Raw genomic sequence first — 56,561 nt, forward strand, 5'->3', positions numbered from 1 at the left:
CGCCTATGACTTCGTGTCACAGGAAATCCGCGCTGCAGAAGATCCCGAATTCGAGACCTTCTACACCAAGAACATCCTTCTGAATGAAGGTCTGCGTGCCTGGATGGCACCGGCTGACCAGCCGCACGAAAACTTCGTCTTCCCTGAAGAGGTTCTGCCCCGTGGTAACGCTCTCTAATCCCGGTCTTGGCGCCACTGGCGGCAAAGACCTTCCTTCCACCGGGTATGCCTGGTGGTCCGGCAACGCCCGCCTGATCAACCTGTCCGGCCGTCTGCTTGGTGCCCACGTGGCCCACGCTGGTCTGATGGTCTTCTGGGCCGGCGCCATGATGCTGTTCGAGGTGAGCCACTTCACCTTCGACAAGCCCATGTACGAGCAGGGCTTCATCTGCATGCCCCACGTCGCCACCCTTGGCTACGGCGTGGGCCCCGGCGGTGAGGTCACTGATCTCTTCCCCTTCTTCGTGGTCGGGGTCCTGCACCTGATCAGCTCCGCCGTGCTCGGCCTCGGCGGCCTCTATCACGCCCTGCGTGGTCCGGAGATCCTGGAGAACTATTCCTCTTTCTTCTCCCAGGACTGGCGTGACAAGAACCAGATGACCAACATCATTGGTTATCACCTCATCCTTCTGGGCGTCGGCTGCCTGCTGCTGGTCTTCAAGGCCATGTTCTTCGGCGGCGTCTACGACACCTGGGCCCCCGGCGGCGGTGACGTCCGCATGATCACCAACCCGACCCTCGATCCGGGCGTGATCTTCGGTTACCTGTTCCGTGCTCCCTTCGGTGGCGAGGGCTGGATCATCGGTGTGAACTCCATGGAGGACATCATCGGTGGCCACATCTGGCTGGGTCTGACCCTGATCTTCGGTGGCATCTGGCACGCCATCACCAAGCCTTTCGGCTGGGTGCGTCGCGCCTTCATCTGGAACGGTGAGGCTTACCTGAGCTACAGCCTTGGCGCTCTGAGCTTCATGAGCTTCATCGCTTCGGCTTACATCTGGTTCAACAACACCGCTTATCCCTCCGAGTTCTGGGGCCCCACCAACGCTGAGGCATCCCAGGCTCAGAGCTTCACCTTCCTGGTGCGTGACCAGCGCCTCGGCGCCAACATCGGTTCCGCCATGGGCCCCACCGGTCTTGGTAAGTACCTGATGCGCTCACCCACCGGTGAAATCATCTTCGGCGGTGAAACCATGCGCTTCTGGGACTTCCGTGGTCCCTGGCTGGAGCCCCTGCGTGGCCCCAACGGTCTCAGCCTCGACAAGCTGCAGAACGACATTCAGCCCTGGCAAGTGCGCCGTGCGGCTGAGTACATGACCCACGCTCCCAACGCCTCGATCAACTCCGTGGGCGGCATCATCACCGAGCCCAATTCGGTGAACTACGTGAACCTCCGCCAGTGGCTGGGTGCAACGCAGTTCGTGCTTGCCTTCTTCTTCCTGGTTGGTCACCTCTGGCACGCCGGCCGCGCTCGCGCTGCTGCTGCTGGCTTCGAGAAAGGCATCGACCGCAAGGCAGAGCCTGTGCTCGGCATGCCCGACCTCGACTGATCCACCGGTTCAACCCAAACGATTTCATCAACCCTCGCCACACGGCGGGGTTTTTTTTTTGGGATGGGAGAGGCGATTTCTTAGCCTGTCTGAATCGATGGATCGTCCGTGAACACAGGCCTGAACACCCGGGTGATCCACCACGGCGACAGCTTTGCGGGAGACACCGGCACGGTGATGCCGCCGATCTTCCCCACCAGCACCTTTGCCCATGGCAACGCTGGCGGATTTGATTACACCCGTTCCGGCAACCCCAACTTCCGCATCCTTGATGGGGTGCTCGCTTCGGTTGAAGGCTGTGCCCACGCCACCGTGTTCGCCTCCGGCGTCAGCGCCATTACCGCTGTGGTTTCCCAGCTGAAGCAGGGCGATCTGGTGCTCTGCGAAGAGAACCTCTATGGCTGCACTGTGCGGCTGTTCGAGCAGGTGTTCGCGAAGTTCGGCTTGAAAACCGCTTGGGTGGACTTCACCCAGCCGGCCGCACTGGAGCAAATCAAAACCCAGAAGCCGGCGATGGTGTGGCTGGAGAGCCCCACCAACCCTCTACTAAAGGTGATCGACCTGGAGGCGGTCTGTGCCATCACCCAACCCCTCGGCATCCCCGTGGTGGTGGACAACACCTTCGCCACCGCCCTAGTGCAGCGCCCTCTAGAGCTGGGCGCCACCCTCTCACTCACCAGCACAACCAAGTACATCAACGGCCACTCCGATGCCCTCGGGGGAGCCGTGTGCACCAACGATCCTGAGTGGCACCAGAAGATGGTGTTCTCCCAGAAGGCCCTGGGCCTGCAGCCCTCCCCCTTTGATTGCTGGTTGATCACACGGGGCATCAAGACCCTGCCGCTGCGGCTCAAGCAGCAGATGGCCAATGCCGCAGCCCTGGCCGATCAGCTGGCGGGGCACGCCAAGGTGAACTGGGTGCGTTACCCCCACCGCAGTGATCACCCCCAGCATCAGGTGGCAACCCGTCAGATGCGTGCCGGTGGCGCCATCGTGACGGTGAGCTTCAACGCCAGCCAGGAGCAGACCTATGCCCTCTGCAAACAACTGCGCTGGTTCACCATGGCCGAAAGCCTGGGCGGCATCGAAAGCCTGATCTGCCACCCCGCCACCATGACCCACGCGGCGGTATCCGCCGATGTGAAGGCCAAGCTGGGCATTGACGACGGCCTGGTGCGCTTTTCAGTGGGCTGCGAAGACCTCGCCGATCTGCAGGCCGATCTGGACCAGGCCCTGGAGCTGCTGGCGTGAGTCCTCGCAATCTGCTCAGCGATCCGGCCTGGCAGGGCTCTGATCTCGGCCATCCCCTGCCCGACTCCCCCCATGCAGTGTCTGTGGCGCTGCCGCGCTGGCGCGATGTGGTCGCCTACGAGGAGAAGGATCCGGCCTGCCGCGATGCCCTGCAGACGATCTATCCCCGCTTCGGCCTGCATCCGCTGATCCGACAACTGGTTCAGCCTTCGGAGCTTGCAGGCACCTCGGTCTGGCCCTACCCCACCGAAGCGGCAGCCCAGGCAGCCCTGGCCCACTGCCAACGCAAGTCACCGAAGAGCCGCTCGGAGCTGATCGCCATTGCTGGGCTGACCTGCCTGCGTAGTGATGCAGCGGCGAGCCCCCATGCCAAAGCGTTCTGGCAGCACACCGGCCTGGGCCTCTCCTCCCGCCAGGCCGCCATCGCCCTGGGGAAAGAGACATCCCCCAGCAGGACATCCGGCGACGCGGCCCGCGAGCTGATTCGAAAGCGCCTGGCATCCATCCATGGCGTCGACGCCCAGCAGATCAGCCTGCATCCAGCGGGAATGGCCGGCCTGTATGCGGCCCTCAGCGCCATCCAGACGCTGCGACCTGAGAAGCCCACGCTGCAGCTGGGCTTCCCCTATGTGGATGTGCTGAAGCAGCCGCAGGTGGTGTTTCACGGTGGCGAGCTGTTACAACCGCAGAGCCTCGCCGAGGTGGAAGCGGTCCTGGATCAGCTCCAGCCGGCGGCCGTGATTGTGGAGCTGCCCAGCAATCCGCTGCTGCGCTGCATGGATCTACCGGGCGTGTCGGCCCTGGCCCGCAGCCGCGGCATTCCGGTGATTGCCGATGACACGATCGGCACCGGCATCAACCTCAATGCCCTGCCCTACGCCGATCTGATCTTCACCTCACTCACCAAGAGCTTCGCCGGCCGCGGTGATGTGATGGCTGGCAGTGTGCTGGTGAGCCCGCAGTCGCCCTGGGCGGCCTCCCTGCTGGCGGCGGTTCCAGCCATCGCCCCCCTCAGCGATCCCGATGCCATCGCCCTGGAGATCGCCAGCCGGGATGTGCTCCAGCGGGTGCCGCAACTCGATGCGAACGCCCTGCTTCTGGCGGAACGGCTCGAAGCCCATCCAGCCGTGCAGCGGGTGCTGCATCCAAAGAGCTGCCCCAACTTCCGCGCCTTGATGCGCAGCGGAGCTGGCCACGGCTGCCTGCTCTCCTTTGAACTGAAGGGAGGCCAAGAGCACTCCAAACGGGTTTACGACGCGCTTCGGATCAGCAAAGGCCCCAGCCTTGGCACCGATTTCAGTCTGGTGTGCCCCTACACCCAGCTGGCCCACTACGACGAACTGAGCTGGGCGGAGCAATGCGGTGTGCCGGCTGATCTGCTCCGGGTGTCCGTCGGTCTGGAAGACCCCGAGGCACTGTGGATGCGATTTGAGCAAGCGTTTGCTGACGAAGAGTCCTGTGAGACTCTGAAAAAGCCCTTAACAACCGGGTGAGGAGAGGCTTTCGATCATTAGTTTGTTTTCTTCGGGCCCCTCTACAGCAGCTCCATGTCCCGCATTTACGACGACAACAGCCAGGCCATCGGCAACACCCCGCTGGTCAAGCTGAACAACGTCACCAAAAACTGCAAGGCCACTGTGCTGGCCAAGGTTGAGGGGCGCAACCCCGCTTACAGCGTCAAGTGCCGGATCGGCGCCAACATGATCTGGGACGCAGAAAAAAGCGGAAAGCTCACCAAGGGCAAGGTGATTGTTGAGCCCACCTCCGGCAACACTGGCATCGCTCTGGCCTTCACCGCCGCGGCCCGCGGTTACAAGCTGATCCTCACGATGCCCGAGTCGATGTCGATCGAGCGGCGTCGGGTCATGGCTGTGCTCGGGGCTGAGCTGATCCTCACCGAGGCCGCCAAAGGCATGCCCGGTGCAATTGCCAAGGCCAAGGAAATCGCTGAAAGCGATCCGGCCAAGTACTTCATGCCTGGCCAGTTCGACAATCCCGCCAACCCCGAAATCCACTTCAAGACCACCGGTCCTGAAATCTGGAACGACTGCGATGGAGCCATTGACGTGCTCGTGGCCGGCGTCGGCACCGGTGGCACCATCACCGGCGTCTCCCGCTACATCAAAAATGAAGCAGGCAAGGCGATCGAATCCGTGGCCGTTGAACCGACCAACAGCCCGGTGATCACCCAGACCATGAACGGTGAAGCCGTCAAACCCGGTCCCCACAAAATCCAGGGCATCGGCGCTGGCTTCATCCCCCAGAACCTCGACCTCTCCGTGGTCGACAAGGTGGAGCAGGTGACCAACGAGGAGTCCGTTGCCATGGCCCTGCGCCTGGCCCAGGAGGAAGGCCTGCTGGTGGGCATCTCCTGCGGTGCCGCCGCTGCAGCCGCTATTCGTCTGGCCGAGAAAGATGAGTATGCCGGCAAAACCATCGTGGTGGTGCTGCCCGACCTGGCCGAGCGTTACCTCTCCTCGGTGATGTTTGCTGAAGTGCCGACCGGCATCATCGAGCAACCGGTGGCTGTCTGAGCTGGCTCCACCAGAAGCCTTGGCCCCGTCGTTGACGGGGCTTTTTTTATGGCCTCAACGTGAACCGTTCAGGTCTCAGCGTGCTGGTGGGCGGGCCTGGGGCTGCACCGCCGCTGCATCAATCCACATGGCATCGCCATAGGAGAAGAAGCGATAGCTCCTTTCAATCGCTTCGGCGTAGAGCTTCAACAGGGTTTCCCGGCCGATCAGGGCACTGACCAACAGCAGCAGAGAGCTTTTGGGCAGATGGAAGTTGGTGAGCAGAGCTTGAATCACCTTGAACTGATAGCCCGGCTGAATCACCAGATCCACCGGCCCGGTGTAGGGCTTGAGAACACCGCCATGGGCTTGAGCGGCCCCCTCCAGGGCACGAACACTCGTGGTGCCCACCGCAATCACCCGGCCTCGACAAGCCTGCACCGCCTCCACCACAGCAGGGCTGACATCCACCCATTCACTGTGCAACTCCAAGGCGGTGAGGTCTTCCGTTTCAACGGGGCGAAAGGTGCCGAGGCCCACATGCAGGGTGATCCGGGCCAGATCCACCCCTTTCTTCTGCAAGCCCGCCAGCAGTTCATCACTGAAATGCAACCCCGCCGTCGGGGCGGCCACCGCACCGGGACGGTCGGCGTAACGGGTCTGATAGCGCTGGCTGTCGCTGGGGTCGTGCCGTTCGATGTATGGCGGTAGAGGCACCTCGCCCACGTCATTGAGCAAACCCTCAATGGTTTCGGCATCCCTGCAATCACTGGGGAACTGCACCACCCGTCCACCACTGGCGGGGTCTTCTGCAAGCACCGTCAGGCTGATCGAAGTGCCATCAATCGTGAGGCTGTCGCCGGGCCGCATGCGCTTGGCAGGACGGGCCAGGCAAAGCCAGCGGCCCTCCCCCCGCGGCTCCAGCACCAGCAACTCGGACAACCCACCCCCGGAACGACGCACCGCCAGGCGGGCCTTCAACACCCGGGTGTCGTTCACCACCAGCAGATCACCAGGCTGCAGCTGCTCGAGCAGATCCCACACCTGGCCGTGAGCAGCATCCATTGATGCCTCCCCCTGGGGGGGAGCCATCAACAAGCGAGCGCTGTGGCGGGGCTCAACCGGTGCTTGAGCGATGCGCTCAGGCGGCAGCGGGTAGTCGTAGCTGCTGAGTTGCAGGTCCCTGGGGTCAGGCACGCGGGCGACCGATCAGAGCGCCAGGCTTTCTGGACGGTTCTCGATCAGATCGGCGAGATCCTTCAGGAATGCGGCACCGTCGGCGCCGTAAATCACGCGGTGATCCGCCGTCAGGTTCACCTGCATCTGACGCTTGACGGCGATGGAGCCGTCCTTGTTCGCCACCACCGTGGGGCGTGATGCAGCGACGGCGAGAATGGCCCCGGTGCCTGGGGGAAGGATCGCGTCGAAGCGATCAACACCGAACATGCCGAGGTTGGAGAGGGTGAAGGTGCCCGTGGAATACTCCTCCGGCTGCAGCTGCTTGCTGCGGGAGCGCTTGACCAGATCACCCCAGTGACGCGACATCTCGTAGAGATCGGTGCGATCGGCATTACGCAGCACCGGCGTGATCAAGCCACCGTCTTCCATCGCCACAGCGACAGCCACGTTCACGTCGGCTGGATAGGCCATGCCGGCAGCGGTGGTGGCGGCATTCACCTGGGGGTGACGCGCCAGGGTGACGGCCACAGCCTTGGCCAGCAGCGCCGTCATCGTGACGCCCTTGGGTTTCACCTGTTTGTAGAAGGCATCCAGCTTCTCTGTGGTGATGGTGTAACCAACGCGGAAGCAGGGAACCGCAAGGCTCGCCTCCATGTTTTTGTTCACCGCACCCTGGAGGGTGTTGAAGGCCACGGTCTCGCCGGGCCGACCAAAGCTATTGCCCGCCTGAGCCGACGGGGCCGCTGCTGCTGCTGCTGCGCCAGCCGAGGAAGCAGCGGGGGCCGTTCCTTCCGCCACCCGGGGCACGGAGATGGGCTGACCGGAGGCTTGCTCCACGTCTTCGGCCTGAATCCGGCCGTGGGGGCCGCTGCCGCGCACGGTGGCCAGGTCCACACCCATCTGAGAGGCCAGCTTCTTGGCCCGGGGGCTGGCCACGATGCGACCGTCGTTCACCACAGGTGCCGACGGTGCAGGGGCAGCAACAGGTGCCGGGGCAGGAGTCGGAGCTGGGGTCTGAACCGCAGCTGGCGTGGGAGCCGGAGCCGGTGCAGGGGCTGGCGCCGCAGCAGGAGCGCTGGGGGCCTTGGCCTGCGCGTCGGCGATCTCAGCCTCTGTTTCGACAATCAGACCGATGGTTTCGCCCACCGGTGCCGTGCTGCCAGCAGGCATCAGGACCGCTGCGAGATAGCCGTCCTGAAACGACTCAACGTCCATGTCCGCTTTGTCGGACTCAACGACAAGAACCGACTCGCCCCGAGCCACCTTGTCTCCGGGCTGTTTCAGCCACTCCACGATCTTCCCCTCCGTCATGGTGGAGCTGAGGGCAGGCATGAAGATGTCTGTGGTCGCCAAAACCGTCTCCGGGAGGGCAGATCAGGGGAGTTTACGAGTCAGCAGAGGCAAGCCGATCAGACTTCCTCAATCGACTGCACAACGCCATCCTTCACAACGATGGCCACCTGCATCTTCTGCACCAGGTTGTCGCCGACCTTCAGCTCACAGCTGCTCTCCAGCTGACCCTGCTCAACGATCTGGTCCATCTCCAGCTCACGCACCTGGGCCTGCTGCTGAAGCAGGTTGCGCTTCTGCTCCTCCAGCTCGGCGCGCTTGGCCGCCACCTGCTGTTGGATCTGCGCCACCTGATCCTGCACGCGGGGATCAAGGGGGTTGGCGCTCTGACGACGCACCTGGTCCACCACGTCCTGACCTTCCTGTTCCAGCTGAGCCAGCTGTTGGTCAGCGGTAGCGATGCCATTGCTGAGCTCGCGCTCTGCTTCTTCTTTCCAGGTGGGCGTCACGACGGCGCGAACGGTGATCGGACGCTTGATCGTCAGGGAGGTGCCGTCGGACATGGGTTCTTGGGAGACGGCCAAAGCGTGTCAGCCCTTTCACGTGGGGGCAATCACCGGACAACCGACCACCCCCCAAGCCTCATCAGGCGCGGTCAACGTCCGTAAAGGCCATTGATCAACTGCTGATCGCGGCTGGTGATGCGATCACGGCGCTGCTTCAGGGTCTGGGTCAGGAGTCCGTTCTCAATGCTGAAGGGATCCACAAGCACCACCCCGGCCAGCCGTTCATCACCCCGGGAACCCGACCGCTGCTTGAGCAAGCGGTTGCATTCGCGCATCAACAAACGAAGAAGGGCCGGATCACCAGGTTGGCCGCCCAGATCCTGCGCCACGCTCACGCCGGCTTCAGCCGCCCAGGCCACGATCGCCTCAGCACGGGGAACGATCAGGCCACCGAGCTGGCGTTCGTCCTGACCCACCAGCATCACCTGCTCGATCAGGGGGCTGGCCACCAGGGCCTCTTCCAGGGGGCCGGGCTCGATGTTCTCACCACTGCTCAACACAATCGTGTCCTTGGCCCGTCCGGTGAGGGCCACCGAACCATCCGGCAAGAGCATGCCGAGATCGCCGGTGTCAAACCATCCCGCGGCATCGAGAACCTTGGCGCTGGCCTCGGGTTTGCCGAGGTAGCCCGCCATCACCTGGGGGCCCCGCACCATCACCCGCCCACGTTGCCGGAAGCCCAGGGGCTGGCCGTTGTCGGGATCGACGATCCGGAATTCGGTCTGGGGCATCGGCAGCCCGGAGCTGCCGCGGATGTTGCGCCAGGGCCTGCGGCAACTCACCACAGGGCTGGTTTCGGTGAGGCCATAGCCCACCAGCAGCTCAATCCCCACGGCTTCAAAAAAGGAATCGATGTGGGGCGCAATGGCACCGCCACCACTGATCGGATAGGCGAGCTGACCGCCACTGAGCTGGCGACGCAGCTTCGGCCAGATCAAGGTCGAGGCCAGGGCATGCAGGGGCCAGCGCAGGGCCGCGGAGCCGCAGGCACGCAGCCGGCCGGCCGCTGATACCGGTTCCAGCAGGAGGTTGCGCGCCGTGCGCACGGCTTTGCGCTGGGCAGCGCTGTTGGCCAACGCCGCCCGCAGCAGGCGCTGCCGGGAGGGGGAGAAGGTCTTGAGCACATCCTCAAATCCAGCCTGAACCGCCTCCCACAGCCGCGGCACGGTGGCCATCGCGATCGGCCGGACCCGCGGCAGATCCTTCTTCAGTTGCTTGATGGTTGTGTAGGTCTGCGTGCAGGCGCATGAGAGGAAGAAGTAGCTGGCACTGCGCTCGTAGGCATGCCAGATGGGCAACACACTCAGCACCGGAGCACCGGGCTCGGGATAGGCCACACAGGCCAGTGAGCTCATCTGATGCAGCAGGTTGGCGTGGGTCAACGGGACCCCTTTGGGTTGGCCGGTCGTACCCGAGGTGTACAGAACAGTGGCCACGGCGTCTCGCCCCCCCGCCGGGCCAACGGGATCGAGGCCGGCCCCTGACGCTAGAAACGCCTCCCAGCCGATGGCGCCCTCGGCAGGCTCCCCTTCCAGCTGAAGCACGAAACGCAGCTGAGCCCTTTGCTCTGGGGGAAGGGCCAGACGACGCCACACATCAGCGTTCTGCACCACCAGGGCCGTCGCCCGGCAATCCGAAAGGATGTAGCGCAGCTCCTCCACCGGGGCCGAGGCACCGCGCACGGCATCAGCGGCACCGGCACGCATCAGGCCCTGATCCGCCACCAGCCAGCGGGGGCTGTTCTCAGCAAAAAGAGCCACCACATCCCCATCCTTCACGCCATGGCGCCGAAAGGCGGAAGCAGCGGTGGCGATGCGCTCCGCCAGTTCGCCGAAATTGAAGCGTTCGGGATGCGCAGCATGGGGCGCATCGACGGCGGCAATCAGCCCGTGGCGGTCGGCGAGCCAGGGCCACACCGCATCGACCCTCTGCAACTTCTGAACATGGGCATGACGCTGCAAAGCGTCCGTTTCACGGGTTGTCGGGCTCCAGCTGGCCGTCATCCGAGGCAGGGGTTCAAACAGCTCAGGTCTATCTCGATTCCTCCTCCCAGACCAGACCGAAACGATGGGCCAGGGCTTGCCGCAGCAACGGCTGCACCTCAGCCGACGTCAGCCCTGGCAACCAGTCTGCAAGCCGCCCAACCGCACGACCGGTGAGCCCACAGGGGGTGACTCGCTCAAACCCCTGCATCGAGCAATCAACGTTGAGGGCCAGGCCGTGCTGGGTGATCCAGCGGCGACAGCCCACACCGATGGCGGCAACCTTGCGGTTGTCCAACCAGAGGCCGGTCAACCCCGGCAGACGCTGACCCTCCAGGCCCAACTCCGCCAGAACATCCAGAACGACTTGTTCCAACTGACGCAGATACCAGTGCAAATCGGGCGTGCGGCGCTGAAGGTCCAACACCGGGTAGGCCACCAGTTGGCCGGGCAGGTGATGGGTCACCTCCCCGCCCCGATCGATCCGATACAGGGGTGCCGGTGGGTCAGCGGGATCAAAATGCAGGTGCTCCTCGCTGGCACCACGGCCAAGGGTGTAGCAGGTCTGGTGCTGCAGGATCCAGACCGCCTCCGGAGCCGATGGATCAGCAAGAAGAGTGCTCTGCCAGCGCTGTTGCGCCGACCAGGCGGCATCGAATCGAACCGGATCACCGGGCTCGAAAAGAAATGCACGCTGGGGGTGGGCCGAATCGTGCGCCGTATCTAATTTGCCGATAACAACCGGCACAGGAGTGAGGCATGAAGTTGCTGATCCATGGTCGCAACCTCGAGATCACGCCAGCGTTGCGGGATTACACCCAAACCAAGTTGGAGCGGGCCACATCGCACTTCGGTGATGCTGTGCGCGAGGCAGACGTCCATCTCTCGGTGGCTCGCAATCCCCGGGTGCCGCAGCAGACAGCCGAGGTGACGGTCTTTGCCAACGGCACGGTGATCCGCGCCCAGGAACGCAGTGAAAACCTATACGCCAGCATCGATCTGGCCGCAGGAAAACTGGCCCGCCAACTGCGTCGCTGGAAGGAACGCCACAGCGATCACCACCACAGCCACGGCCACAGCGCCAGCCACACCCCCAGCACGGATGTGGTCAACGATGCATCCCCCGTTGAAGCCTCCCTTCTGCAAGGGCGTGAGGCGGAACTGCCGGATCCGGGAGTGCGGCGCAAATATTTCGCCATGCCGCCCATGGGCCTGGAGGAAGCACGCTGCCAACTGGATCTGATCGACCACGACTTTTACCTGTTCCGGGAGAAGGAAAGCGATCAGCTGCAGGTGATCTACCGCCGCAACCATGGTGGGTATGGGGTGATTCAGGCTCGTGAGTGACCTCCCGGCCCGCCATGGCTGATCCAGCCCAAGAGCTCCCCGACCTCCCCCCCCGGCTTGATCAGGCGATCCTCGACCCCCTGCTGACCCTGGACCAGCTCCAAGCCCTCTGTGATTCCGGGATGCAGGAGGGCGTGCGGGCCATTTGCACCACACCGCGTCAGCTGCCGCTGCTGCGGGAACGCATCGGGACGACCGACGCAGGGCCTCGCCTGGTGGCGGTCATCGGCTTTCCCTTCGGAACCATTCCCGCTGAGCTCAAGCTGGCGGAAGCGGAGTGGTGTGCCGCCCATGGCGCCCAGGAGCTCGATGTCGTGCCCGATTTCAGCGCCTTGGCGAACGGTGATTCAGGCGCGTTTGCCGAGGAACTTGCCGCCCTCTGCGAGCTGGGGCTTCCCGTGCGGGCCGTCCTGGACATGGCCCGTCTGGAGAGCGAACAGCTGGAACTGGCCGTGGAGGCCGCCATTGATGCTGGTGCTGCGGGACTGCAGACCAGCAACGGCTTTGGCCCGGCCTGCCATGCCGATCAGATCCTTGCGTTGAAACAACTGATCCGTAAACGCTGCGCCATCAAGGCAGCCGGGGGGATCCATAGCCTCAGCCACGCAGGAGACCTGCTGTTAGCGGGGGCCGATCTGTTGGGCACCAGCAGCGCGCCGGCTCTTCTGCAGGCCCAGCGTCGCCCCGCGGCCTGAATGGCAGAACGACGCCTCACCGGACTCGCCCTCAAGGTGGGGCCTCTCGGCGAACACGACCGCCTGCTGAGCCTGCTCAGTGATGCGGAGGGCGTCAGTCGCTTCGCCGTTCCCGGAGCACGACGTCCCAAGAGCAGTCTGGCCGCCGCCGCCCCCCTCACCCTGCTGGAACTGCAGGTGGGAGGACGAAGCGGCCTGGCCCGGGTGCGACAACTGCGGGTGCTGCGCAGTTTTTCCGGCCTCGGGCAACAGCTGGAAACCCTGGCTGCGGCGCAGGCACTGTGTGATCTATGCCTTCAACTGGCGGCCCAGGACCCTGTGAACGGGCTGCTGGACACGATGCAGCTGCACCTCGAACGCCTGGAGGAGTACCGAGCCGACCCGGAGCTGGTGCTGGCCGGCACGGTCCAGGCCTGCATCCATCTGCTCACCCTGGGCGGTTATGGACTGCCGTTGCAGACCTGCTGCATCACAGGCGATCCCCTGGAGCCACCGCTGGGGCAGTGGGACTGGCGCTGCAGCCTTCTGCCGCAGGATGGCTTTGCGATTGATGAGCAGCCCGGGGCGGCGATTCAGCTGAATCCCTCCGAACTGGCCCTGCTCCAGCGACTCACCCGGGCCGACCTGCCCCGTCGCCGGGACGGTGCGCTGATGGGCCCCCCAGCCGTGTGGCGCCGGCTGCTGCGGGTGGTTGAGATCTGGAGCCGGACGCATCTGAACCGACCCAGCAAAGCCCTGGCCATGCTGCGAGAGACACTCCTGGCAGGCGCGTAAGCCATCATGGCCGCGATGCAATTGCCCCTTGAGCGGACCGAGCCTCACCACCCCTGAACCCGCTCTGCCCACCGGCAGCAACCCGGAGGGAAAGCGCGGCTTGGAAGCCGTGCTACGCCTCAAGGACTTCCGCAAACTCTGGCTGGGCCAGATCTTTTCCCAGCTGGCGGACAAGTTCTACATCGTGCTGATGGTCTTCCTGATCGATCAGCACCTGCTGCTGAAGGGGCAGGGAAGTGGCGTGCTGGCGGAGATGGCCTCGGATTACGGCCTCGACATCAGCACACGCACCCAGGTGATCACCCTTCTGGCTACAGGCATTTTTGTGGCCAACACCATCCCGGCCATGCTGCTGGGAACGGTGGCTGGGGTCTGGGCGGACCGCTGGCCCAAGCGTCGGGTGATGGTGGCCAGCAATGCCATCCGAGCCCTGTTGGTGGTGTTCGCACCGCTCTGTCTGCTGCCGGGGCCCGTCTGGCTTGGTCTGCCCTGGGGCTACTGGGGGCTGGTGAGCATGACCTTCCTGGAGTCGATCCTGACCCAGTTTTTCGCCCCCTCGGAACAGGCCACGATTCCTGTGGTGGTGCCGGGAGATCACCTGTTGGCGGCCAACTCCCTCTACCAAGCCACCAGCATGGGGGCAACGATCCTGGGCTTCGCGCTGGGGGAACCGATTCTTCGTGCCCTGCACAGCAGCCTGGCGATTATCGGCATCGATGGCGGCGAGTTTCTGCTGCTTCCGCTCTGTTACGGCCTCGCGGCCCTCAGCCTGTCGCGCCTGAAGCTGCAGGAAGCCCCCAAGCCCTCCTCCAATACATCGGTGTGGACGGAGATCGGCGAAGGATTGCAGGTGCTGCGCCGGGTGCCTTCAGTGCGTGGCGCCATGATTCATCTGGTGCTGCTCTACAGCCTGTTGGCAGCGCTTTACGTGTTGGCCCTCCAGCTGGCTGCCTTGATCGAGAACCTGGGGCCCTCAGGCTTTGGTGCCCTGCTAGCCATGAGTGGACTGGGCATGGCGATCGGAGCTGTGGTGATCGCCCAGCTGGGCCATCGGTTCAGCCGCCGCCGGCTCACGGCAGCAGGCCTGGGAACCATCACGTGGACCCTGGTGCTACTCAGCCAGCTGCGGGGATCCCTGGCCTTCACCCTGAGCCTCTGCGGAATCCTGGGCATCGGCGCAGCTCTGGTGGCGATCCCCGCGCAGACCACGATTCAGGAAGAAACCCCCGAAACCGAGCGCGGCAGGGTGTTCGGACTGCAGAACAACCTGATCAACATCGCCCTGAGCCTGCCGCTGGTGCTGGCGGGCACCCTGGTGAGCAGCATTGGTCTTCAACCGGTGCTGTGGCTGCTGGCGGGGTTGGCCCTGGTGGCAGCGTTGATCGAACGACCGTGGCAGCGCTGCTAACTTGCCTTTTCGCCTGAGGAGGCCCAACCCGCTTGGCGCAGATTGCGTGGCTCGGCAAGAAGTCTCCCTTCTGCGGGAATGTGTCCTACGGGATCAGCACCACGGAGGCCCTGCGCAAACGCGGGCATCAGGTGCATTTCATCCATTTCGATAACCCGCGCAGCCCGGAGCGCGACGACACATCGCTGCTGGCCAACGACCCGGACGTCAGCCTGCCCTACCTGGTCAAATCGCAGGTCTACACGATCCCTTCCCCCGGGGCGCAGCGGGAGCTGAGGGAATCCCTGGAGCGGCTGCAGCCCGATCTCGTGCACGCCAGCCTCACCCTTTCCCCCCTGGATTTCCGCCTGCCGGAGCTCTGTCAGCAGCTGGGCGTGCCCCTGGTGGCCACCTTTCATCCCCCCTTCGATGCAGGCCTGCGCAACCTGACGGCGGGCACCCAACAGCTCACGTACCAGCTGTATGCACCGGCCCTGGCCCGCTACGACCGGGTGATCGTGTTTTCACAGCTTCAGGCGGACTTTCTCGAGCGCCTGGGCGTTCCCGCCGATCGACTGACGGTGATTCCCAATGGTGTGGACCCCGACCGCTGGTGCCCCACCAGCCCCGGCAGCCTTTCGCTAATGCATCAGCAGGTGCGGCAACGGCTGGGGCGAGAACGGAATTTCCTCTACATGGGACGCCTTGCAACGGAGAAGAACGTTGAAGCCCTGCTGCGTGCCTGGCGGCTGGTTTCACCGGAGGGCTGCCGGTTGGTGATCGTCGGCGACGGGCCGCTGCGCAATAGCCTGATGAACCAGTTCAACGACGATCGGATCCTCTGGTGGGGCCACGAGCCAGACCTGGACACCCGGGTTGCTCTGCTCCAGTGCGCTGAGGTGTTCATCCTGCCGAGCCTTGTAGAGGGCCTGTCGCTGGCCTTGCTGGAGGCGATGGCCAGCGGAACAGCCTGCGTGGCCACCGATGCCGGTGCCGATGGCGAGGTGCTGGAGCAAGGGGCGGGAATCGTGCTGAGCACCCAGGGCGTCACCACCCAGTTGCGCACACTGCTGCCGGTGCTCAGGGACCAGCCGGTGCTGACCGCGGAACTGGGCCGCAAAGCCCGCCTCCGCGCCTTGGAGCGCTACACGATTTCCAGCAACATCGATGCCCTCGAACAGCTCTACGCCGACCTGATGCAAACCAGCACGGTCGCCGCCTGAGCCAGGCCATCAGCGCCAGTCCAAGCCAGGAACCCAGCCCACAATCGCCGGGGTGACTGCGGCGTATTGGCTGTAATCCGGATGCAGCACCCGCAACCCCTGCTCCTCGAAGCGGGCTTTGCCCCGCAGCACAGCCGCCAGGCTGACCAACAGCAACAGATGCAGCAGGCTGCCTGTGGCCAGCACCACTCCTGCGGAACACAGCAACACCGCCCGGTACAAGGGATGCCGGCAGATGGCGTAGGAGCCTGTGGCGATCAACTGATTCGCCGGCTTGGGCGCTGGCAACGGCGAAAGGCTGGCCCCGAGACAGCGAAACGCCTCAAGGGCCCGAAACAGGCCAAAAGCCAACAGCAGCAGGCCCAGCCCGAACAAGGGTTTGGGCCAAATCGCCACACCGAAGCTGGCGGGAGCTGGCCAGACCGGCAGCAGATGGGCCGTGATCAGCAGCAGCTGGGCCAGCAGCCACCACTCACCCCGACGGTTGTCCAACCAGCCGCCCCAACTGAAGCCCCAATCGGAGAACATTCACTCGCTCACCACCAATGTTCGGACGTTACGGCGCTGCACCAGACCCGCCAGGGCTTGGCGGGCCTGGCGGCGCGGCAGACGCCCCTTCTCCACCTGACAGTCGCTGCTGGCCTTAGCCATGGCGGCATAGCCGCGAATGCGGCGGGCCAGCACCACCACGGCAACCCGGTGCTGAACCTCGGGTGCCAAGGGAGCATCCTCGGCAGCAACAGGGATGGGTGTTGCCATGGGCAGACCCAGCAGAAGCGCAGCAAAGGTGCGGAGGAGACGCATCAACGTGCCTGGAACGCCCCCTCAGTCAAGCCTGGGAAATCGCTGGGCGATGCTGCTGCCGGTGTATTGCGCCACCCAGCCCTCGGGGTTGTTGAACCAACGCACAGCACAGAACTGAGGCTGAGATCCCATGTCAAACCAATGACGGGTCCCGGCAGGAACCCGCATCAGGTCGCCCCGTTCGCACAGCACGCTGAGCACCTCGGAACCGATGTGCAGCACAAACAAGCCGCACCCTTCCACAAAAAAGCGCACTTCGTCTTCGGCATGGGTGTGCTCCTCAAGGAACTTGCGGCGCAGGGGCTCGCGATCGGGATGATCCGGAGTCATCCGAATCGCGTCGACCGTGGCGTAACCACCATCGCGTTGGACCCGGGCGATGGCATCGGCATAGGCCTGAAGGATGGTGGCCTGGTCGGCCCCCTCCGGCAGGCCCTGCTCGGCCGGCCATTGGTCAAAGCCGATGCCCCGGCGGCTGAGCTCCGACTGAATCACGGCCGGATCATTGCTCTCCAGCGCAGGCATGGACCCATTCGCAGCATGGGCTGAGCTTTCGTCTGGAAAGATGCTGAGACGACTCATCGTCTGGACCCCGGGCGCATCGACTGCTGACCATCATCGATCCCACCACGACTGGGGGTCTCACACTGGTGGGGGTCGGCCCCGGCGATCCTTCCCTGCTCACCCTGGCCGCCGTTGAAGCCATCCGCCGAGCGGAGGTGGTGGCCTACCCGGTCGGACGACCGGGGGGCGACAGCATGGCCGCCAAAATCGCCGCGGCCTGGATCCGCAGCGACCATCAGCGTCTTCCCTTGTTGTTCCCGATGGTGGAAGCCGCCGAACCGCGGCGCACCGCCTGGGGAGCGGCGGCGCAGGAGCTGCAGCAGGCCATCCGTTCCGGCCAGCAGGTGGCACTGCTGTGTGAGGGAGATGCGTCGCTGTTTGCGAGTTGCAGCTACGTGCTGCTGGCCCTCCGTCAGGCGTGGCCCGACTGTTCGATCAGCGTGATTCCCGGCATCACCTCCTGCTCGGCAGCCGCGGCTGCGGGCCTCTGGCCCCTCGCTCTGCAGCAGGACCAGCTGCTGTTGCGCCCTTGCCCCGAAACACCCGAGGAGCTGGAGCGGGTGCTGGACAACGCCGCGGCAACGGGGCAAGTTGTGGCCCTGCTGAAGCTGGGTCGGCGCTGGAGTTGGGTGCAACCCCTGCTGAAGCAGCGAGGCCTGCTGCAACAAGCCCTGTTTGCCGAGCGGGTCGGCTGGCCCGACCAGCAGATCTGTTGCGCGGATGCCGTTGCGGCCGAACCTCGCCCCTACTTCTCGCTGCTGCTGATCCGGCAGGGATGGCCGGAGGTGCTGCCCTAGGCCAGCTCTCGGCTGCGTTCCGCAGCAGCAACCACCGCTTCGATCAAGGCGGAGCGCAGGCCGATGCGTTCCAGCGCGCGGACGCCGGCGATGGTGGTGCCCCCCGGGGAGGTGACCATGTCCTTGAGCTGGGCAGGGTGCAGATCGCGACGGTCCAGCAGCTCAGCCGTTCCAGCCAGGGTGCGGTGGCTCAGCCGCAAGGCCAGATCTCTGGAAAGACCGGCGGCAACAGCCCCATCGGCCATGGCTTCCGCCACCAGGGCCACAAAGGCAGGGCCCGACGAGGTGAGGGCAAGGAACGCATCGAGCTTGGCTTCCGCCAACTCCAGAACTTCGCCCACTTCGGCGAACAGCTGCCGCACCTGATCCCGTTGCCCTTGGTCGATCCCCTCCCCCCAGGCCAGAGCTGTCAAACCAGCTCCCACCAGCGCAGGGGTGTTGGGCACCGCCCGCACACAGCGATGACCGGGAAACAAATGCTGCAAGCGCGCCAGAGACACCCCCGCCAACACAGAGATCAGCAGCGGTTGACCCACAACAGGTCCTGCAGTTTCCGCAACAGCATCGAGTTGCTGCGGCTTCACGGCAAGCAGCTGGATCGGAGCCGTCCAGACCTGCTGAGCGAAAGGATCATCAGCCGCAACCAAACCGATGCCAGCCGGAAGGTCCCCACGTCGTTGATCAAGGGAGCCAGATCCTCCGACCACCGCCAACAGCTGGTCGGCCGGAATCCGTCCACGCTCCAGGAGAGGAACCACAAGGGCCTGAGCCATGCGACCCAGGCCGATCACACCGAAAGCGGGCTGCACTGCGGGCTTCAGAGAGCGGCTGCCCCCCAGGCGGGCGGAGGTGCGCTGGCGGATTCGTCGACATCCGCCACATCGGCCTCACGGCTCACCACCGTTGGAGCCGAGGCTTCGTCTTGACCGGTGTTGGTCACGGTGACACAGCTGGGGGCGAACAGGAAGATGCTCTCGCCGACGCGCTCCTGGTGTCCATCGATCGCGAAGGTGCCACCAGCAACGAAATCAACAGCACGCTGGGCCTGGTCGGGCTCCATCATCGTGAGGTTGAGGATCACCGTCTTGCGCTCCCGCAGCGCCTGAATGGCCCGAGGCATTTCATCGAAGCTGCGGGGTTCCATCACATTCACCTCGGACACAGCATTGCTGATGCCGGGCATGCCGATCACGTTGGATCCAGGCAGATCACCACCCAGGTCAAACGGGTTGGAGTCTCCAATGGTGGCCAGTGCACCACCGTCAGCCTGCAGGGCGCGCTGGTCCTGGTCATCTTGCTCGTCGTCGTAGGCGAAATCATCCAATTCGCCATCGAGATAGTCATCGCCAGCGACGACGGCACGGAGACGGGAGATCAGCGACACCTTGGGATTCCTCTCGGTCTGAATGTGGTTCGAAAACCATGTCCCTGGATACCGTTTTCGCTGCGGCGGGGCAAGTCAATTCGCAGCGTCTGTTGACACCAATCTCGGACCGAACAGGGCCGAACCGATCCTGAGCCAGGTGCTGCCCGCTTCAGCAGCCTCTTTCCAGTCCGTGCTCATCCCCATCGAGCACTCCGCCAAGGCCAGCCGATCCGCCAGGGCACGGCAGTCGGAAAACAACGCCTTGCGCTGATCTGCAGCCATCTCGAGAGGCGCCATGGTCATCAGACCCGAGATCCGCAACCCCGGCAGAGCCTGCAGATCAGACCAGATGGCACCGAGTTCATCGGCCGACAAGCCCCCTTTGCTGGGATCGGGCCGGAGTTTCACCTGCAGCAGCACTTCAGGCTGACGGGCCTCCTCCACGGCAATGCGCGACACCCGTTCGGCCAGCGCCAGAGAATCCACCGAGTGAATGACGTCGAAGGCCTTCACCACCGGCCGCACCTTGTTGCTTTGCAGGCGACCGATGAAATGCCAGCGCAGGTTCAGATCGATCAGCTCCTCCTGCTTCGGCAGAGCCTCCTGAACACGGCTTTCCCCGAAATCACACTGACCAAGCTCCGCCACGCAACGCACGGACGCGGCTGGATGCCCTTTGCTGACGGCCAAAAGCCTGGATGAAGTGGGGCGGGCTGCCTGGAGCGCCTGCCAACGCGCCGCGAAGGAATCGGTCAAGGGTTCAGATGAACGTTTGATCGAACAGCTGACTCCAGGACTCGAGGTCGTCCGATCCATCACGACGGCAACGGCCCAAATGCACCTCAGCGTGGTGACGCGCATCCCCGTAGGGAATCACTTCGAACTGGGCGCCACGGGGCTGCAGGGTGACCAGGAAGAACATGCGCTGGGCATACAACGTGGCGTAGACGTCACGGCCCTCACCTGCCGGAGCCACCCGATAGAGCATCCCGAAGGTGGGGTGATTCAGATATCGCTCGGACGCCATGCCGTGATCGGAGCTCATAGAGCACCGTACTGACCACGGAGCCCAATCACCAAGAGAAGAACGATCGTCGCCAGACCATTCAGCAGGGGAGCAGCCCGATCAGGCGGCATGCGGAAGTACGACGGACCGAGAATTCGCCCCCCACGGGCGACCAGGGCATCGGCCCCCTGCTCAGCCCTGAGAAGGATGTTGGCCAGCAGCCGCTCTCCGACGGCCAGCACCAGGCCGAAACCGGCCTTGAAGCCCAGCTGGCGCAGGTTGACGGCACGGCTGGCGAGAGAGCGCAGCAGATTTTGCAGCTCCTCCTGCACCAGAGGCAGAAAGCGAAGTGCCAGCAGCAATTGAAACCCCAGCCGCTCCACAGGACATCCCAGCCACTTCAAGGGAGCCAGGCACCAGCTGAGGGCCCAGACCAGATCCTCAGGCGGGGTCGTGATCAGCATCAGGTTGACGCTGTGAATCACGGTGAAGATCAAGGTGGACGTTCGCAGCCCCAGCAGCGCCGAGGCCCGATCCACCACCAGCGGCCCCAGCTGGAGACCGCCCAACTGCAGGGGGCCGAGGCGCAAAAGATCCCAGGAGGGGCCTTCCGTCTCGAGCCCCGGAAGCTCAGCCGGATTGCGCAGCGGGAAGGCCGCAGGGGGATCCACAGCCGGCAAGAACATCGACAGGAGGCCCACCACAACGGCCAAGGCCGTCAGCAGCAGCACAGACCTCCACCACAGCGAGCGAGCCAGTCCACTGCCGAAGGTGATCAGCACCAGAGCCACCACCAGGCCAACGCGCCAGAGGGGCCCCGCCAGAACAGGCGTGAGCAGAAAGACAAGAGACCAGGCCAGCTTCAGCCGAGGGTCCAAGCGCCGGAGCCAACCCGTGGACCCATCGACGTATTGACCCATCGGGACCTGGCGCAACCAGTCCATGGCTCAGCCTTTACGACTCTGCTGACGGGCCAGGTCGCGTTCGGCATCACGCTGTTGCTTGCCGCGCCAGAACAGACGCAGCGGGCTGCCATCGAAACCGAGGCCCTCGCGGATCTGACGCTCCACATAGCGCCGGTAGGTCTCTCCGAACAATTTGGGCTCGTTGACGAACAGGGTGAAGCTTGGCGGCCGGCTGGCCACCTGGGTGCCGTAATACAGCTTTCCTTGGCGTCCACCGCGGGTGGTGGGGGGACTGCGCCAGCTCAGCGCTTCCTTCAGCACCTCGTTCACAACGGACGTACTGACCCGGCGACGGTGCTGCTCAACCGCCAGGGCGGCCAAGGCAAAGATGCTCTCCACCCGCTGGCCGGTGAGCGCAGAGGTGAACAGCATCGGAGCCCAATCGAGGAAATAGAGCTTGGAGCGAAGGTCTTTTTCCATCGCCGTCATGGTGTGGCTGTCTTTTTCCACCGCGTCCCACTTGTTGACGACCACCACACAGGCACGGCCGTCCTCTTCAATGCGGCCCGCCAGGCGCTGATCCTGCTCGGTCACCCCATCGAGGGCATCGATCACCAGAACACACACATCACTGCGTTCAATGGCCTTGAAACTCCTGTTGATACCGAAGAATTCCGGGCCGTAGTTGACGCTGCGCCGCCGGCGAATGCCCGCCGTGTCCACCAGGCGCCAGGGACGATTCTCACGAATGATGCTGGTGTCAATCGTGTCGCGGGTGGTGCCGCGGATCGGGCTGACAATCGCCCGCTGCTCTCCGCAGATGGCATTCAGCAGACTGGATTTCCCGACATTCGGCCGTCCGATGATGGCCATCTGAATCGGCTCCTCCTCGTCACCCTCCTGATCCTTCGGGGGGAGAAAGGTGAGCACCTGATCCAGCAGTTCTCCAGTGCCGGCGCCGTGGATGGCCGAGATCGGATGGGGTTCACCCAGACCAAGGCTCCAGAATTCGCCGGCCATCGCCAGGCCCTGTTCCGGCGACTCGCACTTGTTCACCGCCAACAGCGTGGGACAGCGGTGACTGCGTAGAAATTCCGCGATGGACTCGTCAGCGGCCGTAAGCCCCTGCTGACCGTCCACGATCACCAGAGCCACACTGGCTTCCTCGAGCGCCAGAGCCGCCTGCTCCCGGATCTCCGGCAGAAACTCGCTGTCGTCGTCGAACACCAGTCCACCGGTGTCGACGACCTTGAACTCCCGATCGCCCCAGTAGCCGTCCTGGTAGGTGCGATCACGCGTCACGCCAGGCTGATCGTGAACGATGGCTTCCCGGCTGCGGCACAGCCGATTCACCAAGGTCGACTTACCGACATTGGGGCGTCCGATAATTGCGACGACAGGACGCGCCAAGGGTCTGCTCAGGCCAATCTTTCACCCTACAGAGACGCCATAAAGCCCCTGGAGAACCGAAATCCTTTCGGGGCGAGACTAATAAGTCTCGACTGAGACGGCTAGGGCGAGTTCAGTTGTTCCCTCGCCATGCTCGAGCTCGTCGCCAGCCTTGTGGTCGACCTCTCCGACCAACGCCTGACCGCCTACAACAGAGATCAGGAGGTAGTTCGCGTGATTCCGGTCAGCACCGGCAAAGCCTCAACGCCAACACCGATCTTCAACAGCAAGGTTCATACGAAGTACCGATCCACCACGATGTATGGACGCACTACACCTTTCCCGGGGTGCCGTTCACGATGTGTGTGAGCGCGAACGAGTCCATCTGCCTCCACGCCGCCCCCTGGCAGGAGAACGCCGGGAAACCCTTCGGCGTGCCCCGCAGCCATGGCTGTGTGCGCATGCCGCTCAACCACGCCCGTTGGCTGTTCCACAACACCCCGAAAGGCACACCCATCACGATTCAGGCCTGAGTTAGGCCACCGGATCACTTCACCGGCAGATCGCCGGGGTGCCCCTGCACCGGATCGGCAGGAGGGGGAAGCTCAGGGCCCAGGGGCCCCTGCTCCGGCAGGGGCTCGCTCCGCTGGGCCAGCCAGGCCAACAGCCAGTTCACGGCGGTGGCCCGTCGGGTTCGGCGGGGGTACAACTCACCGATGCGGTACCCCGCGAAATTGAGCTGTTGTTTGAGCAGCTGTTTGTGTTCCTTGGGAACCGAGCGGGTCAAACGAACCGACGCCGGACGCTCCGCGATCAGCTCGGGAGCCTCAGGGAAGGCATCGGCCCATTCGGAGGGTGTGTCGGGACCGGCGCACCACTGCGGTTCAGCAGGCTGATAGCCCAGACGTTCCCAAATCCTTTCGCAGACAAAGCGATCGCTGCAGCGGTCCTCGAGGATCTGCACCAGCAACGAACGACTGAGCGGCCAGGGCATGTCGGTTGCGTTGTGCAGCATGGACCCATGATTGCTTCATCCCCTCTGCAACTTCCCGGCAATGGAACCGCGCGTCAGCTGCGCTGCCGCGTGCTGCAGTCACCGCTGGCAGGGGTGAGCGATCGGATCTTTCGCGGTCTGGTGCGGCGCTGGGCGCCCGACGCGCTGCTGTTCACCGAAATGGTGAATGCCACCAGCCTCGAGATGGGGCATGGGCTCTGCAAGGTGGAGTCGCTCGCCGAGGAATCCGGGCCCATCGGCGTGCAACTGTTCGACCATCGCCCCCAGGCCATGGCTGATGCGGCACGACGGGCTGAAGCCAGTGGGGCCTTTCTGATCGACATCAACATGGGCTGCCCTGTGCGCAAGATTGCCCGCAAAGGGGGTGGTTCCGGCTTGATCCGTGATCCCGAGCTGGCCATCCAGATCGTGGAAGCGGTGGCAAATGCCGTGGCGGTGCCCGTCACGGTGAAGACACGCCTGGGTTGGTGTGGCAGTGATGCCGATCCCGTGCACTGGTGTCAGCAGCTGGAACAAGCCGGTGCACAACTACTCACACTGCATGGACGCACCCGCGAACAGGGCTTCAAGGGCGCTGCGGACTGGAGCGCGATTACCGAAGTAAGAGAAGCCCTCACGATCCCCCTGATCGCGAATGGCGACATCAACAGCCCCGACGATGCCCTGCGCTGCCTAAAGCAAACCGGCGCAGCGGGCGTCATGGTGGGCCGAGGCACGATGGGAGCCCCATGGCTTGTGGGACAGATCGACGCCGCCCTGGCCGGTCGTGCGATCCCTGCCACACCCAACCCGTCAGCACGGCTTGCACTGGCCCGCGATCAACTGGACGGTCTGGTGGAGGATCGCGGCGACCATGGGCTGCTGATCGCCCGCAAACACATGGGCTGGACCTGCACGGGCTTCCCCGGTGCCTCAAGACTCCGTCATGACCTGATGCGGGCCCCCACGCCCGCTCTGGCAAGGGAGCTGCTGACGCAGCAGATCGACGCCCTTGCCATGTCCGCCGCATGACACCGGCAGACAAACCCACAGAGGAGGGATCTGTTGCAACGGCTTTGCCATCGCCTCAAATAGAGTGGTCGCAAGGGTTCTCGTGCTGAAATAGCGCCGACTTCACGCCGGTGAGCCAGCCGATGAGCACCGCATCCAAGCGACGGGGAATCATCCTGGCTGGCGGAAGTGGAACGCGGCTGCATCCGATCACCCAGGCCGTCAGCAAACAGCTGCTGCCGGTTTACGACAAGCCGATGATTTATTACCCGCTCAGCACTCTGATGCTGGCCGGGATCCGCGAGGTGCTGATCATCACCACCCCCCACGACAGGGAAGCATTCCAGCGCTTGCTCGGCGACGGCCGCCGCTGGGGAATGACGATCGAGTACGCCGTGCAACCGAGCCCGGACGGTTTGGCCCAAGCATTTCTGATTGGTGCCGACTTCCTGGCGGGCCACCCCGCAGCGCTGGTGCTGGGAGACAACCTCTTCCATGGGCACGATCTGGTCCCCCAGCTGGTGAACAGCAACGCTCAAGCCCATGGGGCGACAGTGTTTGCCTACCCCGTCAGTGATCCCGAGCGTTATGGCGTGGCCGAATTCGATGCCGATGGCCGCGTGCTCAGCCTGGAGGAAAAACCTCAGAAACCCAAGAGCCGCTACGCCGTCACTGGGTTGTACTTCTACGACGACAGCGTCGTAGAACGGGCCCGCCAGGTAAAGCCTTCAGCACGTGGCGAGCTGGAGATCACCGATCTCAACCAGCTGTACTTAAGTGAAGGGCTGCTGAGGGTGGAATTGATGGGTCGCGGCATGGCCTGGCTCGACACCGGCACCTGCGATTCCCTCAACGATGCCGGCAGCTACATCCGCACGCTCGAACATCGCCAGGGGCTAAAGGTGGGCTGCCCCGAGGAGGTGGCCTGGCGCCAGGGCTGGATCACAGCAGAACAGCTGAATCAGCTGGCGGAGCCCCTCAAGAAGAGTGGCTACGGCTCCTATCTCCTGCAAATGCTCGAGGAGAGCGTGAGCGATCACACGGCTCTGCAATCCAGCCTGAAGATGCGCCATGCAGCTTGAACAACTCAAGACCAAGTACGGCGAGGTGATGCAGGGTCCCCTGCTGGTCACGCCCCAGGCCTTCGGCGATGACCGTGGCTGGTTTTACGAAAGCTGGAACCAACGCAAGTTCGATGAAGGCGTCGGCGAATCGGTGCTGTTCTCGCAAGACAACCACTCCCGCTCAATACAAGGGGTGCTGCGGGGACTGCATTACCAGCTCAAGCCGGAACCCCAGGCCAAGCTGGTGCGTGCCACGGTCGGAGCGATCTACGACGTCGCCGTCGACATCCGACGCAACTCACCAACCTTTGGCGCCTGGGTCGGCGCTGAACTGAGTGCCGAGAACAAAAGCCAGCTTTGGATTCCTGAGGGCTTCGCCCACGGCTTTCTCACCCTCAGCGATGTTGCTGAGGTGCAATACAAGGCGCGAGGGTTCTGGAACAAGTCTTGTGAGCGGGCCATTGTCTGGAACGATCCAGATCTGGCCATTGCCTGGCCGATCGAGCGGCTGCAAGGGATCGAGGTGAGCCTCTCGGGCAAAGATGCCGAAGCAGCAGGGTTCAAAGCCGCTGCGGTGGCTGGAGACGTTTTCCCATGAAGGTGCTGCTCACCGGAGCTGGCGGTCAGCTGGGTCAGGCTCTGATCGCTTCCGCCCCTGAGAGAATCGAGCTGGTGGCAACCAGCCGTCAGCAGCTTGACTTAGCGGACCCTGAAGCCTGCCGCAGCGCCGTGCAACAGCACCAACCCGACTGGGTGCTCAACGCCGGTGCTTACACAGCGGTGGACAAGGCCGAGTCGGAGCCCGAACTGGCCCACGCCGTGAATGCCGGGGCACCGGAGGCCTTCGCCCGCGCTCTTGATCAACAAGGGGGACGCCTGCTCCAGATCAGCACCGACTTCGTCTTCAACGGAACCCAGGGAACGCCGTATCAACCCGAGCAGGCCCGCGACCCTCTCGGTGTTTACGGAGCAAGCAAAGCTGCTGGAGAAGCCGCGGTCCAATCGATTTTTGGAGCAGGAGGCCGGGGCCTGATCCTGCGCACCAGCTGGGTGATCGGGCCCGTGGGCAAAAACTTCGCGCTCACCATGCTCCGCCTCCACCGGGAACGGGATCAACTGGGTGTTGTCGCCGATCAAGTGGGCTGTCCCACCAGCACCCTCAACCTCGCTCAAGCCTGCTGGCAAACCCTTCAGAGCGCTGGTGACCGCGACTTGCCAGCGGTTATGCACTGGAGTGATGCCGGCGCCGCCAGCTGGTACGACGTGGCGGTAGCCGTTGGCCAAATCGGTGCTGACTTGGGGCTCATCGACACACCCGCAGCCGTTCAACCGATCACCACAGCGGACTACCCGACACCTGCGGAACGACCGGCCTACTCCCTTCTTGACTGCACCGCCACCCGAGCCGCCCTGGACCTCAACCGCGAGCACTGGCAGCAAGCTCTGAAAACCGTGTTGCAGCAAGCCAAAACGCCATGAAGGGCGACTGAGTCCAACACTTCAACCCCAAACAACGCCCCACCACCCGCTCTCACCAATGGTTTCGTCCATGCCTTCCGCCTCCGACCTTCTGGGAGATCGCCGCAGCGTTCTGGTCACCGGAGGTGCCGGCTTCATTGGCGGCGCCGTCGTGCGCAGGCTGTTGCGGGAAACCACAGTCACCGTCTTCAATCTCGACAAGATGGGCTATGCCAGCGACCTGTCCTCGATTGAGGAGGTGCTGAGCGGGCTTGGCGAAGCGGCAAAGGATCGGCACAGGCTTCAGCAGGTGGATCTGACCGATGCAGCAGCCGTTGAGGCTGCGGTACGGGAGGCCGACCCCGATCTGGTGATGCACCTGGCAGCGGAAAGCCACGTGGACCGATCCATCTCCGGCCCTGGTGTGTTTATCGAGAGCAACGTCAACGGCACCTACAACCTCCTGCAGGCGGTGCGGGGCCATTACGAGGGCTTGAGCGGTGAACGCCGTGATGCCTTCCGGATGCACCACATCAGCACCGACGAAGTCTTTGGGTCCCTGGGCGCCGAGGGGCGCTTCTCAGAAACAACGCCCTACGACCCTCGCAGCCCCTACTCCGCCAGCAAGGCGGCCAGCGATCACCTCGTTCAGGCCTGGCACCACACCTTTGGGCTTCCTGTGGTGCTCACCAACTGCTCCAACAACTACGGCCCCTGGCAGTTCCCGGAAAAACTCATCCCCGTGGTCACCTTGAAGGCCGCTGGAGGTGAGTCGATTCCTCTCTACGGCGATGGGCTGAATGTGCGGGATTGGTTGTACGTGGAAGACCACGTCGATGCATTGCTTCTGGCGGCCTGCAACGGAGCCTCAGGCCGCAGTTACTGCGTTGGCGGCCATGGTGAGCGCACCAACAAGGAGGTTGTTCACGCCATCTGCCAACAGTTGGATCAGAGCCGCCCTGGATCAGCTCCCCACGCCAACTTGATCACCCCGGTGACCGACCGTCCTGGCCACGACCGCCGCTACGCGATTGACCCGGGCCGCATCAGTTCCGAGCTGGGCTGGAGCCCTCGCCACAATGTGGAGCAGGGCTTGGCAGAGACCGTGCACTGGTACCTATCCCATCAGGAGTGGTGCAGCGAAGTACGCGAGCGGGCGGGATATGACGGGAGCAGATTGGGCATTGAAACGGTGAAGCATCAAGGCACAACGCCTGAGCGTTGATACGGATCGACGCCACGACCACCGGACAGTGATCACGGATGATCGAAGCAACGCTCGATCACGCTGAGGATCCGATGACGCAGCCGTTCAGGATTGAAACCGACAGCCTGGGTGGCATTGAGGTGGCATCCGAAGCGCTCTGGGGAGCCCAGACCCAGCGGTCGCTTCAGAACTTCGCCATCAGCGACGAACGGATCCCGCTCGAGATCATTCAGGCCCTGGCCTGGATCAAGCGCTCCTGCGCCACGGTGAACGGCGAGCATGCGCTTCTGAGCCCACAACAGGTTGAGCTGATCTGCACGGCGGCCGATGCCATTGCCGCTGGCCAGCACAACGATCAGTTCCCACTGCGGGTCTGGCAGACCGGAAGCGGGACCCAGACCAACATGAACATCAACGAGGTGATCAGCAATCTGGCGTCTCAGGCCTCAGGCACTGCCCTCGGCAGCCACACCCCAGTACACCCGAATGACCATGTCAATCGGTCGCAATCCACGAATGATGTATTTCCCGCAGCGATCCACGTCGCCGCGGCCAAGCACCTGATGGACGGGCTGCTGCCGGCACTCGATGCCCTGGTACAGGCCTTTGATGCCAAAGCTCAGGCCTGGATGCCCATCGTCAAGATTGGCCGCACCCATCTGCAGGATGCGGTGCCCCTGCGGTTGGGCGATGAAGTGGGCGCATGGCGGGATCAACTCAAACAAGCCCAGGCATGGCTGGAAGACTGTCTGGTCAGCCTCGGCGATCTTCCCCTGGGAGGCACCGCCGTGGGCACGGGGTTGAACACGCCGCCGGGCTTCCGCCATGCCGTTGCGGACGAGCTGAGCCGGGTCGCCGGCGTCAAGGTTCGTCCCGCTGACAACCTCTTCGCCGTGATGGCCGGCCATGACGCCCTCGTTCAAGCGATGGGCCAACTTCGCCTGCTGGCGGTGGCCCTGCTCCGGATCGCCAACGACGTGCGGCTGCTTGGGTGTGGCCCCCGGGCAGGTCTGGGCGAGTTACGGCTGCCCGCCAACGAACCCGGCAGCTCGATCATGCCGGGAAAAATCAATCCCACCCAGTGCGAAGCCATGGCCATGGTCTGCACCCAGGTGATCGGTCTCGATGGCGCCGTGGCAGCCGCTGGCGCAGGCGGCCATCTGCAGATGAATGTCTACAAGCCCTTGATCGGCTTCAACCTGCTGCAGTCGATCCGCATGCTCAAGGACGCCATGACCAGCTTCCGCCAGAACCTGGTGGAGGGTTTGGAGCCTGATCGGGAGCAGATTCAGCGGTTCGTGGATCGCTCCTTGATGCTGGTCACCGCCTTGACCCCGAGCATTGGTTACGAGAAGGCCAGTGCCATCGCTCAGCATGCCCACCATCAGGGGTTGACACTGAAGCAGGCGGCCCTGGAGCTCGGCCACATCAGCGAAGCCGACTTTGATCAGCAGGTGAATCTCGGTGCCATGGCCGCTCCGGAGGCCTGAACTCAGGCGGCCCGCTCCGTTGCCGGGTTGAGCGCAGCGGAGGCCGGCACCAGATCCTCGGCCTCGGCCACGGGGAAGCGGTTGATCGCTTTCAGAGCCTGACGGGCATGGCTGCGCAGTTGCTCACTGATCGCCTCGCAGTAGGGAACCTGGGCCAGAAGATCCACAGTGCGGCGCATAATCCGCACCACATCACCCTCATCCAGGGACGTGTTGGCGATCAGATCGCTCCAGGACGTTCCCCGCGCCCAGGCATCCACAAGGCCCATGAGCTCGGGTTCCCACCAGGCCGGCACCACCACACCGGCGCGTTCCTGGGCCCGCAGCAGCTCGCGACGCAGACCTGAAAGATCCTGCAGGGCTTCCTCCGCTGCAGCAGGTGGCGGGAAGCCACTCCACAGGTCGGGGCGGTTGACCTCAGTGCTGATCGCCTCGAACACCGCCGCAAGGTCGGGGGGCGAGAGGTCATCGAGATGGCCACTCATCAGCGCCAGTCCGAGCCAGAGTTCGTTGTCGCCCCGCAAGGCAGCAACGGTGCGGCCGATCTCCGTGGGATCCAGCTCATCGAGACATCCGAAGTGCTGCAGGATCTCCATCAAGGCAAGGAAGGTCTCCCAGTGACGGTTGGCCCGCAGATGCAGCAGCTGCTGCCGTTCAGCGATCTCCAGCTCCAGATCTTCCATGCGTCGGCGGTGCTTCTTCAGCTGTTTGCGATCTCCCCAGCGATGGGCCGGATGCTGCTCCTGCTCCTGCTCGAGATCCCGCACCAACCGGGCCTGGGTCATCACCTCCCCAGCCAGGTCGTATTGCGGGGTGGTCATGTCGTGGCGCCGGGCCATGTGGGCCACGGCTAACGCCAAACCACCGCTGGCCTGATCGCCATGGCGCAACTCACCGGAGCGGGACAGCTCCGGGACATCCAGCCCATCCAACTGCAGGCAACTGAGCTCCGCATGGATGCTCACCACCGCCTGACAGGGCAACAGGATCCAAACGTTTTCATCGGTCAGGCAGAGCAGCAGCGGGAACTGACCGGGCCCCTTCACCTTCTCCACGATCACCGCGGGCGCGACGCGCCCCCGCAGCTGCGGCGATTTGAGGCTGACCAGGGTGCCGGTGCTGGCGAACTGCAGGGCCATCGTCAGCTCATTGGCCAGCGTCTCCTCGGCCTGCTGCTGAAGGATGCGGAGCAAGCGCCGCTCTTCGCGGAGCCGCCCACGCATTTTTTCGTAGTCCTCAAAGTCTTCCCAGGGGATGTCGCCGGCGACTCCCTCCAGCTGGCTGAGTTGCAACCGCAGCTGGGACAGGTTCTCCTCGTCCTCCACGAGGTCAAGCCCCGCCAGGTAGCGGCCAAAACTGCGCTCCACAAGCTCCCTGGCCTTGGCCAGATCGTGGCGCTGCAGCAGGTTAAGAACCATGCCGTAGCTGGGGGTGAACTGGCTCACCAGGGGGTCGGCGGGACTTGTCGCCAGCTGACCTGCCTCACGCACACCTTCGAACCGGCTTTGCACCGTCACGACGTAGCCCTGAGAATCGAGGCCCCGCCGTCCGGCCCGGCCGGCCATCTGGAGGAACTCACTACCCATCAGCGGGCGATGCCCCCGCTCGGTGCGTTTGGAGAGGGCCGCAATCACCGTGCTGCGGGCCGGCATGTTGATGCCTGCAGCCAGGGTCTCCGTGGCGAAGACCACCTTCACCAACCCCTGCTGGAAGAGCTCTTCGATCAACTCCTTCCAGGCGGGCAGAACACCGGCGTGGTGGGCCGCGATGCCCCGCAGCAGCGCATCAGCGTGGATTCCATCCCGAACGGCCTCGGGGTTGTCGTGGCTGTAGGCGGTTAGGCGTTCCTTGATGCGCGCCTGCTCCTCCTGGGTCACCAGGCACTGCACCCCCAGATCACGCACCGCCTTGTCACAACCGCGCCGGCTGAAGATGAAATAGATGGCCGGGAGCATCTGCCGCTCCGCCATCTGAGCCACAACAAAGCTGATCGGTGGTGGCTCGGGTTGCGGCGGCCTCTGGGAACGCCCTTTGCGCTTGTGCCCCTTGGGCGCGCGCCAAACCTTGCAGTTGGGATGAAGACCCGTACCGGCTTCGTTGAGCAGTGGATGCAACCCCTTGGCACTGCAGAAGCTGAACTGCAGCGGCACCGGCCGGTGATCACTCATCACCAATGTGGTCGGACCATGCACCTTCTCGATCCAGTCGGTCAGCTGCCCGGCATTGGCCACGGTCGCGGAGAGCGCCACCACCTGCACCGTGGGTGGGCAGTGAATGATCGACTCCTCCCACACCGTGCCGCGCTGGGAATCATTCATGTAGTGGCACTCATCGAGCACCACCGCTTCCACATCAGCCAGGGGATCGTCATGCTCATCCGCCTCGGCGTAGAGCATGTTGCGGAAGATCTCCGTGGTCATCACCACGATGGAGGCCTCGCGATTCACGCTGAGGTCACCGGTCATCAAACCCACGTTCTCCGCACCGAACTGATCGCGGAAATCGCGCAGTTTCTGATTGGAGAGAGCCTTCAGAGGTGTGGTGTAGAAGACCTTCTGGCCATGGGCCAGGGCACGATGAATGGCGTATTCACCGATCAGGGTTTTGCCGGATCCTGTGGGGGCACTGACCACGACCGAATGTCCCTGGTTGAGGGCATCCATGGCCTCCAGCTGAAAATCATCCAGCGGGAAGGGAAAGATTTCTGAGGGATTCAGTGGGGCACTGCGATCGACATCGGGCTCGGATCGGGGCGTGGCCGGTGTCGATTGGTTCATCGGATGATCTTAAGGAGCCTGGCTGAGCTCTCTTTTCAAACAAGCAATAAGCCGCGCCAATGCAATCAATCAGATGTGCCGACCTCCTTTGACGGAACCAAGCCAGATCATGAAAAATAATGAAGAGAATGCTTCGAGCTCTGGTGAAATCACCGGAGCTTTTTTTGTGCCTGCCTCCGCTGCGGCGAAGGGTGACAGAGGCACTGCGCCAGTGCCATGACGGAGGGGATTGAGCCCCACCGCCTGTGACCAGCACTCAGCTCACCAAGCCGCGGCCGGCTGAAGACACCCTGATCGATGCCCTGAGGGGCTGCCGCGACGTGAAGGAGCTGAAGGCCCTCGAACAACGCCTGGCATCCACAACCGATGCGCCGCCGCTGTTCACCTGGATCTGCGATCTGCTCGTGGCACGGCGCATCTCCCGTGGCCTCGCCGCCCGCCTGCTGTTTGAACTCCACAACGGGGACTCGACCTAGGGCGAGCGGCGCCTCCACACGGCAGCAAGGGCGCTGCCGATCAGGCAGTGAATCACTGCAGAGATGGCACCCGGCAACGCCGTGAGGGGACTGGCGAACCCGCCACTGCGGGCGAGCACCACGGCCAGTCCCGAGTTCTGCATGCCCACCTCGATGCTGATGGTGCGCTGGGCCTGCACGCTCTGCCCCGCCAGCCGGGGAATCAGCCAGCCGAGCAGGAAGCCGCCGCCATGCAGCAGCAGGCAAGCCAGGATCAGCACGGGCCACTGCTGACGCAGCACAGCCGTCTGGCTGCCCACGATGCTGGAGACGATCATCACGATGGCCATCACCGCCAGGGGAGGCATCACCGGCTCAATCCGCTGGGCCACACCGGGCAGACCACGCTTGAGCACAACCCCAACGGTGACCGGCAGCAACACCACCTGAAGCACGGCCAGGAACAGGGCCCAACCGTCCACCGGCACGTGCTGGCTAGCCAACACCTGCGTGAGACGCGGGGTCAACACCACCGCCGCCAGGGTGCTGATCGTGGTCATGACCACCGACAGCGCCACATCGCCACGGCCGATCAGAGCCACCACATTGCTGGCGGTCCCCCCCGGGCAGCAGCCGACCAGAATCAAGCCCACCGCAAGCGGGGCAGGCAGATGAAGAGCCGCCGCGATCCCAGCGGCAAGGGCCGGCATCACCAGGAACTGCACCAGCACCCCCAGCAGCATGGCGCGGGGGCGTCGACCCACCCGCACGAAATCAGCGGGTGTCAACCCGACGCCCATGCCGAGCATGATCACGCCGAGTCCAAGGGCGATCAGTGGCCCCTTGAACCAGATGAACAGCGGGGGATGCAGCAAGGCCAGCAGAGCTCCCAGCAACGTCCAAAGCGGAAAGAGCAGAGTGAAACGCTCCCAGGTCATGACGATCAGAGGACTGCGGCCATCCTTGTTCAGAGCGGATTCCAAACTGTTGTGATGCGGGACCACGCTTCTCCCATCCCCCCAGCCCGCCGCCGACGCCTGCGGAGCTTGAACTCCGGCCAGGAGCCCTGGCAGCTGCAGGATCCCGCCGGAGCTGGTCAGCTGGTTGATCTAGCGAGCAACGACTACCTCGGGCTCAGCCGTCATCCCGATGTGCTCGCAGCGGCATCGGAGGCCATGGCCTCCGATGGCGTTGGTGCCGGTGGATCTCGCCTGATCACCGGCACCCGACCACGCCATCTGGAGCTGGAAGCAACTCTCGCCACCTGGCTGAACCGTGACCGGGTGCTGCTGTTCCCCAGCGGATTTCAAGCCAACATCGCCGCCCTAACGGCCCTGAGTGACAGGCACACCACCGTGTTGGTGGACCGGCTGATCCACCACTCGCTGCTGGCCGGAGTCCGCACCAGTGGGGCGCGGCTGCAACGCTTTGCCCACAACGATCTTGAAGATCTCGACCAACGGCTGCAGCGGCTCAAGCCGACAACACGGCCACCACTGGTTGTGACGGAAAGCCTGTTCAGCATGGAAGGCACCAGCCCTGATCTGCAGGGCATCGCCGACCTTTGTGCGCACCACGGTGCACAGCTGCTGGTGGACGAAGCCCATGGCCTGGGGGTGCTGGGGCCCGGCGGCCGTGGGCTTTGCCATGGACTCCAACGGCCTGTGGCCTTGGTGTGCGGCACCTTCGGCAAGGCCTTCGGCAGCGGAGGTGCGTTTTTGGCTGGGGACCACAGCACGATGGAGCTGCTGCTGCAAACCAGTGGGGCCTTCCGCTACACCACGGCCCTGGCCCCACCGCTGGTGGCGGGAGCCCAGGCTGCCCTGCGCCTGATCCAAGCCCATCCCAACTGGGGAAGCGAGCTGAGCCAGCGCTCGCAACGCTGGAGGACAGCACTGGCGCACCAGGGCTGGGCAAAACCGGCAGGACACGGCCCTGTTCTCCCGCTGTTGGTCGGGGACGACCAGGACGCGCTCGACCTCCAGCAACAGCTGGAGCAGGCGGGGCTGCTGTCGGTGGCGATCCGGCCGCCCACGGTGCCGGAGGGGACCGCCCGTTTGCGCCTGGTGCTGCGGCGGGACCTGCCCGAGGGCACATTGGAGCAACTGCTCGCAGCCCTCGGCTCTCGATGATGCAGGTCCTGGCGATGCATGGTTGGGCTGGCCAGGCCGGCACCTGGTCCCACTGGCGTCAACGCTTTGAAGACGGGGGAGCGAAATGGTCCAGCGCGGACCGGGGCTACAGCGGCGGTGAGACCGTTGCTCCGGCATGGCCCCCCGGCCCAGGACGCAACCTGTTGATCGCCCACTCCCTGGGGCTGCACCTGCTGCCGGGAGCATTGCTGGCGCAGGCCGATGCAGTGGTGCTGCTGGGGAGCTTCAGCGCCTTCGTGCCCCACGGGCGCGCAGGGCGCGCGGTGGCGATGGCTCTGAAGGGGATGCAGGCGGCCCTGGGCACCGACGAGGAACTGATGATGCTGGAGCGCTTCCTCGACAAAGCCGCTTCACCCCATGCCCGCAGCGCCCTGCCCCCAGCCCCCCTGCTGCAGGGTTTGACGAGCCTGGGGCGCCAGCGGCTGCAGCAGGATCTGGAGCTTCTGGCGCGCTGCCACAGCCTGCCAACGGGCTGGCCTGAAGCGGTGCCTGTGCTGGTGGTGCAGGGCGAACAGGACGCTGTGGTGCACGCCGCATCAGCACAGCAGCTGATCGTTGACCTCGGAGCGCAGCCGCTGACCCTGCATCGGGATCCGAATTGGGGCCACGCACTGATCACACCAACGGTGCTCTCGGTGGTGCAGCAATGGCTGGGGGCCCTGTGATTCGCCCCGACCAGGTGCTGGAGCGCTTCAGTCGCGCAGCACCGACCTATGCAGGCGAGGCGTTGCTGCAACGGGCCATGGCCTGGCGCCTGGCCCAACTGAGCCGTCGCTGCTCCATCCGGCGGGGCCTGTGGGCTGACCTCGGCAGCGGCACCGGTCATCTGGCCGCAGCCCTGGAAGTCGCTCATCCAGGCCAGCAGGTGATCCGTCTTGACGGAAGTGCCGCCATGTTGAACAGCCACCCCCATGGAACACACACCCTGCGGCATGACTTGAGCCGCGGGTTACCGAACTGGAGTGAGCCTCCGCAACTGCTGGCCTCCAGCTTTGTTTTGCATTGGTTACCGGATCCAGCCCAGCAGCTTCGGCGTTGGGTGGATGCCCTGCCAAAGGGGGGCTGGCTGGCCCTGGCAGTGCCGGTGGCTGGAAGTTTTCCGCAATGGCAGCACGCCGCCCGGGCAGCGAATCAAACCTGCACGGCCCTGTCCATGCCGGTGCGGGAGCAACTGATGGCAGCCCTGCCGGATGGGGTGGTGCAACGGGACGAGTGCCTGAGCTTCACCCAACGCGCCGCCAATCCACTGCGGCTGCTGCGACCGATGAGCAACATCGGCGCCTCCGTCACCAACGGGGGCCAGCTCTCCTCAGGCCAATGGAAGGCCGTCTTCCGAGCTTGGCCCCAAGCCGATGCATCAGCCGGGTTCGCCCTGACCTGGAGGATGTGGGTCCTGATGGTGAAGCGATGAACGGCAGCGTCAGTCGCCTGGTGGTGTGCGGAACCGACACGGACGTCGGCAAAACCGTGGTGAGCGCGTGGCTCGTACAGGGGCTTCAGGCCAGCTACTGGAAACCGGTGCAGAGCGGACTGGAGGGCGGCGGTGACCGCGAACGGGTGCGGCAGCTGTTGAACCTCCCGCCGGAACGGATGCTGCCCGAGGCCTATGCATTCCGAGAGCCGGTCTCCCCCCACTGGGCCGCCGAACTGGACGATACGCCACTCGACCCTGCCCAACTCGCCATTCCCCAGCATCAGGGATCCCTGGTGGTGGAGACGGCGGGAGGGTTGATGGTGCCCCTCACCCGCAACTGGCTCCAGATCGATCAACTGGTGGAGTGGCAGTTGCCCATCGTTCTGGTGGCCCGCAGTGGACTGGGCACCCTCAACCACACCCTGCTCAGCTTGGAAGCGTTGAGACGGCGGAATCTCACGGTGTTGGGACTGATCCTCAACGGCCCCCTCCATGCCGACAACCCGGGGACCCTCAAGCAATTCGGTGACGTCCCCGTTCTGGCGCAGCTCCCGCCCCAGGCCTCGCTCTCAGCAACGGTTCTGGAGCGGCTTTGGCACGAGCAAAATCTCACCACTACATTCCGAGAAGTGTTGAAGCGCTCGTCCCCCTGACTTCACTTCAAACCCTCGCGACCCTGGCTGTTTCAGCACTCTGCGTTGGGATTCTGGTGCTGTTCACCGACATCGAGGTGCAGCTGGTGCGCTGGGTGAACTGCAGCGCCATCGCCACAGAGGCGGAAAAGAACAGTGACGTCTGCCGCTGACCCCTCAGCCCAGGGCCTTTGACCCGGTAGGGCAGGTGCCCAGACGCATCGCGGCATGGCGCACGGCGACCCGCAGCGGCCATCCGTGACTGAGTTCAGCCTGGATCACCTCCAGCTGGGAGGACGACCAACCCCGCAGCTCGAGATCACTGCGAATCGCTTGCCAGTCGCCCTCAGGGACAACGAGACGTCGCTTGGCCGACGGCTCAGGCCGCGTGGTGGGAACAAAACGCTTGGATTGACGACGGGTGCGTGGGGCAGCCATCCGGGGCATCTCCAACAGCTCCAGATTCAATATGGCAAAAGCTGCCGCTGCTGCCATGGGGTCGATCCGCCATCCGAATCTGTGGCCCCCCTTCACCCAGATGGCCAGCGCAGCCAACTCCCAACGGGTGGTGTCTGGAGACGGTGCCCTGCTGATCCGTGAGCAAGGCGAGCCCCTGATCGATGCCATCAGCAGCTGGTGGGTCACCCTGCACGGCCATGCCCATCCGGTGTTGGCCAAGGCCATCGCCGATCAGGCCGCCCGCCTCGAGCAGGTGATTTTTGCCGACTTCACCCATGAGCCTGCTGAACAGCTGGCCGCACGTCTGAGCGGCCTCTGCGGCCTGCAACGGCTGTTCTTCTCCGACAACGGCTCCACTGCGGTGGAAGTGGCGCTCAAGATCGCCTGCCAGTGGTGGGCAAACCGGGGCCAACCGCGCTATCAGATCGTCGCCTTCGACGGGGCGTACCACGGTGACACCTTCGGAGCGATGGCCGTCGGCGAACGCAACCTGTTCAGCGCCCCCTTCGAAGACAAGCTCTTTCCCGTCGCCCGGGTTCCCTGGCCGGCCACCTGGTGGGACGACGATGCCGTGGAGGCCAAGGAATCGGCGGCACTCGAGGTGCTCGAGCGCGTGCTGGAGACACCGACAGCGGCGGTGATCCTCGAACCGCTGCTGCAGGGGGCCGGCGGCATGGCCATGGTGCGGCCCGAGTTTCTGAGGCAAGTGGAGGCACGCACCCGCCAGGCGGGAGCCCTGCTGATCGCCGATGAAGTGCTCACCGGCTTCGGACGCTGCGGCGACTGGTTCGCCAGCCGGCGAGCGGGCATCCGGCCGGATCTGATGGCCCTGTCCAAAGGCTTGACGGGGGGATGTCTGCCGATGGGCGTGACCATGGCCAGCGAAGCGGTGTTCGAAGCCTTCGTCGGTGACGACCCCTGCCTGACCCTCTGGCACGGCCACAGCTTCACGGCCAATCCGCTGGGCTGCGCCGCGGCCAATGCCAGCCTCGACCTGCTGGAGCGCAACCCCGCTGCCTTTCAACAGTTCGAACAACGGCATCGTCCTTATCTGGAGCGGTTGGCGCGTCATCGGAAGGTGCAACATCCCCGGCTGACGGGGACGGTGGCCGGCTTCGACCTCATTGTGGAGGGGAGCTCGGGCTACCTCAACCCGGCGGGGCCGAAGCTGAAACGGCTGGCGATGGAGAACGGCGTCTTCCTCCGCCCCCTGGGCCAGGTGGTCTATCTGCTGCCACCGCTCTGCATCAGCGATGCCCAGCTGGAACGCTGCTATTCGGTGCTGGAACAGGCCCTCGATCAGCTCTGAAGCTGCTGGCCTCAGGGCCCCGCCTGAATCGCCGCCTCGACATCGGCCCTGGAGAGGCCATAGGGCAGCGAACACTGCACCATGGCCTCCAGGGAACCCGGGTGCCAGATCACTTTGAGGTCCTCCCGTTCCAGCAGCAACAACGCTCGCCATTCAGAACGCTCGAGCATCCACTGGCAGGGGTTGTCGTCCATGCGGACGGCACCCAGCTGCTGGAGCCAAGCCTCAAGCGCCGGGAGAGAGTGCTGATTCAGCGGGATGCTCTCCGGGGGCAGGGCGGCCATCAGGTTGCGAACGCACGGATGTGTTCTGAGTCTGCTCATCCGCCAGCCAACTCGGCGACACCTGCCAATCGCGGCCCTGGGCAAGCGCCACCCCCAACCCCAGCACCAGGCTGAGCAACAGCGCGATGCTCAACAGCACCAGCGAGAACCATTCCCCACCCGAGAGGGGCCTGCGTTGACCAATGCCCTGCCAGGCATCCGGGCGGGATTCACGCTGCAGTGGCGGGGGCGATGACGGCGACTGGGCGCCAAGACTGAGGGTTGCCTGGCTCTGACGCAGCAGAACGTCATAGGACTCCTTGAGCTGCTGAAACGCAATGCTGGCCTGCTCGGGCGGCAGTTGCGTGGTGTCGGGATGCAGGGCCTTGGACTGGCGTCGAAAGGCCTGGCGCAAGGTTTCAGCGTCAACCCCGGGACGCACGCCAAGCCGTTCGTGATGGCTGGGGCGGGCTTCGGACACAGGGGGCGGCCGGTCCTTCATCCTAAGAAGAGTTGTTGCTGCAGCCATGGCCGCCACCGCGCCTGAACCGGCGTTCTGGGACGCCCTGGGATGGCAGCCATCGCAGGGGCAGCGCGACCAGCTGGTGGAGCTTCAGGGCCTGCTGCAGAGCTGGAATGAACGGGTCAACCTGACGCGCCTGGTGAACGGCGACGATTTCTGGATTGGTCAGGTCTTCGACAGCCTCTGGCCGCTGGCGGCGGAACTCCAGTCAGCGGACGAGCCGCAGCACTGGATTGATGTGGGAACCGGGGGAGGCTTCCCCGGCCTCGCCATCGCCATTGCCCTGCCCCAGGCACAGGTGACCCTGCTGGATTCCGTCGGACGCAAGACCGCCGCCGTGGAGGCCATGGCCGGAAGCCTGGGCCTTGCCGATCGGGTGCGGGTCCGCACCGAGCGGATCGAAACCACCGGGCGCGATCGCCACTTCCGCGGCAGCTTCGATCGCGCCGTGGCCCGGGCTGTGGCAGCAGCTCCCGTGGTGGCCGAATACCTTTTGCCCTTGCTGAAGAGCGACGGCCAGGCCCTGCTGTATCGGGGCCAGTGGACGGACAGCGATGCCGTGCCGTTCAACAGGGCCCTGCGCCTGCTTAAGGGCCATCTGATCGAGGTGCAGCACCGGCAACTGCCCGGTGATCGCGGCACGCGGCACCTGCTGCGGGTGCAACCGAACGGCCCCTGCCCCCGCAGCTACCCAAGGGCCGTGGGAACACCCAGCCGGGATCCTCTGGGGAGCTAAAAGGAACGCTCAGACGCTCGACAAGCGCATCTGGGATTCGCCCTTGAGCCGCTGCTTGAGGCTGCGCAGAATCTCTGGGATGCGCTCACGCCACGGGCTCTCCTGCAGGACGCTCTGCAGCTCTTCGGCACTGACCTCCGCATCAAAGCCATCGGCATTGGCCCCGGCAAACCAGTGGCCGCCGGAGCCCAGCAACCCATAGCGGGCCTTGGCATAACTCTCCAGATCCCAGGCCTCCAGCAGGTTGTACAGCCAAAGCAACACCGGCAGGTTGATTTCCCCAGGCGTCGCATGCCAAGGCGGCAGCCCGACGGACCAGGTGGCCATCCAGTCACGACCCAATGCTTCATCGGCCGCCTGCCGAAGCCGCTGATCCACTGGAGCAACCAAGGACGCTGCCTCCGGTAGCAGGTGCAACGCCTCCAGGTGAAGCTCGAGATCCTCCGGCCGGGCCGCTCCCACACTGATGGTGTGCACCCGCGGGTCCTGGAGACAGAACAGGTCGTTGAAGACGATGGGATGCAGCGGTGCACACAGCTCTAACAGCCGTTGGGATGGCGTGTGCAGATGGCCGCCCTTGTCAGTGGGACTGATGATGAACACCCCCATGTCCTGACGGCGGGCCGCATCCAAGGCAGGGCCGTTGTCCTGGCGGATGTAGTACCAGTGCAGATTCACGTAATCGAAGGCACCGGAGTCGCAGGCCTGTGCGATCAAGGCGGTGGGGCCATGGGTGGAGAAACCCACGTGACCAATACGGCCCTCCGCCTGCCAGCGGCGCACCACCTCCATGCAGCCCCCGGGTTGAAGGGTCTGCTCGAGATGCTCCGGCAGGTTGATGCCGTGGATGGCCAGTAAATCAAGGCGATCACAGCCCAACCGCTCAAAACTGAGCTCCAGTTCCGCCTCGAAGGCATCGGCATCGGGCCGGGGAGGCACCTTGCTCTGCAGCAGACGGGAGGGATCGGGTGTACGCGGCAGGGCCCAGCCCAGCTGACGTTCGGAGCTGCCGTAGTGCCGCGCCGTTTCCACATGGTGAAAGCCCAGATCCACCGCGCGCTTCAGAGTCGCCTCGAGCTGGGTCTGCGATGCAGACGTGATCTGATCAGCAGGAAGGTCGGTCCAGCTCTGCTGAAAGCGCATTCCCCCAAGAGAAAACAGGGGGATCTCAAGCTCCGTGCGGCCGAATCGGCGGGTGGGAAGCGCCATCAACCCTGGGGACGCGGTTGCAGATTCTGGCGAATCAGGTTTTGCCGCAACGTTTCCAACGATTCAAAGGGAACCCAGTGAATGCAATCCACAGGACAGGTGTCGATGGCCTCCTGAATGCATTCGGTGGAGTCACCGTCCTGTCGGATGGCCCTTGAGCGTCCCAGATGCGGCTCAACAACAAAGGTGTTCGCAGCCACGTGAGCGCAGTAGCGACAGCCGATGCACACGGCTTCATCCACCCAGACAGCCTGATCACGCATGTCTCCCCCGAGCAGGGGTTCCCTCCCGGTGGCCTGCTCCTGCGGGCGAGCGGGGGCGGAAAAGGCGTGAGACGAAGGATCAGCCAGGATTCAGGCGTCCCAGCGGGTCACCACGAGTTCGATCGAACCATCCTCGGTTTGGGTCTGCTCGGCAACCTGGAATCCTTCCTTGGTAGTAGCAGCCAGAACCGTGTTCAGGGCGTAGCGCTGAGTGAGCTTGGAGAGAAAACGTTCCACAGGAATCTGCTGCTTCCACAGATCAAGGTCTGTGACCAGCTCATAGGACTCCGATGCGCTGTTCCAGCGGAAGCCGATGTCACCACCGTCCTGCACCGCGATGGCCAGATCAGCGGTGACGGTCTGGCCGCGGTAGCCGCGCACGGGACGTTCACCCTGATCAGGGGCATAGCCCATGTCTTCCAGGGCTTTCACCAGAGGCTCCAGCTGACGCAGTTCGGTTTTGACGGTGCTGAAATGCGACATCAGTTCAAATGAGCGGGAAGAGACTGGGACTGGACCTCAGGCTGCAGAAACGCTTCGGATGTGGACTCCTGACGTTCAACCGTTCCAAGAGCAGCTTCCACTTCTTCAGTGAGCTGCTGGCACGCTTCACCAGCAACACCCTCGACCCGTTCTTCCACACGGCCGTCAGGCCGAATGGTGAAACGAATGGTCTTCTGGGGCATCGAAGAAGCGTGATTTGCGCAGCAATCTAGTGGGGGTCACCCCTGAATGTTGCGTTTGCCGTTACAAGAGCGGCGCTACAGGATGAAACCGTCGTTGATCAGAGCCTGGAGGCGTTCCAGCACCAGCGGATCCTCCAGCTGCTCGAGGGCCGTTCTGGCCTCATCGCGCACGGAGATCTCCCCGTCATGGAGCAGGGCACTCACCAGGGCTTCAACGATCTCGGCTTGCCGCGGCTGCACCAGCTGATCCATCAAACGACCCAAAGCCCAGATGCAGTTGCTGCGCACCACCGCTTCACTGTCGATGCGCAGACTCACCAGCAATTGCCCCGCCGCGGGGTCGGCCTTGACCGGGGAACGGCTGCCGGCTTCCGCCAGGGATCCCGGACACCAGAGGCGCACCGCTGCGACATCCGTCTGCAGCGCCCGGATCAACGGATTGAGCACCGGAGCATCGGGGAAATTGCCCAGGCTCCAGGCCGCAGCCTTGCGGACGTAGGCATTGGCATCGAGCTGAAGCAGCTGCAACAGCGGCTCAACAGCCGGCGGTGATGGATTGCGACCCAAGGCGTAGACGGCACTCATCCGCTCCACCGGACAGGAGTTCTGGAGCAAGGGCAGCAGCAGGGCAATCGAACGGGGATCACGGTGTTCACAGAACACCTGCAGGCCCTGCAGCCGTTCTCCGTGGTTGCCACGCAACAAGACCAGGCCCTGGTCACAGGCCCGGGCAATCTCCAGGAAGGAATCCTGCTCGGCGTCATCGAGCTGGATTGCATCAAGCGGATCAACGTCGTCTTCCGCCGCCAGCTCACGCGCCAGCAGATCAGGATCCACAGAGAGGCTGGACAGCCCCTGGTCCTTCTGTTGGCTGCGGTCGTCAGTCATGCGGGGATGCTACGGGAGCCATTCCAGGACTCAACCCATCGGGGCTGGAGCCAGCATGTCACCGGGAAGCCAGATGCGGGCACTCACAGCGAACAACGCCAGGGCAAACAGAAGAACAATCAGAGCCGGCAGAAGCGTGGAACGAAAAAACGACACCGGAACAGGCCAATCAAGGCGTCATTCTGCTCAAGAGGGCACGGCATCGACTCGCCGCCGCAGCTGCCAGATCGAGAGGATCAGCACCGACAGACCGATCCAGCCACTCCACTGTTGATGCAACAGGAAGCCTCCGGTGCCGAGCAGGCCGCCAAACAACACACCACAGGCCAGCATGAAGCGCCGCAGCATGGCCGGCAACGACTCCATCGGCATGACGCCGAAGCGCTGGCGCAGGCGTGACCACCCGGGGCCCGGAGGACGCACCGTCCGCACAAACCGCTCCAAAACAGCATCCGATTCCGGCGGTGTGCTCAGCATCACCGTCAACCAGACGACAGCGGAGAGGCCGGTGATCACCGCAATGCGAACCCCGTAATCCTCGATCCGAACCAGGGGCACCACCGAAGTGAACACCCCAACGAAAAAGCCGCAGAGCATCGCCGACAGCTCCGCGGCTGCATTCACGCGCCACCAGAACCAGCGCAGCACCAGAACCACACCGGGGCCGGACCCGATCGCGATCACCAGCCGAAACACCGTGCCGATGCTGTCGCTGATCAAAGCGGTGATCACCCCAAGAACGAGCAGCAGAACCGTGGTGAGTTGTCCCACCAGCAACAGCTCCCGCGAACCGGCAGAGGGGCGAACAAAGCGCTGATAGAGGTCGTGGGTGAGGTAGCTGGCTCCCCAGTTCACCGAGGTGCTCACGGTGCTCATGAACGCCGCCACCAAAGAGATCACCACCAGGCCGAGCGCCACCGGGGGCAGCAGTTGCACGGCCAGGGCGGGATAGCCGAGCTCAAGATCAGCGCCAGCCGGCAACAGCACCAGGGCCGCCAACGCGACCACGATCCAGAGCCAGCTGCGCACAAGGTAATTCACCACCAGAAACACCCAACCCGCCAGCCGCGCCTGCTGCTCATCGCGGGTGGCCAGCATGCGCTGGATGAACTCGCCACCCCCATCGCTGCGGCGGAAACTCCACCACTGCATAGCGATGTAGGCCGTGAACATCGGGATGCTGATGCCACTGCCCTGTAACCAGTGGAAGCCCGCGTCATCCCAGGTCCAGGGCACCAGGGAGAGCAGCTCCGGCCGCTGCAGTGCCTGTAGTTGTTCCAACAGCGCTGTCATCCCTCCTGCGGCATGGAGGGCAGCCGCGGCCACGGCCAGGGCACCCGCCAACGCCAGCACAAGCTGGACCAGATCGGTGACCACGACGGCCCAGAGCCCACCGGCCACGGTGTAACTCATCACAAGCAGAGCCACGACCATCAGGAGCCAGACCGTGTCCGTCACTCCCAGTGCTGCGGGTTGACCCGACACCAGCCCCAGCGCTTCCACCACCTTGCGGAGGGCGAGGAAGGCATAGCCGATGCCGATGCAGTTCACCGGCACGGCCAGCAGGAAAGCCTTGATGCCGCGCAACCAAGCCGCCGCCGCTCCGCCATAGCGCAGCTCGGTGAAGGCGGCGTCGGTGAGCACACCGCTGCGGCGCCAGAGGGGTGCGAAGACAACAGCCATGGCCACGTGGGCCAAACCAAAGCTCCACCACTCCCAGTTGCCCGCCAGGCCGCGGGTACCCACCAGGCCGGCGACGTAAAGCGGCGTATCGATGGAGAAGGTAGTGGCCGCCATCGAGGCGCCGGCCAACCAACCGTTCAGACGACGGCCAGCCACGAAATAATCCGCCTCGCCGCTGTTGCGGCGGGCCAGCCACAACCCCAACACCAGGGTGAGAACGAGGTAAGCAGCGAGAAGCAGCCAATCGATCGCTGTCATGCGCAGACCCTGTTCCTCAGCAGTCTGCTGAGGAACAGGGCATCAGCCCACCCGTCAGCTGCCGGATGAATTGGGGGCCATCTGCTGACGCCGGAGCTGACCGCAGGCCGCATTTTGATCGAGCCCCCGGCTGGCCCTGAGGCTCACGGCAACACCGCGCCGCTCCAACACACGACGAAACGCCTCGATCCGCTGCGGCGTTGGTCGTTTGAACTCTTCCTCCTCAATCGGGTTGTAGGCGATCAGGTTCACGTGGCTCTGGAAACCACCAACGCGATCCGCCAGCTCTGCGGCGTGCTCGGGCTGATCGTTGAGTTCACCGAGCAGGATGTACTCAAAACTCACCCGCCGACCGGTCACATCCAGATAGTGACGGCAATCCTCGAGCAAAGCCTCATAGGGGTAGGCATGGGCTGTGGGAATGAGCTCCTCGCGCAGCCGCTGGTTGGGGGCATGGAGGCTCACCGCCAGGGTGAACTGGGCGCGGCCCAGCCGCTGCATGGCCAGTTCCGCGAGTTGCGGCAAGGTTTTCGGAACACCCACCGTGCTGACGGTGATGCGCCGTTGGCCGATGCCGAGATCATCATTGAGGCAGCGGATCGCCTCCAGCACAGCGCTGCTGTTGAGCAGGGGCTCGCCCATGCCCATGAACACGATGTGGGAAGGACGACGGTCCATCGCCTCACGCACACTCAGCACCTGATCCACGATTTCGTGGGTCTGAAGTGAACGCTGCAACCCCCCTTTGCCGGTGGCACAGAAGCGGCAGGCCATGGGACAACCCACCTGGCTGGACACACAGACGGTGAGGCGTTGGTCGGTGGGAATCCCGACCGTTTCGATGGTTTCGCCGTCCTCGGTGGAGAGCAGCAATTTGGTGGTGGCATCCGTGGCCACCGAACGATGCACTTCCTTCAGCCGGCCCACATCAATGCCGCTCTCCAACAAGGCGGCACGCCAGGTCTTGGGGAAGACCGTGATGTCGGCCAGGGATCGAGCCCCCTTGGCATAGATCCAGTCATGCAGCTGACGGCCGCGGAACGGCTTCTGTCCCTGGGCGACGGCCCAGTCCTGCAGCTCGGCCGCGCTGCGACCCAGCAGAGCCTGGGTCACCAGATCAGCAGACCATGGCCAAGCTTAATCTCCACCGCCATCAGGGCGATGAAGCCAAGCATGGCCAGACGTCCATTCAGCCGCTCGGTATGGGTGTGGAACCCATATTTGGGCAGGCGTCTCTTGGGGATCTCAGTGGGCTCAAGCATGGAAGGGGCTGCAATGGTGAACGATTGAGCGGAGCTCATTCGTCAGAGAGCAGGCCCTCTTCCTGAAGACCCTCAACGGCTTCAGCATCGACCACCTGCTCTTCCTTCAGCTCATTGTCGGCGTCCGGACGGGTGAACGCGGCGAAATTGCTCGCCGAGGGGTCGATGTTGTGGCGGGTGCGGGTGGCCTCGAGATCGGCGTCACTGGGGTCATCCAGCACCGCACTGGCGCTGGCCGCAGGGGGCATGTCGACGGTGTAGTCGGGACGCAGGTTCTGCATGCGGCGGTAGCCGGCCGGGTCCTCCGAAAGGATGTCGGGGTGGGGGCCAGCCTCCTTCTGCAGCTCTTCTTCGAAGCCGCTGAAGCCGGTACCTGCGGGAATCAGGCGACCGATGATCACGTTCTCCTTGAGACCACGCAGCCAGTCGCTCTTGCCCTCGATGGCGGCTTCGGTGAGCACCCGGGTCGTCTCCTGGAAGGAGGCGGCGGAGATGAAGCTGTCGGTGTTGAGCGACGCCTTGGTGATACCCAGCAGCACCGGGGTGAACTCGGCGGGAGCGCCACCGGTGATCGCCATGGCCTGGTTGGTGTCTTCCACCTGACGCAGTTCGATCAGCTCACCTGGCAACAGGGTGGTGTCGCCGGCATCTTCGACCCGCACCTTGCTGGTCATCTGACGGACGATCACCTCGATGTGCTTGTCGTCAATCGAGACGCCCTGGGACTTGTAGACGTTCTGAACCTCAGTCACCAGACGGTGCTGCAGGTTGGCGATCGCCTCCTGGGCGGCCTCCATCAGAGGCTTGCGGCTGCGCAGATCTTCGAAGTAGCACTCGAGCAACTCGTGGGGGTTGATCGGGCCATCGGTCAGCAGTTCACCAGCGGTGACCTGTTGGCCATCGCTGACCATGATGTTGCGGCCGAGCAGGATCGGATATTCACCGATGGCGTCATCGGATTCGATCACGTTGACGGCAAGGGACTCGTCGTCTTCACCCTGCTTGATCTCAACGGTGCCGGGCTTCTTACAGAGAATCGCGGATTCACGGGGGCGACGGGCCTCCAGCAATTCCTCGATTCGGGGCAGACCCTGAACGATGTCACCGGTCTTCTGGCGTTCGAACACCAGCAGGGCCAGGCCATCACCGCGCTGCACCAGATCTCCATCACGCACGTGCAGGACGGAGTCGGGCGACACCATATAGGGACGTCCCAGACGCAGTGTGACGCTGTTGCCGCTGACGGCCTCGATCTCACCACAGCAGGTGGCGGTTTCGCCGTCGGCAAGGGCATCGCCATCGACAATCCGCTGACCGACGCTCACCACCGGCTTGCCGGAGGTGCTCAGGGTGGTGGTGTCTTCGGGGCGTTCCACGATCATCCGACGCACCGGGTCGGCTTCCGTGGCTTCAGGCAACTGCGCCAGACCGGCCTGCTTGCAGAGGATCTGGGTGGTGGCGACGACATCGCCAGCCTTCACCGACACGCCATCTTCGACCTGCAGCTCGGTGTGGGTTGAGCCGTGGCTGGAGTCGGACATGGTGTCGCGACGCACCAGGATCGACTCGAGGATCACAAGGCGCAGACGAGAAATAGTCTTGGCCCGCTTGTCGGGAGCCTTCTCGACATCCACCGTCATCTGCGGGGTGGTGTCGAAGGTCTCGAGCAGCAGCTGGGTCTTGAGCAGCTCCACACCTTCAACGGACTTGATCAGTTCGTTGTCCTTGAACGCCAGACGCTGGGTGGCCTTGATACCGAGGTGAGGGCCATTGGCCTGCTTCACATGGGACAGCTCAGGCAGCTGGGCCTCGTTGGGAATGGTGTACTCCTCAACCGGACGCAGCAGCAGACCCTTGCCTTCGGGGGTCTCCACCGTCTGCACGTACTTCATCGTGTCAACGGACAGCCCCTTGGCGATGTCTTCGCCGGGGTTGACCATCTGGCCATCACCCTCGAAACGCTCCAGTGCCTTGGCATCGGTGCAGAGGTGGAACTCACCACTGCGGACGATGATTTCGCGCAGGATGTCGTTCTTCTGGGTGACGGTGACGATGCCCGCGGTCTGGCTGAAGATGTCTTTGACAACCTCGGTGCCGGCCTCGATCCACTGACCGTCGGTGATCATCAACAGGGAGATGTCCTTGTTGATTTCGTGGGTCTCCTGAGGGATCCAAAGCAGGGTGCCGCCTTTGTTGACCTCGTAACCGTTCTTGGCGGAACGGGCCTTCTTGATCGCCAAACCAGGTGCGAACTTCACCAAACCACCGGTGCCGGTGCGGAAGCGGTCATCCGCCAGTTCAGCGATGACCTCACCGGAACCGATCTTGCTGCCGGGGATGGTGTTGAGGCGGTAACGGGTGCCGTCTTTGGCCTCGAGGTTCCAGATCTCACCGGAGTGGGTGGACTCCTCCAGCAGCTTGAAGTCTTTGAGGGTCATCGCCGTGGTGACGATCTGCACCTCACGGGAATCACCGATGGAGTCGCGCAGGCGCACTTCACCGCCGTACTCACTCCGCTGGCTGGCTTCGGCCAGCACCTGACCCTCAGTGACCTGGGTCTCACTGGTGACCACGGGCTGAGCGTTGGGCGGCAGGTTGTAGACGTCGCCGGAAAGCACCCACATGCGGCCGAGACGCTGGGCCTTCAGGGTGATGTTGCCCTGGCGGTCGGTGACCTCACGGGGCTGGATCGCCTCCTCGTAACGCACCTGGCCGGCCAGGTCGCAGATCACGTCCTTGGTGGCCTTCTCCACACTCTTCTTGACCGCACCAGCGGCGATCTGCGCCACGGTGACGTCGGCATCGATCTCAGCACCGTTGTCGACGAACAACAGGGAGCCGTTAGTGATCTCGATCTTCTGGGCCTTGCCCTTGCCGGACGGCTTGATCGTGAGGTTGAAATCAACCTCAGCCTGTTGGGCATTCACACCGTGGGGGGTGCGGTAGGGACGCACCCGCGCCTTGCTGCCGAACTCGACGGTGCCCGCCACCTTGGAGCGAACCACACCTGTTTCAGCGGTGGACACACCACCGGTGTGGAAGGTCCGCATGGTGAGCTGGGTTCCAGGCTCACCGATCGACTGGGCCGCAATGATGCCGACGGCTTCACCCAGGTCGACCAGTTCGTTGTGGGCCAGTGCCCAGCCGTAGCACTTGCGGCAAACGGAACGGTTGGCTTCACAGGTGAGCGGCGAACGCACACTCACGGCCTTGACGCCAGCGGCCTCGAAGGACTTGGACAGCGGCGGATCGATTTCGGTGTCGCGCTCAGCCAGCACCTCGCCATCGGCATTCACCACCTGGGCGGCGGTCAGGCGACCCACAAGCCGGCTGCCGAATTTGCCGTCCTCGGCGTCCACCACGATGTGGCGGGTCGTGCCGCAGTCGTCCTCACGGACGATCACATCCTGGGCAACGTCCACCAGACGACGGGTGAGGTAACCGGAGTCGGCGGTGCGCAGCGCCGTATCCACCAGACCCTTCCGGGCGCCATAGGAGGAGATGACGTACTCGGTGACCGTCAGACCCTCACGGAAGTTGGTGCGGATCGGAAGGTCGATGATTTCACCCTGCGGGTTGGCCATCAGGCCGCGCATGCCCACCAGCTGACGCACCTGGGACATGTTTCCCCGGGCGCCGGAATTGGCCATCATCCACACCGAGTTCAGCGGTGCGTTCTCGTCAAAGTTCTTTTTGACAGCATCCACCAGACGCTCGTTGGTCTCGGTCCAGGTGTCGATCACCTTGGTGTGACGCTCCACCTCGGTGATTTCACCGAGGCGATAGCGCTCTTCGGTGGCCGTGATCTGTTCCTCGGCCTGGCCCAGCAGATCCTTCTTCGCCTCGGGCACCTTGAGGTCGTCGACGGAGATCGACACAGCCGCCTGGGTGGCGTACTTGAAGCCGAGATCCTTGAGGTTGTCGGCCATGGCCGACGTCACCGCAGTGCCGTGGTTCTTGTAGGACCAGGCAACGAGCTGCTTGAGGGCCCGCTTGTCGATGACCTGGTTGCGGAACGGCGGTGGGGTCTTCGAGAGCGGACGCGATGCGCTCACGGGAGCCTCTTTGGCGGCCTTGGAGGCCTTGCTGGATTTGGACTTGCGAGATTTCGAGGACGAGGTCATGGCTGCGCGCGGATCAGGAGTTAAGGAGGAAGGACGTCTGGCTTGATTCAGGCGGCGGCCACCGCGTCGATGATCGTGTGATTCATCACCACGCGGCCCACAGTGGTGAGGATGTAGCGGCTGATCAGGGCACCGTCTTCATCGAAACGGTCGCGGCGGTAGCTCCACTCTTCGATGCGTGTTCCATCGCTGAGGGATTCGCTCTTGCTGGGCGCATCCAGCTCTTCATCGTCCTGAACTTCACCGTTGAAGCGGACCCACACCCAGTCGTGCAGACCGATCCGGTTGTCTTCAAAGGCGTGGATGACATCCTCCAGACCCGCGAACGTGCAGCTGCGATCGCCGAAGCCGGGCTTAGAGACACCGGGTTGCAGCGCCGTCAGGTAGTAGGAGCCGAGCACCATGTCCTGAGACGGGGTGATGATCGGCTCACCGGTCGCAGGCGACAGGATGTTGTTGCTGGCCAGCATCAGCATGCGGGCCTCGGTCTGCGCCTCGATGGCCAGGGGCACGTGAACGGCCATCTGGTCACCGTCAAAGTCAGCGTTGAAGGCTGGGCAGACGAGGGGGTGCAGCTGAATGGCACGGCCATCCACCAGCTTGGGTTCGAAGGCCTGAATGCCGAGACGGTGCAGGGTTGGAGCACGGTTCAGCAGGATCGGGTGACCGTCGATCACCTCTTGCAGCACCTGCATCACTTCATCGTCGGCCCGCTGAATCAGCTTCTTGGCCGCCTTGATGTTGTTAACGATGTTCTGGCGGATCAGGCGGTGGATCACGAAGGGCTGGAACAGCTCGATCGCCATCTCCTTGGGCAGACCGCACTGGTGCATCTTCAGCTTCGGACCCACCACGATCACGGAACGACCGGAGTAGTCGACCCGCTTACCAAGGAGGTTCTGACGGAAGCGGCCCTGCTTGCCTTCAATGATGTCGCTCAGTGATTTGAGCGGACGGTTGTTGGCACCCACGACGGTGCGACCGCGACGGCCGTTGTCGATCAGGGCGTCGACGGCCTCCTGCAGCATCCGCTTCTCGTTGCGGACGATGATTTCAGGGGCCAGGATTTCCTGGAGCCTCGCCAGACGGTTGTTGCGGTTGATCACCCGCCGGTAGAGATCGTTGAGATCGCTGGTGGCGAAGCGACCACCATCGAGCTGCACCATCGGGCGCAGGTCGGGCGGAATCACCGGGATCACATCCAGCACCATCCACTCGGGACGAGCGTTGGTGGCGATGAAGTTGTCGATCACGCGCAGACGCTTGATCAACTTGGCGCGCTTCTGACCCTTGCTGCCGTTGATCTCCTCACGCAGCTGCTCAGCCACTTCATCGAGGGTGAGGTCTTCCAGCAGTTGCTTGAGGGCCTCGGCACCGATGCCCACCACGGGCTCGTTCTCGATCTCGGAATCTTCGGCGTAGATCTCGTCTTCAATTTCCAGCCACTCGTCTTCGGTGAGCAGCTGCTTGTACTTCAGGTCCTTGTGGTCGCCGGGATCCAGCACCACGTAGCAGTTGAAGTAGACGATCTGCTCCACATCCCGCAGGGGCATGTCCAGCAGGATGGCGACGTAGCTGGGGATCCCCTTCAGGTACCAGACGTGGGAGACGGGGGCCGCCAGCTTGATGAAGCCCATGCGGTGACGACGCACGCGGCTCTCGGTGACCTCCACACCGCAGCGTTCACAAACGATGCCCCGGTGACGCACCCGCTTGTACTTTCCGCAGTGGCATTCCCAGTCTTTGGACGGGCCAAAGATCTTTTCGCAGAACAGCCCGTCCATCTCGGGCTTGAGGGTGCGGTAGTTGATGGTCTCCGGCTTGGTGACCTCACCGACCACCTGGCCGTTGGGCAGGGTGCGCTGTCCCCACTCCATCACCCGATCGGGTGATGCGAGGGTGATCTTGACGTAATCGAAGTGGTTCTCGGTGCGGAGGTTGCTGTTGGTCATTGACGGTTAAGGAAGAAGGAGCGGGGAATCGGTTCGTTCGTTGATCCGTCAGTCCTCGTCGTAATCCGCGACGCCGAGGGATTCGTAGGTGGGCCTGCTGGGGGTGCTGCGACGTGGGTTGACGTCCTGCATCAGATCCACTTCCTTGCCTTCGTCGGTGTAGACGGCGATGTCCAGACCCAGGGACTGAAGCTCGCGCATCAGCACCTTGAAGGATTCCGGTGTACCCGGGCGGGGAATCGGCTTGCCCTTGACGATGGCGTTGAGGGCCTCGTTGCGGCCCTGCATGTCGTCGGACTTGACCGTGAGAAGTTCCTGCAGGGTGTATGCGGCGCCATAGGCCTCGAGGGCCCACACCTCCATCTCACCCAGACGCTGACCACCTTGCTGTGCCTTACCGCCCAGGGGCTGCTGGGTGACCAGGGAGTAGGGGCCGGTGGAACGGGCGTGAATCTTGTCGTCCACCAGGTGAACCAGCTTGAGGAAGTGGGAGTAACCCACGGCCACGGGCTGATCGAAGGGCAGACCGGTGCGGCCATCCCTCAGCTGCAGCTTGCCGGGATCCTCAGGGTCGTACACCCAACCCTTGCCGGGCTGCTTGGCGGCTTCCTTGAGGAAGGTCTCGACGGTCTGCTGGGACTTCTCAGCACCGTGCATCTCATCGAAGGGAACGATGCGCACTCGGCAATCCAGGTTGGACGCGGCCCAACCCATCAGCAGCTCGAACACCTGACCCACATTCATCCGGCTCGGCACACCCAGGGGGTTGAGCACGATGTCGACCGGGGTGCCGTCGGGCAGATAGGGCATGTCCTCCCGAGGAAGGATGCGGCTGATGATGCCCTTGTTGCCGTGGCGGCCAGCCATCTTGTCGCCGACCTGGATCTTGCGGCGCTGGGCCACATACACCCGCACCACCATGTTGGCGCCGGGGGGCAGCTCATCACCCTGTTCACGGGTGTAGATGCGCACATCCACAACGCGGCCACGCTCGGTGCCGGGCACCCGCAGGGAGTTGTCGCGCACGTCGCGCGCCTTCTCACCGAAGATCGCACGCAGCAGCTTCTCTTCCGGAGGCTGATCGGATTCGCCCTTGGGCGTCACCTTGCCCACGAGGATGTCGCCGCTTTCAACGAAAGCGCCCACGCGGATGATGCCCATCTCGTCGAGGTTGCCAAGGCTTTCCTCCGCGACGTTGGGAATTTCGCGGGTGATCTCTTCAGGTCCGAGCTTGGTCTGACGTGCTTCGATCTCGTACTTCTCGATGTGAACCGAGGTGTAGAGGTCGTCGGTAACCAGACGCTCGCTGACCAGCAGCGCGTCCTCGTAGTTGTAACCCTCCCAGGGCATATAAGCGATCAGAACGTTCTGACCCAGAGCGATTTCACCGCCTTCACAGGCGGAACCATCCGCCATCACCTGGCCGACGATCACCGGATCGCCGCAGCGGACGATCGGGCGCTGGTTCAGGCAGGTGTCCTGGTTGGAGCGCTGATACTTCTGCAGGAAGTGGGTGTGGTCGTTGCCGTCCTCGTCCTGAACAACGATGGCGTTGGCATCCACATAGGTCACGGTGCCATTCACCCGGGAGATCGGGACCATGCCGGAGTCGCGGGCCACCTGGGTTTCCAGGCCGGTGCCCACCAGGGCACGCTCAGGACGCAGCAACGGCACAGCCTGACGCTGCATGTTGGAGCCCATCAGGGCGCGGTTGGCGTCGTCGTGCTCCAGGAAGGGGATCAGGGACGTTGCCACGGAGATCACCTGCACCGGTGACAGAGCGACGTAGTCGACCTGCTCAGGGGGGACCTTCTCGAAGTCCTGGCGGTAACGCACAGGAATCAGATCCGCCGAGATCCGGCCGTCGTCCTCGGTGGCCACGTCACCAGGGGCGACGCGCACTTCGTCTTCCCGGTCGGCAGACAGGTAGATCGGATCGCCGTCCTTCAGAACGACACCGTTCTCCACCTTCCAGAAAGGCGTTTCGATGAAACCGTATTCGTTGACCCGGGCGTGGGTGGCCAGGGAGTTGATCAGACCGGCGTTGGGGCCTTCCGGCGTCTCAATCGGGCAGAGACGGCCGTAGTGGGAGGGATGAATGTCGCGGACGGCGAAGCCGGCACGCTCACGGGTGAGACCGCCGGGTCCAAGGGCCGAGATGCGGCGCTTGTGGGTGAGCTCAGCCAGAGGGTTGGTCTGGTCCATGAACTGGCTCAGCTGGCTGGAGCCGAAGAACTCCTTGATCGCCGCCACCAGGGGCTTGGGGTTCACCAACTGGGCCGGGGTCAGCGAATCGGTTTCGCCGACGGTCATCCGTTCCTTGATGATCCGCTCAAGACGGTTCAGACCCACCCGAACCTGGTTCTGCAGGAGTTCGCCCACGGAACGCACGCGGCGGTTACCGAGGTGATCGATGTCGTCGAGGCTGGCGCCGCCGACATCCAGTTCCAGGTTGATCAGGTAATCGAGGGTGGAGAGCACGTCCTCATGGGTGAGGGTGCGCACCGTGTCGGGGATGGTGAGGCGCAGCTTCTTGTTGATCTTGTAGCGGCCGACCCGACCGAGGTCGTAGCGCTTGGGATCGAAGAAACGGGTCTGCAGCAGCTGCTGACCGCCACTCACTGAGGGGGGTTCACCAGGACGGAGTTTCTTGTAGAGCTCAAGCAGCGCTTGATCTTCCGAACTGATGCCCTCGTCGTTGGCGGCATCAATCGACTTCTTGTAGAACTCGGGGTGACGCAGCTTGTCGAGCACGTCGTTGTCAGACAGACCCATGGCACGCATGAGCACGTGCGCGTTGATCTTGCGAGTCTTGTCCACACGAACGTGGAGCAGGTCGTTCTTATCTGTCTCAAACTTCAGCCAGGCACCCCGGTTGGGGATGACGCTGGCGTTGTAGGTGCGCCGGCCGTTCTTGTCCATTTCATCCTTGAAATAGACACCGGGGCTGCGCACGATCTGGTTCACGATCACGCGCTCAGCGCCGTTGATGATGAAGGTGCCGCGCTCGGTCATCAGCGGCAGTTCGCCGATGAAGACCTCCTGCTCTTTGATCTCACCGGTCTCCTTGTTGACCAGGCGGCAGGTCACATACATCTGTGACGCGAAGGTCGCATCACGGCGCTTGGCCTCTTCCACATCGTGGCGGGGGCGCTTCAGGCGGTACTCGCTACCGATGAAGTGCAGCTCCAGCTTGCCGGTGTAATCCGTGATCGGAGAGAAGCTTTCCAGCTCCTCGATCAGACCTTGATCCAAAAACCACTTAAAGCTGGCCCGCTGCACCTCCACCAGATCAGGGAGGTAGGTGGCGGTCTTGGCGACCTGAATCGCGCTGCTGCTCATGCGGGGACCGGCAGAGAGGACGAAGGGACTGGGGAGGACTGGATTGGCGGCAGAAGCTCACCTGACAGGACGATTCGACACAACAGCGGCACCGACGGTTTCCAGGACGGAACCGACAGCGCCGCTGCTGCTGTTCAGAAATCGCGGGTCAGATCAGCTGACGACGACAAGTGCACCGGAAGGAAATGGACGCTTCAGGCACCACACACAAGACGGAATCCTGCGCATGGCCAGGCCAATACAACATCTTACATATGGACTCGACACCCTTGGAACTCCGGTTAAGGGAGTCCAAACAAACGCCGGGCGTTGGCGGTGCTGCTGCAGGCCACGCTGTCGAGATCCACGCCGCGCAGCTCAG

General features: G+C 63.8%; 58 protein-coding genes and 1 pseudogene (1 of these 59 running past the window's edge). 26 read left to right on the forward strand and 33 right to left on the reverse strand.

Annotated features, from left to right (window positions below):
• The 5 genes and pseudogenes from AAXE93_RS09385 to cysK form a co-directional block, all read left to right on the forward strand.
• Positions 1-178, forward strand: a pseudogene (locus AAXE93_RS09385) (photosystem II D2 protein (photosystem q(a) protein)); the annotation flags it as partial.
• Entirely contained in the window at positions 162-1,550 is a 1,389-nt protein-coding gene (gene psbC, locus AAXE93_RS09390) for a photosystem II reaction center protein CP43 (protein WP_011364942.1), read from the forward strand. The pseudogene AAXE93_RS09385 and the gene psbC, both read left to right, overlap by 17 nt.
• Before the next feature lie 108 nt (positions 1,551-1,658).
• The gene (locus tag AAXE93_RS09395; protein WP_390130260.1) at positions 1,659-2,801 is read left to right on the forward strand and encodes a trans-sulfuration enzyme family protein; all 1,143 of its coding nucleotides are present in this window, start codon (positions 1,659-1,661) and stop codon (positions 2,799-2,801) included.
• Entirely contained in the window at positions 2,798-4,294 is a 1,497-nt protein-coding gene (locus AAXE93_RS09400) for a PLP-dependent transferase (protein ID WP_390130262.1), read from the forward strand. Before AAXE93_RS09395 ends, AAXE93_RS09400 begins: the two co-directional genes overlap by 4 nt.
• 54 nt (positions 4,295-4,348) lie before the next feature.
• Entirely contained in the window at positions 4,349-5,335 is a 987-nt protein-coding gene (gene cysK, locus AAXE93_RS09405; protein WP_006850945.1) for a cysteine synthase A, read from the forward strand.
• Between the two features lie 75 nt (positions 5,336-5,410).
• On the opposite strand, the gene queA is transcribed toward cysK, so the two are convergent.
• The 5 genes from queA to lipB form a co-directional block, all read right to left on the reverse strand.
• Positions 5,411-6,511, reverse strand: coding sequence for a tRNA preQ1(34) S-adenosylmethionine ribosyltransferase-isomerase QueA (queA, locus tag AAXE93_RS09410; protein ID WP_390130263.1), 1,101 nt, complete (start codon positions 6,509-6,511; stop codon positions 5,411-5,413).
• Positions 6,512-6,523: 12 nt separating this feature from the next.
• Positions 6,524-7,846, reverse strand: coding sequence for a dihydrolipoamide acetyltransferase family protein (locus tag AAXE93_RS09415; RefSeq protein ID WP_390130265.1), 1,323 nt, complete (start codon positions 7,844-7,846; stop codon positions 6,524-6,526).
• Positions 7,847-7,902: 56 nt separating this feature from the next.
• Positions 7,903-8,346: a YlqD family protein gene (locus AAXE93_RS09420; RefSeq protein WP_390130266.1), complete on the reverse strand. Its 444-nt coding sequence runs from the start codon at positions 8,344-8,346 to the stop codon at positions 7,903-7,905.
• A gap of 92 nt (positions 8,347-8,438) precedes the next feature.
• Positions 8,439-10,352: an AMP-binding protein gene (locus AAXE93_RS09425; RefSeq protein WP_390130268.1), complete on the reverse strand. Its 1,914-nt coding sequence runs from the start codon at positions 10,350-10,352 to the stop codon at positions 8,439-8,441.
• 28 nt (positions 10,353-10,380) lie between these two features.
• Positions 10,381-11,079 (reverse strand): lipoyl(octanoyl) transferase LipB, encoded by a 699-nt coding sequence (gene lipB, locus AAXE93_RS09430; RefSeq protein ID WP_390130270.1) that lies wholly within the window; start codon positions 11,077-11,079, stop codon positions 10,381-10,383.
• An 11-nt stretch (positions 11,080-11,090) separates the two neighbouring features.
• On the opposite strand from lipB, the gene hpf reads away from it, so the two are divergent.
• Genes hpf through AAXE93_RS09455 form a run of 5 tightly spaced genes read left to right on the forward strand, consistent with a single transcriptional unit; the run spans position 11,091 to position 15,757 of the window.
• Positions 11,091-11,678, forward strand: coding sequence for a ribosome hibernation-promoting factor, HPF/YfiA family (gene hpf, locus AAXE93_RS09435; protein WP_390130272.1), 588 nt, complete (start codon positions 11,091-11,093; stop codon positions 11,676-11,678).
• A gap of 14 nt (positions 11,679-11,692) precedes the next feature.
• Positions 11,693-12,373, forward strand: coding sequence for a deoxyribose-phosphate aldolase (gene deoC / locus AAXE93_RS09440; RefSeq protein WP_390130661.1), 681 nt, complete (start codon positions 11,693-11,695; stop codon positions 12,371-12,373).
• Entirely contained in the window at positions 12,374-13,147 is a 774-nt protein-coding gene (gene recO, locus AAXE93_RS09445; protein WP_390130275.1) for a DNA repair protein RecO, read from the forward strand. It abuts the gene before it with no gap.
• A gap of 28 nt (positions 13,148-13,175) precedes the next feature.
• Positions 13,176-14,555, forward strand: coding sequence for an MFS transporter (locus AAXE93_RS09450; protein ID WP_390130277.1), 1,380 nt, complete (start codon positions 13,176-13,178; stop codon positions 14,553-14,555).
• A gap of 32 nt (positions 14,556-14,587) precedes the next feature.
• On the forward strand, positions 14,588-15,757 hold the full coding sequence (locus AAXE93_RS09455) for a glycosyltransferase family 4 protein (protein WP_390130279.1): 1,170 nt from the start codon (positions 14,588-14,590) through the stop codon (positions 15,755-15,757).
• Positions 15,758-15,766: 9 nt separating this feature from the next.
• Here AAXE93_RS09455 and AAXE93_RS09460 read toward each other — a convergent pair whose 3' ends face one another.
• The 3 genes from AAXE93_RS09460 to AAXE93_RS09470 are packed head-to-tail and all read right to left on the reverse strand — an operon-like array spanning position 15,767 to position 17,143.
• Entirely contained in the window at positions 15,767-16,285 is a 519-nt protein-coding gene (locus tag AAXE93_RS09460; RefSeq protein WP_390130281.1) for a methyltransferase family protein, read from the reverse strand.
• Positions 16,286-16,561 carry a hypothetical protein gene (locus tag AAXE93_RS09465; RefSeq protein WP_390130283.1) on the reverse strand — a complete coding sequence of 92 codons (276 nt, stop codon included), beginning with the start codon at positions 16,559-16,561 and terminating at the stop codon, positions 16,286-16,288.
• Between the two features lie 21 nt (positions 16,562-16,582).
• Positions 16,583-17,143 (reverse strand): acireductone dioxygenase, encoded by a 561-nt coding sequence (locus AAXE93_RS09470; protein ID WP_390130285.1) that lies wholly within the window; start codon positions 17,141-17,143, stop codon positions 16,583-16,585.
• Between the two features lie 68 nt (positions 17,144-17,211).
• Between AAXE93_RS09470 and cobI the strand changes: the two genes are divergently transcribed.
• Complete coding sequence (gene cobI, locus AAXE93_RS09475; RefSeq protein ID WP_390130287.1) at positions 17,212-17,922, forward strand: precorrin-2 C(20)-methyltransferase; 711 nt, start codon at positions 17,212-17,214, stop codon at positions 17,920-17,922.
• On the opposite strand, the gene proC is transcribed toward cobI, so the two are convergent.
• The 6 genes from proC to der all read right to left on the reverse strand — a co-directional run bounded on the left by proC (position 17,919) and on the right by der (position 22,609).
• Positions 17,919-18,695, reverse strand: a complete 777-nt coding sequence (proC, locus tag AAXE93_RS09480) for a pyrroline-5-carboxylate reductase (RefSeq protein WP_390130663.1) — start codon at positions 18,693-18,695, stop codon at positions 17,919-17,921. The two genes, cobI and proC, sit on opposite strands and share 4 nt — an antisense overlap.
• Before the next feature lie 44 nt (positions 18,696-18,739).
• Positions 18,740-19,306, reverse strand: coding sequence for a cell division protein SepF (locus AAXE93_RS09485; RefSeq protein WP_390130290.1), 567 nt, complete (start codon positions 19,304-19,306; stop codon positions 18,740-18,742).
• 75 nt (positions 19,307-19,381) lie between these two features.
• Positions 19,382-20,044: a YggS family pyridoxal phosphate-dependent enzyme gene (locus AAXE93_RS09490; protein ID WP_390130292.1), complete on the reverse strand. Its 663-nt coding sequence runs from the start codon at positions 20,042-20,044 to the stop codon at positions 19,382-19,384.
• Between the two features lie 4 nt (positions 20,045-20,048).
• Positions 20,049-20,315: a PipX family protein gene (locus tag AAXE93_RS09495; protein WP_025362464.1), complete on the reverse strand. Its 267-nt coding sequence runs from the start codon at positions 20,313-20,315 to the stop codon at positions 20,049-20,051.
• A 14-nt stretch (positions 20,316-20,329) separates the two neighbouring features.
• Positions 20,330-21,238, reverse strand: a complete 909-nt coding sequence (locus tag AAXE93_RS09500) for an energy-coupling factor transporter transmembrane component T family protein (protein WP_390130295.1) — start codon at positions 21,236-21,238, stop codon at positions 20,330-20,332.
• A 3-nt stretch (positions 21,239-21,241) separates the two neighbouring features.
• Positions 21,242-22,609, reverse strand: coding sequence for a ribosome biogenesis GTPase Der (gene der, locus AAXE93_RS09505; protein ID WP_390130298.1), 1,368 nt, complete (start codon positions 22,607-22,609; stop codon positions 21,242-21,244).
• A gap of 129 nt (positions 22,610-22,738) precedes the next feature.
• Here der and AAXE93_RS09510 point away from each other — a divergent pair, with 129 nt between their 5' ends.
• Complete coding sequence (locus AAXE93_RS09510; protein WP_390130301.1) at positions 22,739-22,957, forward strand: L,D-transpeptidase; 219 nt, start codon at positions 22,739-22,741, stop codon at positions 22,955-22,957.
• Positions 22,954-23,121, forward strand: coding sequence for a L,D-transpeptidase (locus AAXE93_RS09515; RefSeq protein ID WP_390130303.1), 168 nt, complete (start codon positions 22,954-22,956; stop codon positions 23,119-23,121). Before AAXE93_RS09510 ends, AAXE93_RS09515 begins: the two co-directional genes overlap by 4 nt.
• Positions 23,122-23,135: 14 nt before the next feature.
• Here the strand turns inward: AAXE93_RS09515 and AAXE93_RS09520 are convergent, their stop codons facing one another.
• On the reverse strand, positions 23,136-23,603 hold the full coding sequence (locus tag AAXE93_RS09520) for a DUF1823 family protein (RefSeq protein ID WP_250398045.1): 468 nt from the start codon (positions 23,601-23,603) through the stop codon (positions 23,136-23,138).
• Positions 23,604-23,609: 6 nt separating this feature from the next.
• On the opposite strand from AAXE93_RS09520, the gene dusB reads away from it, so the two are divergent.
• The 6 genes from dusB (at position 23,610) to AAXE93_RS09550 (ending at position 29,812) form a co-directional block, all read left to right on the forward strand.
• Positions 23,610-24,614 carry a tRNA dihydrouridine synthase DusB gene (dusB, locus tag AAXE93_RS09525; RefSeq protein WP_390130306.1) on the forward strand — a complete coding sequence of 335 codons (1,005 nt, stop codon included), beginning with the start codon at positions 23,610-23,612 and terminating at the stop codon, positions 24,612-24,614.
• A 122-nt stretch (positions 24,615-24,736) separates the two neighbouring features.
• Positions 24,737-25,675: a glucose-1-phosphate thymidylyltransferase RfbA gene (rfbA, locus tag AAXE93_RS09530; RefSeq protein WP_390130309.1), complete on the forward strand. Its 939-nt coding sequence runs from the start codon at positions 24,737-24,739 to the stop codon at positions 25,673-25,675.
• Positions 25,665-26,255 carry a dTDP-4-dehydrorhamnose 3,5-epimerase gene (gene rfbC, locus AAXE93_RS09535; RefSeq protein ID WP_390130311.1) on the forward strand — a complete coding sequence of 197 codons (591 nt, stop codon included), beginning with the start codon at positions 25,665-25,667 and terminating at the stop codon, positions 26,253-26,255. Before rfbA ends, rfbC begins: the two co-directional genes overlap by 11 nt.
• On the forward strand, positions 26,252-27,136 hold the full coding sequence (rfbD, locus tag AAXE93_RS09540; protein WP_390130314.1) for a dTDP-4-dehydrorhamnose reductase: 885 nt from the start codon (positions 26,252-26,254) through the stop codon (positions 27,134-27,136). The genes rfbC and rfbD overlap by 4 nt, the downstream gene beginning before the upstream one ends.
• A 58-nt stretch (positions 27,137-27,194) precedes the next feature.
• A complete protein-coding gene (gene rfbB / locus AAXE93_RS09545; protein ID WP_390130317.1) occupies positions 27,195-28,340 on the forward strand; it encodes a dTDP-glucose 4,6-dehydratase in 1,146 nt (381 codons plus the stop codon).
• Positions 28,341-28,378: 38 nt separating this feature from the next.
• A complete protein-coding gene (locus AAXE93_RS09550) occupies positions 28,379-29,812 on the forward strand; it encodes a class II fumarate hydratase (RefSeq protein WP_390130320.1) in 1,434 nt (477 codons plus the stop codon).
• 2 nt (positions 29,813-29,814) lie between these two features.
• Here AAXE93_RS09550 and AAXE93_RS09555 read toward each other — a convergent pair whose 3' ends face one another.
• The gene (locus AAXE93_RS09555; RefSeq protein ID WP_390130322.1) at positions 29,815-32,589 is read right to left on the reverse strand and encodes a DEAD/DEAH box helicase; all 2,775 of its coding nucleotides are present in this window, start codon (positions 32,587-32,589) and stop codon (positions 29,815-29,817) included.
• Between the two features lie 245 nt (positions 32,590-32,834).
• Between AAXE93_RS09555 and AAXE93_RS09560 the strand changes: the two genes are divergently transcribed.
• A complete protein-coding gene (locus AAXE93_RS09560; RefSeq protein WP_114989413.1) occupies positions 32,835-33,065 on the forward strand; it encodes a hypothetical protein in 231 nt (76 codons plus the stop codon).
• On the opposite strand, the gene AAXE93_RS09565 is transcribed toward AAXE93_RS09560, so the two are convergent.
• Complete coding sequence (locus tag AAXE93_RS09565; protein WP_390130325.1) at positions 33,062-33,982, reverse strand: bile acid:sodium symporter family protein; 921 nt, start codon at positions 33,980-33,982, stop codon at positions 33,062-33,064. The genes AAXE93_RS09560 and AAXE93_RS09565 overlap by 4 nt on opposite strands.
• Positions 33,983-34,036: 54 nt before the next feature.
• On the opposite strand from AAXE93_RS09565, the gene AAXE93_RS09570 reads away from it, so the two are divergent.
• From AAXE93_RS09570 to bioD, 4 genes are read left to right on the forward strand one after another with little or no spacing between them, the layout of a single operon-like run.
• Positions 34,037-35,176 (forward strand): aminotransferase class I/II-fold pyridoxal phosphate-dependent enzyme, encoded by a 1,140-nt coding sequence (locus AAXE93_RS09570; protein ID WP_390130327.1) that lies wholly within the window; start codon positions 34,037-34,039, stop codon positions 35,174-35,176.
• Positions 35,176-35,862 (forward strand): alpha/beta hydrolase, encoded by a 687-nt coding sequence (locus tag AAXE93_RS09575; protein ID WP_390130329.1) that lies wholly within the window; start codon positions 35,176-35,178, stop codon positions 35,860-35,862. Before AAXE93_RS09570 ends, AAXE93_RS09575 begins: the two co-directional genes overlap by 1 nt.
• Positions 35,844-36,608: a methyltransferase gene (locus AAXE93_RS09580; protein ID WP_390130331.1), complete on the forward strand. Its 765-nt coding sequence runs from the start codon at positions 35,844-35,846 to the stop codon at positions 36,606-36,608. The genes AAXE93_RS09575 and AAXE93_RS09580 overlap by 19 nt, the downstream gene beginning before the upstream one ends.
• On the forward strand, positions 36,605-37,264 hold the full coding sequence (gene bioD / locus AAXE93_RS09585; RefSeq protein WP_115131924.1) for a dethiobiotin synthase: 660 nt from the start codon (positions 36,605-36,607) through the stop codon (positions 37,262-37,264). The genes AAXE93_RS09580 and bioD overlap by 4 nt, the downstream gene beginning before the upstream one ends.
• 156 nt (positions 37,265-37,420) lie before the next feature.
• Here the strand turns inward: bioD and AAXE93_RS09590 are convergent, their stop codons facing one another.
• Entirely contained in the window at positions 37,421-37,681 is a 261-nt protein-coding gene (locus AAXE93_RS09590) for a hypothetical protein (RefSeq protein ID WP_244275853.1), read from the reverse strand.
• A gap of 31 nt (positions 37,682-37,712) precedes the next feature.
• Between AAXE93_RS09590 and bioA the strand changes: the two genes are divergently transcribed.
• Complete coding sequence (bioA, locus tag AAXE93_RS09595) at positions 37,713-39,011, forward strand: adenosylmethionine--8-amino-7-oxononanoate transaminase (protein WP_390130334.1); 1,299 nt, start codon at positions 37,713-37,715, stop codon at positions 39,009-39,011.
• 11 nt (positions 39,012-39,022) lie between these two features.
• On the opposite strand, the gene AAXE93_RS09600 is transcribed toward bioA, so the two are convergent.
• Entirely contained in the window at positions 39,023-39,295 is a 273-nt protein-coding gene (locus AAXE93_RS09600; protein ID WP_244275852.1) for a DUF3143 domain-containing protein, read from the reverse strand.
• Positions 39,237-39,776: a J domain-containing protein gene (locus AAXE93_RS09605; RefSeq protein ID WP_390130337.1), complete on the reverse strand. Its 540-nt coding sequence runs from the start codon at positions 39,774-39,776 to the stop codon at positions 39,237-39,239. Before AAXE93_RS09605 ends, AAXE93_RS09600 begins: the two co-directional genes overlap by 59 nt.
• Positions 39,777-39,801: 25 nt before the next feature.
• On the opposite strand from AAXE93_RS09605, the gene rsmG reads away from it, so the two are divergent.
• Positions 39,802-40,533: a 16S rRNA (guanine(527)-N(7))-methyltransferase RsmG gene (gene rsmG / locus AAXE93_RS09610; RefSeq protein WP_390130339.1), complete on the forward strand. Its 732-nt coding sequence runs from the start codon at positions 39,802-39,804 to the stop codon at positions 40,531-40,533.
• Between the two features lie 9 nt (positions 40,534-40,542).
• On the opposite strand, the gene AAXE93_RS09615 is transcribed toward rsmG, so the two are convergent.
• The 13 genes from AAXE93_RS09615 to AAXE93_RS09675 all read right to left on the reverse strand — a co-directional run.
• Positions 40,543-41,742 (reverse strand): aldo/keto reductase, encoded by a 1,200-nt coding sequence (locus AAXE93_RS09615; RefSeq protein ID WP_390130341.1) that lies wholly within the window; start codon positions 41,740-41,742, stop codon positions 40,543-40,545.
• Complete coding sequence (locus AAXE93_RS09620) at positions 41,742-42,092, reverse strand: ferredoxin (protein ID WP_244272378.1); 351 nt, start codon at positions 42,090-42,092, stop codon at positions 41,742-41,744. Before AAXE93_RS09620 ends, AAXE93_RS09615 begins: the two co-directional genes overlap by 1 nt.
• Before the next feature lie 3 nt (positions 42,093-42,095).
• Entirely contained in the window at positions 42,096-42,488 is a 393-nt protein-coding gene (locus AAXE93_RS09625; RefSeq protein ID WP_011365007.1) for a DUF1257 domain-containing protein, read from the reverse strand.
• Entirely contained in the window at positions 42,488-42,691 is a 204-nt protein-coding gene (locus tag AAXE93_RS09630) for a DUF2997 domain-containing protein (protein WP_115010030.1), read from the reverse strand. The genes AAXE93_RS09625 and AAXE93_RS09630 overlap by 1 nt, the downstream gene beginning before the upstream one ends.
• Positions 42,692-42,766: 75 nt before the next feature.
• On the reverse strand, positions 42,767-43,579 hold the full coding sequence (locus AAXE93_RS09635) for a HEAT repeat domain-containing protein (RefSeq protein WP_390130344.1): 813 nt from the start codon (positions 43,577-43,579) through the stop codon (positions 42,767-42,769).
• Between the two features lie 30 nt (positions 43,580-43,609).
• Positions 43,610-43,735: a hypothetical protein gene (locus tag AAXE93_RS09640; RefSeq protein ID WP_011365010.1), complete on the reverse strand. Its 126-nt coding sequence runs from the start codon at positions 43,733-43,735 to the stop codon at positions 43,610-43,612.
• A gap of 30 nt (positions 43,736-43,765) precedes the next feature.
• On the reverse strand, positions 43,766-45,520 hold the full coding sequence (locus tag AAXE93_RS09645) for a sodium:solute symporter family protein (protein WP_390130346.1): 1,755 nt from the start codon (positions 45,518-45,520) through the stop codon (positions 43,766-43,768).
• A 54-nt stretch (positions 45,521-45,574) separates the two neighbouring features.
• Complete coding sequence (gene rlmN, locus AAXE93_RS09650; RefSeq protein ID WP_186495892.1) at positions 45,575-46,633, reverse strand: 23S rRNA (adenine(2503)-C(2))-methyltransferase RlmN; 1,059 nt, start codon at positions 46,631-46,633, stop codon at positions 45,575-45,577.
• A complete protein-coding gene (locus AAXE93_RS09655) occupies positions 46,630-46,782 on the reverse strand; it encodes a hypothetical protein (protein WP_006850847.1) in 153 nt (50 codons plus the stop codon). The genes rlmN and AAXE93_RS09655 overlap by 4 nt, the downstream gene beginning before the upstream one ends.
• Positions 46,783-46,817: 35 nt before the next feature.
• Entirely contained in the window at positions 46,818-50,906 is a 4,089-nt protein-coding gene (locus AAXE93_RS09660; RefSeq protein ID WP_390130349.1) for a DNA-directed RNA polymerase subunit beta', read from the reverse strand.
• A 47-nt stretch (positions 50,907-50,953) separates the two neighbouring features.
• A complete protein-coding gene (locus AAXE93_RS09665; RefSeq protein WP_115131864.1) occupies positions 50,954-52,858 on the reverse strand; it encodes a DNA-directed RNA polymerase subunit gamma in 1,905 nt (634 codons plus the stop codon).
• A 48-nt stretch (positions 52,859-52,906) separates the two neighbouring features.
• The gene (rpoB, locus tag AAXE93_RS09670; protein WP_038553495.1) at positions 52,907-56,200 is read right to left on the reverse strand and encodes a DNA-directed RNA polymerase subunit beta; all 3,294 of its coding nucleotides are present in this window, start codon (positions 56,198-56,200) and stop codon (positions 52,907-52,909) included.
• Positions 56,201-56,481: 281 nt separating this feature from the next.
• Positions 56,482-56,561, reverse strand: the final stretch of a protein-coding gene (locus AAXE93_RS09675; RefSeq protein ID WP_390130352.1) for a TatD family hydrolase. Its footprint extends 709 nt past the window's final position; the window shows 80 of its 789 coding nt (coding positions 710-789); the start codon falls outside the window, past its right edge; its stop codon occupies positions 56,482-56,484.

The sequence above is a fragment of the Synechococcus sp. HIMB2401 genome, from assembly GCF_042883245.1.
Classification (GTDB): Bacteria; Cyanobacteriota; Cyanobacteriia; order PCC-6307; family Cyanobiaceae; genus Parasynechococcus.

Bases quoted from the DNA above. Each gene is read 5' to 3' on its own strand.
- AAXE93_RS09470 (WP_390130285.1), bottom strand. From the start codon at position 17,143: ATGAGTCGTCTCAGCATCTTTCCAGACGAAAGCTCAGCCCATGCTGCG.
- rfbA (WP_390130309.1), top strand. From the start codon at position 24,737: ATGAGCACCGCATCCAAGCGACGGGGAATCATCCTGGCTGGCGGAAGT.
- bioA (WP_390130334.1), top strand. From the start codon at position 37,713: ATGGCAAAAGCTGCCGCTGCTGCCATGGGGTCGATCCGCCATCCGAAT.
- recO (WP_390130275.1), top strand. From the start codon at position 12,374: ATGGCAGAACGACGCCTCACCGGACTCGCCCTCAAGGTGGGGCCTCTC.
- AAXE93_RS09550 (WP_390130320.1), top strand. From the start codon at position 28,379: ATGATCGAAGCAACGCTCGATCACGCTGAGGATCCGATGACGCAGCCG.
- rsmG (WP_390130339.1), top strand. From the start codon at position 39,802: ATGGCCGCCACCGCGCCTGAACCGGCGTTCTGGGACGCCCTGGGATGG.
- AAXE93_RS09570 (WP_390130327.1), top strand. From the start codon at position 34,037: ATGCGGGACCACGCTTCTCCCATCCCCCCAGCCCGCCGCCGACGCCTG.
- AAXE93_RS09460 (WP_390130281.1), bottom strand. From the start codon at position 16,285: ATGTTCTCCGATTGGGGCTTCAGTTGGGGCGGCTGGTTGGACAACCGT.
- rfbD (WP_390130314.1), top strand. From the start codon at position 26,252: ATGAAGGTGCTGCTCACCGGAGCTGGCGGTCAGCTGGGTCAGGCTCTG.
- AAXE93_RS09500 (WP_390130295.1), bottom strand. From the start codon at position 21,238: ATGGACTGGTTGCGCCAGGTCCCGATGGGTCAATACGTCGATGGGTCC.
- AAXE93_RS09420 (WP_390130266.1), bottom strand. From the start codon at position 8,346: ATGTCCGACGGCACCTCCCTGACGATCAAGCGTCCGATCACCGTTCGC.
- AAXE93_RS09510 (WP_390130301.1), top strand. From the start codon at position 22,739: ATGCTCGAGCTCGTCGCCAGCCTTGTGGTCGACCTCTCCGACCAACGC.
- AAXE93_RS09625 (WP_011365007.1), bottom strand. From the start codon at position 42,488: ATGTCGCATTTCAGCACCGTCAAAACCGAACTGCGTCAGCTGGAGCCT.
- AAXE93_RS09645 (WP_390130346.1), bottom strand. From the start codon at position 45,520: ATGACAGCGATCGATTGGCTGCTTCTCGCTGCTTACCTCGTTCTCACC.
- AAXE93_RS09590 (WP_244275853.1), bottom strand. From the start codon at position 37,681: ATGGCTGCCCCACGCACCCGTCGTCAATCCAAGCGTTTTGTTCCCACC.
- AAXE93_RS09635 (WP_390130344.1), bottom strand. From the start codon at position 43,579: ATGACTGACGACCGCAGCCAACAGAAGGACCAGGGGCTGTCCAGCCTC.
- AAXE93_RS09630 (WP_115010030.1), bottom strand. From the start codon at position 42,691: ATGCCCCAGAAGACCATTCGTTTCACCATTCGGCCTGACGGCCGTGTG.
- deoC (WP_390130661.1), top strand. From the start codon at position 11,693: ATGGCTGATCCAGCCCAAGAGCTCCCCGACCTCCCCCCCCGGCTTGAT.
- AAXE93_RS09465 (WP_390130283.1), bottom strand. From the start codon at position 16,561: ATGCGTCTCCTCCGCACCTTTGCTGCGCTTCTGCTGGGTCTGCCCATG.
- rpoB (WP_038553495.1), bottom strand. From the start codon at position 56,200: ATGAGCAGCAGCGCGATTCAGGTCGCCAAGACCGCCACCTACCTCCCT.
- proC (WP_390130663.1), bottom strand. From the start codon at position 18,695: ATGGCTCAGGCCCTTGTGGTTCCTCTCCTGGAGCGTGGACGGATTCCG.
- AAXE93_RS09605 (WP_390130337.1), bottom strand. From the start codon at position 39,776: ATGAAGGACCGGCCGCCCCCTGTGTCCGAAGCCCGCCCCAGCCATCAC.
- AAXE93_RS09655 (WP_006850847.1), bottom strand. From the start codon at position 46,782: ATGCTTGAGCCCACTGAGATCCCCAAGAGACGCCTGCCCAAATATGGG.
- cysK (WP_006850945.1), top strand. From the start codon at position 4,349: ATGTCCCGCATTTACGACGACAACAGCCAGGCCATCGGCAACACCCCG.
- AAXE93_RS09575 (WP_390130329.1), top strand. From the start codon at position 35,176: ATGCAGGTCCTGGCGATGCATGGTTGGGCTGGCCAGGCCGGCACCTGG.
- AAXE93_RS09615 (WP_390130341.1), bottom strand. From the start codon at position 41,742: ATGGCGCTTCCCACCCGCCGATTCGGCCGCACGGAGCTTGAGATCCCC.
- AAXE93_RS09600 (WP_244275852.1), bottom strand. From the start codon at position 39,295: ATGGCCGCCCTGCCCCCGGAGAGCATCCCGCTGAATCAGCACTCTCTC.
- AAXE93_RS09495 (WP_025362464.1), bottom strand. From the start codon at position 20,315: ATGGCGTCCGAGCGATATCTGAATCACCCCACCTTCGGGATGCTCTAT.
- AAXE93_RS09665 (WP_115131864.1), bottom strand. From the start codon at position 52,858: ATGACCAACAGCAACCTCCGCACCGAGAACCACTTCGATTACGTCAAG.
- AAXE93_RS09555 (WP_390130322.1), bottom strand. From the start codon at position 32,589: ATGAACCAATCGACACCGGCCACGCCCCGATCCGAGCCCGATGTCGAT.
- AAXE93_RS09425 (WP_390130268.1), bottom strand. From the start codon at position 10,352: ATGACGGCCAGCTGGAGCCCGACAACCCGTGAAACGGACGCTTTGCAG.
- bioD (WP_115131924.1), top strand. From the start codon at position 36,605: ATGAACGGCAGCGTCAGTCGCCTGGTGGTGTGCGGAACCGACACGGAC.
- AAXE93_RS09580 (WP_390130331.1), top strand. From the start codon at position 35,844: ATGGCTGGGGGCCCTGTGATTCGCCCCGACCAGGTGCTGGAGCGCTTC.
- rfbB (WP_390130317.1), top strand. From the start codon at position 27,195: ATGGTTTCGTCCATGCCTTCCGCCTCCGACCTTCTGGGAGATCGCCGC.
- AAXE93_RS09660 (WP_390130349.1), bottom strand. From the start codon at position 50,906: ATGACCTCGTCCTCGAAATCTCGCAAGTCCAAATCCAGCAAGGCCTCC.
- hpf (WP_390130272.1), top strand. From the start codon at position 11,091: ATGAAGTTGCTGATCCATGGTCGCAACCTCGAGATCACGCCAGCGTTG.
- AAXE93_RS09565 (WP_390130325.1), bottom strand. From the start codon at position 33,982: ATGACCTGGGAGCGTTTCACTCTGCTCTTTCCGCTTTGGACGTTGCTG.
- AAXE93_RS09520 (WP_250398045.1), bottom strand. From the start codon at position 23,603: ATGCTGCACAACGCAACCGACATGCCCTGGCCGCTCAGTCGTTCGTTG.
- rfbC (WP_390130311.1), top strand. From the start codon at position 25,665: ATGCAGCTTGAACAACTCAAGACCAAGTACGGCGAGGTGATGCAGGGT.
- dusB (WP_390130306.1), top strand. From the start codon at position 23,610: ATGATTGCTTCATCCCCTCTGCAACTTCCCGGCAATGGAACCGCGCGT.